Origin of the sequence: Streptomyces sp. SCPE 10 (genome assembly GCF_051980735.1) — a bacterium.
Taxonomy (GTDB): Bacteria; Actinomycetota; Actinomycetes; order Streptomycetales; family Streptomycetaceae; genus Streptomyces; species Streptomyces misionensis.
Genome location: NZ_CP197069.1, coordinates 3,951,122 through 4,008,792, shown reverse-complemented (window position 1 = coordinate 4,008,792; position 57,671 = coordinate 3,951,122). Strand labels below are relative to the sequence as shown.

Sequence of the window (57,671 nt, the reverse complement as noted above, 5' to 3'; positions counted from 1 at the left end):
TTCTCGAAGGTGCGCTGGACCCAGGAGCCGATCTGCGAGCCGGTGCCGCCGCCGCCACCTCCCCCGATGCCGTCCGCGCCCCGGCCCATGCCGCCCGCGCCGCCCGCGATGAAGTAGTGGATCCTGCCGTCGGCCACGTACGTCTTGAACCGGGCGAGCGTCGGCGACGGGTCGGTGCCGTTGAAGCCGCCGATCGCCATGACCGGTTCACCGGTGGCGAGCTGGTAGCTCGCCGCGTTCTGCGAACCGATGGACGCGGCGACCCAGGTGTAGCGGGAGGCGTCCTTCGCCAGCAGTGCCTTGGCCGCCGAGCCGACGTCCGTGCCGTTCAGCAGCCCGCCGAGGCCGCCGGGCCCGCCGCCCTCGCCGGTGCGGGCGCCGCCCGGGAAACCGCCGGTGAGGTCACCGCCGGGGCCGGGGAACCCGTTCCCGTTCCGTCCGCCCGGCATGCCCTGGCCGCCGGGCATGCCTTGCCCGCCCGCGGTTCCTGGTCCGCCCGGCATGCCCCGGCCCCACGGCGTGCCCCCGCCGCCGAATCCGCCCTTCGCGCCGCCGGGCCGGCCGCCGCCGAAGCCCATGATGCCCGCGCCCGCCGGACCCGCCGTCGGGATGGAGCCCTCGTGCCCGGTGGCCACCGTGCTCAGGGTGTAGGCGGTGGGTCCCGCCAGCGCGGCGGCGAGGGCCAGGGCCGCCGCGCCGAGGGCGGCCGGCCGCAGGAGGCGCCCGGCGAAGACCAGGCCGAGGGCGGCCAGCAGACCGCCCACCAGAACCGGCCACTTCAGCCAGGGCAGGTAGTCGGGCGTGCGGTTGAGCAGCACGTACCCCCAGGCCGCGGCCGCCACCGCGGACGCGGCGAGGGCGAGTGCCGCCCATGTCTCACGGCGCCGCTCCCACAGCAGCCCGGCGCCCGTGCCGACGACGGCCGCCGCGTAGGGGGCGAGGGCCACGGTGTAGTACTGGTGGAAGATGCCCGCCATGTAGCTGAACACCGCCATGGTCGTCAGCAGGGCCCCGCCCCAGACCAGGAGCGCGGCGCGGGTCACCGACGTGCGCCCCCGCCCGCGGGTCGCCACCAGCCCCGCGGCCAGCAGGAGCAGTGCGGCGGGCAGCAGCCAGGAGACCTGGCCGCCGACCTCGGAGCCGAACATCCGGTCCCAGCCGGTCGAGCCCCACATCCCGCCGCCACCGCCGCCGGGGGCGCCGCCCCCGCCGACGCTGCCGGTCTCCTCGCCGTTGAGCCGGCCGAACCCGTTGTAGCCGAAGGTCAGTTCCAGGAAGCTGTTGTGCTGCGAGCCGCCGATGTACGGGCGGGAGGAGGCGGGCCACAGCTCGACGACGGCCACCCACCAGCCCCCGGACACCACCAACGCGGCGGTCGCGGCGGCCAGTTGACCGAGGCGCTTCTTCAGCGGCACGGGTGCGCACACCGTGTACACCAGCGCGAGCGGCGGCAGGATCAGGAACGCCTGGAGCGTCTTGGCGAGGAACGCGAGGCCGATCGCGGCCCCGGCCCACACCAGCCACCCGGTCCGGCCGTCCTCCAGCGCCCGTACGACGAGGTAGCAGGCCACCGACATCAGCAGGGCCAGCATGGCGTCCGGGTTGTCGAACCGGAACATCAGCGCCGCGACCGGGGTGAGCGCGAGCACGGCGCCCGCGATCAGACCGGCCGCGGGGCCGGACCGGCGGCGCACCGCGGCGTACACGACGGCCACGGTCGCCACGCCCATCAGCACCTCGGGCGTGAGGATCGCCCAGGAGTTCAGGCCGAACAGCCGCACCGACAGCTCCATCGGCCACAGCGAGGCCGGGGGCTTGTCGACGGTGATGGCGTTGCCCGCGTCCAGCGAGCCGAAGAACAGAGCCTTCCAGGACTTGCTGCCCGCCTGGACGGCCGCCGAGTAGAAGGAGTTGGCGTAGCCGGAGGCGCTCAGGTCGTACAGGTAGAGCAGCAGGGTGGCGGCGAGCAGCCCGAGGAAGGCGGGGCGTGCCCAGCGGGGGTCCTCCGGGCGACCGCGCCAGAGCCGGTGCGGCAGGGGCGGCCGGGGCGCGGCGGCCGGCGGCGGACCCGGCACGGCCGGGCCGGCCGGTCCCGCGGACGCGTCGAGCGGGCGGTCGTGGGAGGTGCTCATCGGGGCCCTTCGCAGGAGTGGGTGCCGGTGCCGGCGTCGTACGGCCGCCGCTGGTCGGGGAAGACCCAGGCGCGGAAGAGCAGGAACCGCAGGACGGTCGCGGCGAGGTTGGCGGTGACGAGGACCGCCAGTTCGGTGGAGTGCGCGGGGTGGCCGTCGGCCGCGTCGAGGGCGGCCAGGGAACCGCTGGTCAGGGCGAGTCCGATGGCGAAGACCAGCAGGCCCTGCGCCTGGTGGCGGACCGCGCCGCCCCGGCCGCGCACCCCGAAGGTGAGCCGGCGGTTGGCGGCCGTGTTGGCGACGGCCGAGACCAGCAGCGCGAGCGCGTTGGCGCACTGCGGCCCGCAGAACTGCCGGAAGCCGCTGTAGAGCAGCAGGTAGAAGAGGGTCGACAGGACGCCGACCACGCAGAAGCCGGCCAGTTGGCGGGCCAGCCCCCCGGGTACGCCGGTCAGCTCGCGGTCGCGCGGATCGTCGCCGAAGGGCCGGGTGAGCCGGTCCAGCGGCAGCGACCCGGTGGCGAGCGCCCGGCCGATCCGCCACACGCCCTTGAGGTCGTCGGCCGCGGTGCGCACGATGTGCACGGTGGAGTCCGGGTCGTCCACCCAGTCGACCGGCACCTCGTGGATCCTGAGCCCGGACCGCTCGGCCAGGACCAGCATCTCGGTGTCGAAGAACCAGCCGCCGTCCTCCACCAGCGGCAGCAGCACCCGCGCGACGTCGCCCCTGATGGCCTTGAACCCGCACTGGGCGTCCGAGAAACGGGCGTGGAGCGAGCCGCGCAGGATCAGGTTGTAGGCCCGGCTGATCAGTTCGCGCTTGGGCCCGCGCACGACCCGGGAGGAACGGGCCAGCCGGGAGCCGATCGCGAGGTCGGAGTGGCCGGAGATCAGCGGCGCGACCAGCGGCAGCAGGGCGTTGAGGTCCGTGGACAGATCGACGTCCATGTAGGCGAGAACGGGCGCCTCGGACGCGGACCACACGGTGCGCAGCGCGCGGCCGCGGCCCTTCTGCTCCAGCCGTACGACACCCACCCCGGGCAGCTCGGCCGCCAGCCGCGCGGCGACCAGCGGGGTGGTGTCCGTGGAGGCGTTGTCCGCGATCGTGATGCGGAAGGCGTACGGGAAGGTGCGCGTCAGGTGCTCGTGCAGCCGGCGTACGCACGGCTGGAGGTCCTGCTCCTCGTTGTGGACGGGGATCACCACGTCGAGGACGGCGGTGCCGGCGGCCGAGACCGGCAGGTGCTCCCGGGCCGGCAGGGTGCCGGGGGGCGCGTCGGGAGAAGGGTCGGTTCGCATGGAACCGACTCTCGTCAGGCGTCCTGTCGCACCGATGTGGTGGCGCTGTGGTGCGACTGTGAGTGTGAACCGCCTTGGTTCAGAAGGGGGTTGGCATTGGCGGCGGCGTCCGGTCCGGGGGCGGGCGGGGTGCCGAGCGCGGGCAGGCGCACGGTGAACACGGTCCTGCCGGGCACGCTCCGCACGCTCACCGCGCCGTCGTGGGCCGTCGCGACGGCCTGGACGATGGCGAGCCCGAGCCCGGTCGAGCCGGTGGCCCGGGTGCGCGCCGAGTCCCCGCGGGCGAACCGCTCGAAGACGTGCGGCAGCAGCTCCTCCGGGATGCCCGGCCCGTCGTCCTCGATGTCGACGCAGACCCACGGCCCCTGCCGGCGCACCCGCGCGGTGACGGTCGTACCGGGCGGGGTGTGGCGCTGGGCATTGGCCAGCAGGTTGACCAGGACCTGCTGGAGCCGGGCGGAGTCCGCGCGCACCGGGGCGGGTTCGTCGGGCAGGGCGAGCCGCCAGTCGTGGTCCCGGCCGGCCGCGCGGGCGTCGCTGACGGTGTCCACGACGAGCGGGACCAGATCGGTGCGCCCGAACTCCAGCGGCCGGCCGGCGTCCAGGCGGGCGAGCAGCAGCAGGTCCTCCACCAGCAGGGTCATCCGCCCGGCCTCGGACTCGATCCGTCCGAGGGCGTGCCGGGTCTCGGGCCCGACCCGTTCGTGGCCGCGCCGGGTCAGTTCGGCGTAGCCGCGGATGGAGGCGAGGGGGGTGCGCAGTTCATGGCCGGCGTCGGCGACGAACTGCCGTACCCGCGTCTCGCTGCGCTGGCGGGCCTGAAGGGCGCCGTGGACGTGGTCGAGCATCCGGTTCAGGGCGGCGCCGACCTGTCCGACCTCGGTGTGCGGATCGCACTCGGCGTCCGGGACGCGCTCGCTGAGGTTCACCTCGCCGGTGTGCAGCGGCAGTTCGGAGACCCGGGTGGCGGTGGCGGCGACCCTGCGCAGCGGGCGGGTGGCCACGCCGACGATGACGGTTCCGGCGAGGCAGGCGGCGAGCAGCCCGGCGGCGGTGACACAGACCTCGACGACGATCAGGGTGTTGACGATGCCGTCGGTGTCCTCGGTCGGGATGCCCACGCAGAAGGAGCCGTTGGGGCCGGTGACGTACCGGACGCGGTAGCTGCCGAGGCCGGGCAGGCCGAGGGTGTGCGGGTGGTCGTCCACGGGCACGGTGCCGAGGGCGGCGAGCTGGTCCGCGTCGAGGTCCTGGGCGCTGGTGTACGGCGCCGACTTCGACTTGCGGCCCACCTTGCCCTCGGTGGCGGTGCCGTCCTTCACCACGGCCACGACCGTGTACTGCGGCTGCGGGCCCAGGGCGACGAACTGGTCCAGCTCGATGCCCGGGGGTGCGTGCGCGCCGTCCGGCATGCCGGGCCCCTTGCCCCGCCCCGGCGGGGCGAAGGCACCGGAGGCCCGCTTGCCGACGTCGTCCAGCCGGCCGTCGAGCTGGGCGTACAGGTGCGAGCGCAGGGCCAGGGTGGTCACGGTCCCGATCACCGCGCAGACGACGGCGATCAGCAGGACGGAGACGACGACGAGGCGGGTGCGCAGGGTGCGGGGTGTGCGGGACGGCCGCGGGGTGGACCGCCGTACCCGGCTCGACCGCGGTTTCGGCCGGGGCCGGGGAGGCCCGCTCATCACACGGCGGGCTTGATCAGGTATCCGGCGCCGCGCCGGGTGTGGATCATGGGCTCGCGTCCGGCGTCGATCTTCCGGCGCAGGTACGAGATGTACAGCTCGACCACGTTGGCCTGGCCGCCGAAGTCGTACGACCAGACGCGGTCCAGGATCTGCGCCTTGCTGAGCACGCGGCGCGGGTTGCGCATCAGGAAGCGCAGCAGCTCGAACTCGGTGGCGGTCAGGTGGATGGAGGTGCCGCCCCGGGTCACCTCGTGGCTGTCCTCGTCCAGCGTGAGGTCGCCCACGACGAGCACGGACTCGGACCGCCGGTCGGCCGCCCCGGACCTGCGGATCAGTCCGCGCAGCCGGGCGACGACCTCCTCCAGGCTGAACGGCTTGGTCACGTAGTCGTCACCACCGGCGGTGAGCCCGGCGATCCGGTCCTCCACCGCGTCCTTGGCGGTCAGGAACAGCACTGGCACATCGGGCAGTTCACGGCGCAGCCGGCCGAGGACGGCCAGCCCGTCCATGTCCGGCAGCATCATGTCGAGGACGACGGCGTCGGGCCGGAACTCGCGGGCCGTCTGCAGGGCGCCCTGTCCGTCGCCCGCGCTTCTGATCTGCCAGCCCTCGTAGCGCAGGGCCATGCTCAGCAGTTCGGTGATCGACGTCTCGTCGTCCACCACCAGCACGCGGACCGGGCTCCCGTCCGGCCTCAGCAGTTCGGTGCGCCCCTGGGGCGAGATCGTGGTCATGGCGGCCACCCTGTCGGGGCCCTCTGAGAGGAGCGTTTCACCAGTCTTGGTTTTTCCTGAGAAACGCACAGCCGCCACTCAGCCAACCCCTGGGAAGGCCCTCAGAAGAGCCCGTCCTGCTCCTGGGTGAACTCCCGTACGGGTACGGCCCGTACGGCACCGCCGGGCACGGCGGGCACCAGCCCCCACCCCCTGACCAGCCGGGTGTCGAGCACGACGACCCGTCCCGGCCGGACCTCCAGATGGAGATCGGGTCCGGCGGCGGCGACCAGCTCACCGCTGACGGTCGCGCCCGGCAGCAGCCGCTCCACCTCCCCGCGGGCGCCCGGCCCCCGGTCGAGCCCGAAGACCCGTACGTGGTCGACGACCGCGCAGGGCTCGGGCCGCAGCGAATCCGGCCACTGCGCCAGCGCGACGGCCCGCCCGTGCAGTTCGCGCACCTCGGCGGCCCGGTCCGCCGCGGTCTCCGGCAGCGTCGCGCGCACCGCGCGCTTGTCCGCGTACGGGATCCGGTCCGGCACCCGCAGCGCGGTGCGCAGCAGTTCCTCGGTGCGCCGGGCGGCCATCAGCGGGCCGGTCCCGAGCCAGCTGAAACAGACGGCCCCCTGTTCCAGCAGCCGCGCCGGTCCCCGCTCCACGGCGGTGATCCCGACCTTGACCATGCCGGGCCCGAACCAGGCGAGGTAGACGTGGTACGGACGGGGGTCGTCGGCGATCGTGTCGGCGGCCACGGAGTGCGCCCGGTCCAGACGCGCGCACTCCTCACAGCGGGCACCGGTACCGCGCGAGGGCACGGGGGCCCGCATCGGGCAGGCATGGCCCCGCGCCCCGACGCACGTCCGCAGGCCCCCTTCGGGCACGCTGAAGGCGACGCGCTTCCCCCAGGTCAGGCGGCTGCTCCGCCCGCCCTCCCAGCCGAGCACGGGTCCCTCGCCGGACCAGCGCAGCCCGGTACACCGCCACATGGTTGCCATCACTCGTGAGGGTAGGGGGTGGGTCCGACAGCGGCCTCCGGGGTACGGGCCTCAGCGGCCCCCGGGGTACGGGCCTCAGCGGCCCCCGGGGTACGGACCTCCCGCTGCCCAGGGTGCCGGGGGCGCCGAACCGGGGCCGGAAATTCCGAGCGCCGCCGGACGGGCGCGGGATAGCCTCCCCTGTCATTTCTCCGAGGGTGGGAGGCGGCAGCGTTGTCAGCCCGTTCCGGTGCCTGTCCAGCCGGGCTCGTCAGGCTCCTTCTCGCCCTGTCCGCCTCGGAGTTCGGCGACAAGCTGGTCCAGGTGGCGTACGCGCTCATCGCGGTGCGGACGGGATCGACGACGTTCCTCGCCGCCGTGCTCGCCGCCCAGACCGTTCCGGTCCTGGTGCTGACCCCGCTGGTCAGCTCCCGGGGCTGGATCCGTTCCCGGACCGCGTGGCGGGCCGGGCTGATCGGGCAGGTGGCGGCGTTCGCCGTGGCGGCCACGGCGGCCGGCGACCGGAGGGTCGTCCTGGCCGGTGTCCTCGTCGCCGCGTCCTGCGAGGCGCTGACCATGCCGTTCTCCCGCTCGCTCCTGCATGCGCTGAGCGATGGGCGGCAGGCCGAACTGGCCAGGTGGTGGGCGGTGTCGAAGGCGGGCGCCGGCGCCCTGGGCATGGTTTCGGCCGGCGTCGTGGTGGGCTTCTTTGGACCGGGCCCGGCCTTCGTGCTGGACGCCCTGACCTTCCTGCTGGTCCTGGCCGTGGCGTGGTCCCCGAGGATCCCGGAGGACGGTGCGCCGCTCCACCGCAGCGCCACCGCGGGCTTCCGCCGCCTGCTGTCCCCCGGCGCGTTCGGCGCGTTCGGCCTGCTCTGCGTGAGCACCATGCTGCTCACCACCAGCCTGGAGGGCGTGTCGGGCCCGTTCATGCTGGCCCGGACGCCCGGGTACGACGCGGACGGGCTCGGCGTGGTGCTGGCCTGCTGGGCCGTGGCCTCCATGGTCACGGCGGCGGTGACGCCCAAGCGGCTCACGGGCGTCCGGCTCCTTCTCCCCCTCGCCAACGTCCTGGTGGCCCTGGCGCTCGGCCTCCCGAGCCTCGGTCTGCCCTTCTGGACCGCCGCCGCGACCTTCGCCCTGGGCGGCATCGGCAACGGCGTCTTCAACCTCCTGCTCACCCGCGTCATCTGGTCGGGCGTACCGGCCGGGGCCCAGCCCCACGCCTGGGCCGCCTTCAACTGGATCCTGAACGCGTCCCTCTTCCTCAGCTTCACGACGGGCTTCTTGGTCCCCGCCCGCCACACCCCGGCCCTGCTGGCGGGCGTCTCGGCCGTCTGCCTGCTCGCGGGGTGCCTCCACCTCTCGATACTGGCGCGCGCCCCCGCATCGGCGCGGGCGATCGCCTGAGCCCGGCCGACGGCACCGCTGCGGCTAACGGTCGTCCTGGCAGCCCGCGGCCGAGGGCGTGTCCCGGCACAGCCGGTCCTGGTGGGACTGCGCCGTTGCCCCGCCGAAGACGACGACCGCGGTCAGCACGACCACGACCGCCTGGGTGACCATGGTGACGAGGGCCCTCGCCCGCGCGGCGAGCGCGGCCGCCACGAGGGCGAGCACGCCGATCCCGCCGACGGCCGCCGGATGAGGCCACAGCGGGGCGGCGGTGGCGGTCTCGGCCGGGTCGAGGTCGAACCCGGTCAGGAACCAGAGCCAGAAGATCCCCGCCAGGGCGGTCAGCTCCAGGAGCAGCAGCGCACACCCGACCCCGATGTCGGCACCGAGGTCGGCACGGCGGTGTGCCCCGGGACCGGTGGTCGCGTCGAAGGCCGGCGGGGCGACGGGAAGATCCATGCCCCCCAGTCTCCCGGTAGGGGCGGGCGGGCGCATGAGTAGCGGTACCCAGTCGTGCCACGAGAACCGAGCGGCAATTCTGGGGCTGTACGGGGGAAAACGCGGGCGGCGCAGCGTGCCTGGTAATCGTTCGGCGCCCATGGTTCGTCATCCTGGCCACTAAAGCCCGAGATTCGGCACCAGAGACGAAGAAAGGCCGACCGAGTGAAGCTCGCCAAGCGTTTTGCCACGATCAGCGCCGCCGCGACCGCGGCAATTCTCTTCAGCGCCGCCGGCGCCCAGGCTCAAAGCAACGGGGGTCTCCTCTCGGTGCTGGACAGCATTCCGCTCCTGCGAATGCCTTACACGATGGGGGCGACCGGCCAGGGCGACACCCCCCTCGGAACCCAGACCACCAACAACAACAATAACAACAACAACGCGGGCGGCCCGAACAACAACAATAACAACAACGGAGGTGGCACGAACAACAACAATAACAACAACAACGGCGACAGCCAGACTCAGGGAAACACGGCGGGGCTCCTCCCACTCCTGGGCAAGTCCCTCTTCAACTTCCAGGTCTGCTACCCGAAGGGGCAGGTCGGGTCGGGCAACACCTTCACCGGGAACCAGAACATCAACTGCCACCAGAGCTGAGACGCCGAAGCCGATAGGGAGCTGAAGCCTCTTCAGCGGCGTCGACACAGAGCAGCCCGGCGGCCGAGTGGACTTTCATCGGCCGCCGGGCTGTGAAGTTCAGCCGTTGTTGTTGTTATTGTTGTTGTTCCCGCCTCCGCCGTTGTTGTTGTTATTGTTGTTGTTGTTCGCGCCTCCGCCGTTGTTGTTGTTATTGTTGTTGTTGTTTCCACCCCCGCCGTTGTTGTTATTGTTATTGTTGTTGTTCCCGCCCCGGCCGCCGTTGTTGTTGTTATTGTTGTTGTTGTTCCCGCCCCGGCCGCCGTTGTTGTTGTTATTGTTGTTGTTGTTGTTCCCGCCCCGGCCGCCGTTGTTGTTGTTATTGTTGTTGTTGTTCCCGCCCCGGCCGCCGTTGTTGTTGTTATTGTTGTTGTTGTTCCCACCTCGGCCGTTGTTGTTGTTATTGTTGTTGTTGTGGTGGTGCCTGCCCCTACCGTTGTTGTTGTTATTGTTGTTGTTGTTCCCGCCGCCGTTGTCATTCGGCGTCGTCACGTGAGCGACTGTCGGCGTCGGCGCCGCGAAGGCGGAGGAGGGGACCAGGGCGCCCCCTGCTGCCAGAGCGGCCGACGCGGTCAGCACCGCCGCACGCTTTGCAACCTTCTTGAGCATGGCGATCTCTTTTCGATGAGTCCGGATCGGGTCGAGTGCGCAGGCCATTTCCGATTCGCGTGCACCAGCCCCCGAAATCTCGGGAATTGGCACCCGGAACACCAGGCGTGCGCTTTCGCCAGCATGCATCCGCCGCGGTCGGCCACACATCGGGTGGACACCCCAAGTTCCACCTCGGCACACCCCACGTGCCGGTCCCGGATTCCCCGCACCACCCCACCTGCCACGCCGTCTTGATCGGCTGGATCTTTTGCGCGGCTCCGGGCGCGGAGAGAAAATGGCTGGTGATGGACCTGCTAGAGCGAGAGGCCGTGCTACAGGACCTCACCGGCCACCTTCGGGCGGCCTCGGTCGGGCCCGGACGACTGGCACTCGTACGCGGCGAGGCCGGCATCGGCAAGACCAGCGTCGTCAACCGCCTGGCCCGACTCGCCGATCCCCGCATCCGGATACTGGTCGGCGCCTGCGACCCGCTGACCGCCCCCCGTCCCCTGGGCCCTCTGACCGACCTGGCCCCACGTCTGGGCCAGCCGGTGCGCACCGCCCTGACCGGGGCGCTGGACGGCACCTGTCGTCCCGACGAGGTGTTCGACTCCCTGCTCGCCGACCTGAACTCCTACCCCAGCCTGCTGGTCGTGGAGGACGTCCACTGGGCCGACGAGACCACGATGGACCTGCTGCGCTACCTGGCCAGGCGCCTGCCGAGCGTTCCGGCGCTGGTGGTGGCCACCTACCGCGACGACGAGATCGGCCGCACCCACACCGTGACCGCGCTCCTGGGCACCCTCGCCGGGTACCCGTGGGTGTACCGGCACGACCTGACCCCGTTGAGCCGTCGGGCCGTCGCCCGGCTGGCCCGCGGACACACCGTCGACGCCGAGCGGCTGCACCACGTCTCCGCCGGCAACCCGTTCATCGTCACCGCGATCCTCAACTCCCCTGAGGAGCCCATCCCCGCAACGGTGCGCGAGGCCGTCGCCGGGCGCCTCGCCGGCCTGTCCGCCGCGGCGCGCGAGGTCGTCGACGTACTGGCGGTCCTGGGGCGCCGGGCCCCGCTGCCGCTGCTGGCCGACCTGCTGCCCGCCTCGGAGACGGCGCTCGACGACGCCGTGGCCTGCGGAATCGTGCGGACCGACGGGCAGGCGACCGAGTTCCGCCATGAGCTGACCCGGCTGGCGGTGCTGGAGTCCGTCCCCGCCGCCTGCCGTCTGCGGGTGCACCGGCAGGTACTGGCGGCGATGCGCTCCGGTCCGGTCGCTCCGGGCGATCTGGCGCTGCTGGCCGATCACGCCGAGGGCGCCGGGGACCCGACCGCCGTGCTGGAGTACGCGCCCGACGCCGCCGCCCATGCCGCCGCATCCGGCGCGCACCGGGAGGCAGCCGACCAGTACGCCCACGCCCTGCGGTACGCCGACCCGCTGCCGCTCGACCGAAGAGCCTCCCTGCTGGAGGGCCATGCGCAGGCCTGCGGGCTGTCCGGCAGGCCGGCCGAAGGGATCGCTTCTCGCCGTACGGCGGTGGAGCTGCGCCGCACCCTGGGCGACCGGCTGCGCGAGGGCGACGACCTGCGCCTGCTGTCCTGCTGGCTGTGGCCGTTCGGACAGACCGACGAGGCCGGACGGACCGGCCTGGAAGCGGTACGGGTGCTCGAAGCGCTCGGGCCGAGCCGGGAACTGGCCCGGGCGTACCTGAATCTCTGTCAGCTCGCCTGCTACCGGCACGAGGAAGCGCGGCTGACCACCGCGTACGCCCAGAAGGCGATCGCTCTGGGCGAGCGCTTCGGCGACGCGGGGGCGGTCGTCCAGGCCCGCTTCCACGCCGCGGCGGCGGACATGCTGAGCAACGGGTCCGGCTGGGAGGAATGCGAACAGGCCATGTCCGGCGCGATGGCGCAGAACCTGCCGGAGGACGCGGGCTTCCTGGCGCTCGTCATGTGCTGGTTCGCCGCACTGCGGCGCGATGCCGCCCGCACCACCGCGGCCGTGAACCGGGCGGAGGCCTATTGCCTCGACCACGATCTGCCGTCCTACCTGCTGTGCACGAGGGCCTGGGGCAGCTGGGGACTGCTGGGCCGGGGCTTGTGGGCCCAGGCCGCCGACACCGCGCAGGGAGTCCTCGGCCACCCCGGCCCACCACCCGTCGCCCGGGCCCTGGCCCTGACCGTCCTGGGCCTGGTGCGGGCCCGTCAGGGCAAGGCCCGGGCATGGCCACTGCTGGAACAGGCGGCGGACTCGGTCGACCCGGGCTGCCTGCTGGACACGGGCCTGGGATGGGAGGCCCGAGTCGAGGCGGCCTGGCTGGGCGGCGACCTCGACCGGGTGCGGACGGAGGCGCAACGCGGCCTGGACGCCTTGGCCGGACGAGACCACCCCTGGCTGTCCGGGCCCCTGGCCTGCTGGATCCGCCGTGCCGGAGAAACACCCCGGCGAGTGCCCGCCGCCGGACCCTACGCACTGGAACTGGCCGGCGACTGGGCCGGCGCGGCAGAGCAATGGGACAGGCTCGGCTGCGCGTACCAGGCCGCGCTGGTCCGTCTGTCCGGTGACGCCCCGGCCCTGCACCAGGCTCTGGCCGCCTTCGAGGCCCTCGGTGCCCGGCCGGTCGTGGCGCGTACCCGCGCCGTGATGCGTGCCCGTGGCGTCCGCCCGGTACGGCGTGGCCCGCGGGCAGCCACCCTGGCCAATCCGTACCGGCTCACCGTCCGGGAGATGGACGTGCTCAAGCTGCTGCACGAAGGCATGTCGGACGCCGAGATCGCCGCCCGCCTCTACATCACGCGCAAGACCGCCGGGCACCACGTGGGCGCGGTACTGGCGAAACTCGGCGTCCACTCCCGGCAGGAAGCCGCCCGCAAACTCCACGATCCGAAACGCTGACGGAAATCCGCGAAAGGGGCGGACCGACATGCGGAAAACAGCCTCACTGGGCGTCAGTCTCGTGGCCGCCACCCTCTGTTGCACGGCGTTCTCCCCGCCACAGGAGCCGCAGGCCAGACCCGCGGAGTCGGCGGTCCGGTGTTACGCGACACACCGCGTTCCCGGCACGACCGTGTGTTACCGGCATTCGTGGAAGGCCGAGTACCGGCACGGCGACATGGTCTACGTCCCGATCCTCATCCAGGTACCCGCACCCGCACACCCGACCCAGGTGACGATCGTCGGCAGCCTGGACGACATCCGCCCGTCGGAGACCTGAATCCGGAAGCACCAACGCCAGAGGCCCCGGATCTCTCCGGGGCCTCTGTTCCGTGTGCACTCGGCAGGATTCGAACCTGCAACCTTCTGATCCGTAGTCAGATGCTCTATCCGTTAAGCTACGAGTGCTTGTTCTTTTGTTCTTGTCTCCGTTTCGGTTCCTTTCGGCCCGTCCCGGCGACAGGAAGAACATTACATGACTGCCGCCGTCATGTGAAATCCGCTTGGCTGACCCCCTCTGACCTGCGAAAACGTCCATGAGCGGGTGGTAGGGGGAGTGAACGGCGGGAACGACGAAGCCCCGGTCCACAGGGACCGGGGCTTCGGTTGGGGCGGAGGCGGAGGGATTTGAACCCTCGATGGGCTTTAAGGCCCAAACCGCATTAGCAGTGCGGCGCCATAGACCGGACTAGGCGACGCCTCCAGCACAACCGCTCACGCGAGCGCGCGAATGGTGCGTGCAGATGATGACACAGCCGAGGGGCCCGTCACCAATCGACCCCCACGGTACTAGGCAGGCGGGCCGCAGGGCAAAGGGCTTCTCGTGCCGGGGTGGCGCGCAACGTCTGCGGCGTTCGGGCGTTGAGGGAGGCATGGGTTCTGTTCTCTCGGGAGTACCGGGCAGGGGGTGGCGGAGGATCCGGACGGGGCTCGCCGCCGCCCTCGCCGTCCCCTTCACCGCGTCCGTGTCCGTGGCCGCCTCCGTGGCCGTGTCCGTCTCCGCGCCCCTGTCCACCGTGGCACTGGCCGCCGTACCCGCCGCGGCGGCCGTCCCGGTGCCGGGCGGCGATCACCTCACCGTCGTCGTCCGGCACGCCGGGGCCGGGCGGGACGGGACGTACGAGCTGTTCTGTCACCCCGGCGGCGGGCATCACCCGGATGTGGAGGGTGCCTGCCGGGGGCTTGACGCGCAGACGCAGTGGGGGCGGGACGTGTTCGCGCCGGTGCCCCCCGGGAGCGTGTGCGGCATGATCTACGGCGGGCCCGCCACCGCACGGGTCACCGGGCGGTGGGCGGGGCGGCCCGTCGACGCCTCGTTCGGGCGCGGGAACGGGTGCGAGACCGCCCGCTGGGACCGGATGGTGCCGCTGCTGCCGAAGATCACCTGAGCCTGGGCCAAAGGTCCGGTCGTCACCGCATCGGCGTCACTTCCTCGTGGGACCTCCCTCTCATCCGGCGCCCCCGGCACAACACGTGCGCATAGACTCCCTCGCGTGACACGCCGCGGGCCGGTTGGCAAGATGGCCCGAGCGGTCGGCAAGGTGCGGTAACAGGGAGGAAGCGTCTCGTGAGCAGCAGGCCATCCCGAGGCGCTGCTCGCCTCGCAGCCATACTCGACGCTCTGCCGGACGCGTTGGTCCTGGTCAACGCCAACGGAACCGTCGTCAACGCCAACACCATCGCGTTGGAGGCCTTCGAAACGCCGGGGACCGCGCTCGTGGGGCGCGGTCTGCTCGATCTGCTGCCCCAGTTCGACTCCCGGCTGATCCCCGGCTCCATGCGGCGGCCCGGTCAGCGGGACCCGCGGGGCCGGACCAAGCCGGCCCGGATGGTCGCCCGGCGCACCGACGGGGCCGAGTTCCCCGTCGAGGTCACCAGCGCGAACCTGGAGAACGGGCAGCAGGCGTACGACGGTTACGGCTACACGGGCGACGAGCTGCTGATGATCGTCGTCCGGGACCTGTCCGGGACCGTCGACACCGAGGCGGAGCTGGCCCGCTCGCAGCGGCAGACCGAGATGATCCTGCGCGCCGCGTCCGAGGGCGTCGTCGGCACGGACACCGACGGGCGGATCGTGCTCGTCAACCCGGCCGCCGCGCAGATCCTCGGCTACCGGGCGGGCGAGCTGGGCGGCAAGGAGCTGCACAACCTCGTCCTGCACTCGCGGGCCGACGGCTCCCCCTTCCCGTACGCCGAGTCGCCGCTCGCCGACACCCTGCGCTCCGGGCGCAAGCACCGGGTGCGCGGGCAGGTGCTGTGGTCCAAGGGCGACAAGAAGGTGCCGGTCGACCTGACCACCGCGCCGGTGCGCGACGGGGACCAGCTCGTCGGCGCCGTGATGACCTTCGCCGACCGGCGGCCCTTCGACGCCCTCGTGGAGGAGAAGGAGGCGCTGGAGAAGGCGCACGCGCAGGAGCTGGAGAAGCTCTCCGAGGAACACGCCTCCGACCTCACCGCCCTGCGCCAGCAGCACGCCACCGAGGTGGAGGAGCTACGCGAGAAGTACGACGCCGAGCTGGCCGGGCTGCGCGAGAAGCACGCGGAGGAACTGGCGGCGGGCGAGGAGCGCTACGCCGCGCTCGGCGAGCGGGAGAAGGACCGGTACGAGGCACTGGCGGGCCGGCACGAGCAGCTGCTCACCCTGCTCGGGCGGTCGCTGCGCGGGCCCCTGGACGAGCTGCGGCGCGAACTGGCCGCCCTCGCCTCCGACGACGCCGGACAGCTGTGGCCCGAGGCCAACCAGGTGCTGCACCACCTGTCCGCCGGGTACTCGCGGATCACCACCCTCATCGACAACGTCCTCGGCTACCAGCGGATCGACGCGGGCAGCGAGGACATCACCCGTACGAAGGTGATGCTGGACGCCGTCGTCGCCGCCGGTGTCGACGGCGCGGTGGAGCTGATCGGCCCCGGCCGGGTGCAGTTCGCCGTGCACGCCCCGCCCATCGAGGCCGAGGTCGACCCGCGGCGGCTCGCCACCGCGCTGGCGCATCTGGTGGCGGACGTCGCGGGCGTCGACGCGACCGGCAACGCGCCCGTCTCCACGGGCGGTTACCTGGACAACACCGTGGTCGTCGCCGCCGCCCAGCGCGGTGCGGTGGCCCGGATCGAGGTGCGCGGGCCGTACCCCGGCGGCGACCCGGTGCACGAGCCGATCGTGCGCGGGATCGTGCGCGCCCACGGCGGTGTGCTCCAGACGCACGAGGTGCCGGGCATGAGCGGCAGCGCGTACGTCCTGGAGGTGCCGCTCGGGGCGGGCGCCGGGGCCGTCGCCGCACCGGCGGCGCCCGAGGCGGCGCCCGCCGAGCCCGTGGAGGAGCACGAGGACGCTGCCGGCGGTGGCCGGCGACGCGCCCGGCGCGGGTCCACCGACTCCTTCCTGGACGGCGGCGACCTGCCGGGTGCGGGCGGTGACGGGACGGAGGCGCCCGCACCGACCGGGCGGCGGCGCAGGCGCGCGGGCGTGCCCGCCGACGAGACCGGCCCGGTTCCGGTCGAGGACCCCCAGGCGACCTCCGGCGGGACCGGGCGGCGCCGTGGCCGGCCCGCCGAACTGCCCGTCCGCGCCGGGGGCGACGGGGTGAGCGAGGGCGCCGTGGTGACCGCGGCCGAGCATGCCGCGGGTGCCGCCGCCTCCGGTACCGGGCTCGGTGGCACCGTGCCGCCGCAGGGCGTGCCCGCGCCCGCCGGACGACGTGCCCGGCACGGCTCGGAGGAAGTCGCGCAGGCCGCCCTGCCCGCCGCGCTGCCCGCCGCCGGGGACGGCGAGGACACCGACGAGGAGGGCCGGCCCACCGGACGGCGCCGGCGCGCGCTGGCCGCGGCGGCCGAGCGTGCCGCCGCGCAGGAGTCGGCCGCCCGTACCGTCTTCGCGCTGCCGCCCGCCACGGCCGACCGCGCCCCGGAGGCGCCGGCCCCCGCCGCACCGGCCCCGGGCCTGCCCGGTCAGGTGCGGGTGCCCGCGCAGCCGCCGCTGTCCATGCCCGCCGAGGAGGGACGGCACGACGCCGTTCCGCTGAGCCAGGCCGCCGACCACACCCCGCCGCAGCCGCATCCCACCAGCGCCCCCACCGGGCGGCGCCGCCGGGCCGTCGCACCGCCCGCGCAGCCGCAGGCACGGGACGCCGAGGGGCGGGGCGTCCCGCTCCAGGCCGGTCCGGCGGTCGCCGTGCCGGCGGCACCGGCGGAGACGGTCGCGGCACCGCCCGGGACCCCGGGCGCCGCACCGGTCGCCCCGGCGGCCCCCGCCGCGCCCGCGACCCCGGGTACGGCCGCCGCACCGGGCGCGCCCCACGCCGCCGCCGTGCCGCCGATCCCGGGTCAGCCGGGTGCCGCGCGGCCCGTGGCCCCCGGGCAGCCCGCCCCGGCCCCGGCCCAGCAGCCCCCGGCGGCCGCCACCCCGGCCCACGGCACCCCGGCCGCCCCCGGCGCCCAGCCGCTGCCCCTGCCCGCCGAGACCGGCGCCCCCCAGCGGCCCGCCCCCGCGCAGGGCCCGGTGACCGCCGCCCCCGCGCCGACCGCCGCCCCGGGGTGGCCCGGCGCCGACGACACCTCCGGCGCGGGCGTCGCCGTACCGCGGACGCCGCCCACCGCCCCGCCCGCGCCCGGCACCCCCGCACCGCGGCCCGGTCCCGTCGCGACCCCCGCGGCCGGTACTCCCGCGCCCCCGGCGGCGCCCGGCGCCCCCGCGCCGCAGCCGGCACCCGCGGCCGGCACCCCGCTGCCCGCGGAGCACCGTGCCGCGCAGCCGCTGCCCGCCGAGAACGCGGGTGCCACGGCGACCGGCGGCGTCCCGGCGTACGACCCCGACTCCACCCAGGGCCGCGCCTTCAGCGTGCGGACCCTCGGCCAAGGCGTGCCGTTCACACGGCAGGGGACGCCGACGCCGCCCCCGCACACGCCGAACGGCTCCGGCCGCCGGCGCAAGCTGGGCACGCCCCCCGACCCGGCCAGCCGGCAGGAGCAGGCGGCCGAGCCGGCGCCCGCGCAGTCCCCGGGTCTGCCCGGGCAGTCACGGCTCGCGCCGGGCACCGAGGGCGCCGGACGGTCCTACGCGATCGGCGCGCCGGACGCGAACGCGGCCGAGGGGCCCGAGCCGCTGGACGGTCCCGGCGGGGCCGTCGAGGTGGCGGACACCCCCCGCCCGCAGCCGATGGACGACGAGCTGCCGCCGGAGCCGCTGGACAACCCGCGCCGGCTGCTGGTGTGGCCCGCGCCGGACGTGACCACCCAGCAGGCGCTGAGCGACCGCGGCTACCGGCCGGTGATCGTGCACTCGCGCGAGGAGGTCGACGCGCAGATCGCGGCCTTCCCGGCGGCGCTGTTCGTGGATCCGCTGACCGGTCCGATCACCCGTACCGCCCTCCAGTCGCTGCGCCAGGCCGCCGTGGCCGCCGAGGTGCCGGTGCTGGTCACGGCCGGGCTCGGACAGGCGACGCGGGAGGCGGCGTACGGCGCCGATCCCGCCGTGCTGCTGAAGGCGCTGGCGCCGCGGGACAGCGAGCAGCATCCGCCGCGGGTGCTGCTGATCGAGGAGCACGAGGAGATCGCGCTGGCGCTGACCGCGACGCTGGAGCGGCGCGGGATGCAGGTGGCGCGGGCCGCGAACGACACCGACGCGGTGGCGCTGGCGGGCCGGTTCCGGCCGAACCTCGTGGTGATGGACCTGATGCAGGTGCACCGGCGGCGGGCCGGGATCGTGGACTGGCTGCGCGCGAACGGGCAGCTCAACCGCACCCCGCTGGTCGTCTACACGGCCGCCGTCGACCAGGCCGAGCTGCCGCGGCTGACCTCGGGCGAGACGGTGCTGTTCCTCGCGGAGCGGTCCACCAGCACCGAGGTGCAGTCCCGGATCGTGGACCTGCTGTCCCGGATCGGCACCAACTAGCACCGACGTCGAAGGGGCCGGGCCCGCCGCCCGGCCCCTCGTCTCACAACCGGGTGACGTCCAGGTCCCCGTCCGCGTACCGCTTGCGCAGCGCCTTCTTGTCGAACTTCCCGACGCTCGTCTTCGGCACCGCCTCCACGGTCGTCCAGCGCTCGGGGAGCTGCCAGCGGGCGATCTGGGCCTCCTCGGCGAGGAAGGCGCGCAGGGCCTCGAAGCCGGCGTTCGCGCCGTCCTTGAGGACGACGGCGGCCAGCGGGCGCTCCCCCCACTTGTCGTCGGGCACGGCCACCACGGCGGCCTCGGCGACCTCCGGGTGGGACATCAGCGCGTTCTCCAGCTCGACCGAGGAGATCCACTCGCCGCCGGACTTGATGACGTCCTTGGCGCGGTCGGTGAGGGTGAGGAAGCCGTCCGGGGAGATGACGCCGACGTCCCCGGTCTTCAGCCAGCCGTCCGCGCTGAACTTGTCGTCGGGGCACAGGGGTTCGGCGCCGGGGCCGTTGTAGTAGGCGCGCGCGATCCAGGGGCCGCGCACCTCCAGCTCGCCGGCCGACCTGCCGTCCCAGGGCAGGCGTTCGCCGCCGGGGCCGGTGAGGCGGGCCTGGACGCCCGCCGGGAACCGGCCCTGGGTGACGCGGTAGCCGAACTCCTCGTCGGTGCCGACCGCGTGGGCCGGCGGGCGGGCCATGGTGCCCACCGGGGAGGTCTCCGTCATGCCCCAGGCGTGCACGACCCGCATGCCCAGCTCGTCGAAGGCCCGCATCAGCGCGGGCGGGCAGGCGGAGCCGCCGATGACGACCTGGGCGAGGGAGGCCACGTCACGGGGCCGGGTGTGCAGTTCCTTGAGCAGGCCCTGCCAGATGGTGGGCACGGCCGCCGCGTGGGTCGGCCGCTCCCGCTCGATCATCTCGGCGAGCGGTGCGGGTTGCAGGAAGCGGTCCGGCATCAGCATGTTGACGCCGGTCATGAAGGTGGCGTGCGGCACTCCCCAGGCGTTGACGTGGAACTGGGGGACGACCACGAGCGAGGTGTCCCGGTCGGTCAGGCCCATCGACTGGGCCATGTTGACCTGCATGGAGTGCAGATAGATCGAACGGTGGCTGTAGACCACGCCCTTGGGGTCGCCGGTGGTGCCGGAGGTGTAGCACATGGTGGCGGCCTGGCGTTCGTCCAGCTCGGGCCAGTCGTAGCCGGTCGGGCGGCCCGCGAGCAGGTCCTCGTACTCGTGCACCCGGGCGGTGGCGCCGGCCAGCGGGGCGCGGTCGCCGGGGCCGGAGACCACGAGGTGCTCGACCGTCTTCAGCAGGGGCAGCAGCGGGGCGATCAACGGGATCAGGGAGCCGCTGAGGATGATCACGCGGTCGGCGGCGTGGTTGACGATCCACACCAGCTGCTCGGCCGGCAGCCGCAGGTTGAGGGTGTGCAGCACCGCGCCCATGGAGGGCACCGCGAAGTAGGCCTCGACGTGGTCGGCGTTGTTCCACATCAGCGTGGCGACCCGGTCGTCGTCGCGCACCCCGAGGGTGTCGCGCAGGGCGTGGGCCAGCTGCGCCGAGCGGGCTCCGATCTCGGCGAAGGAGCGCCGCTGCGGCTCGGGCTCGCCGGTCCAGGTGATCACCTGGGACGAACCGTGGACCGTCGCCCCGTGGGTCAGGATCCTCGAGATCAGCAGCGGTACGTCCTGCATGGTGCTCAGCACGGAGTCCTCCCGGCGACGATGCCTACGCGGTGGTAGGGGGGTGCGCTGATTCTGCGCACATACCGCTTGGTATGTCACTAGGGGGTGGGAAAATGCGGCCCGGACCATCCCGCGGCCGGGACGGTCATCTCACCGGACTCAGTTCCGGGTCCTCCCGGAGCTTGCCGAGCGCCCGCGAGACCGCCGACTTCACCGTGCCGACCGAGACCCCGAGCACCTCGGCGGTCTGCACCTCGCTGAGGTCCTCGTAGTACCTGAGGACGACCATGGCCCGCTGCCGCGCCGGCAGCTTCATGATCGCCCGCCACATCGCGTCGTGCAGCGCCTGCCGCTCGGCCGGGTCGTCGCCGGGCACGGGCTCCGGCTCGGGCAGTTCGTCGCAGCAGAACTCGTCCACCCGGCGCTTGCGCCACTGCGAGGTCCGCGTGTTCAGCAGCGCGCGGCGCACATAGCCGTCCAGCGCCCGCTGGTTCTCGATCCGCTCCCAGGCCGCGTAGGTCTTGGCGAGCGCGGTCTGCAGCAGGTCCTCGGCATCGCTGGGGTTCGCGGTCAGCGAGCGCGCGGCGCGCAGCAGAACGGGCCGGCGGGCACGCACGTACGACGAGAACGTCGGGTACGCCGGGGCCGCCGCCGAGGCGCTGGTGCAGACGGGTGTGGTCATGGCTCCACGCTATGAGCGGTCCCCGCACGGGCGGATCGGCCGCAAGTGCCGAAGCGGTGTCCGCCTCAGGTTGTAGGGGTGGGGATGGCTCCACCTCCTCTGGGTGGAGCGGGGGTCCGCCCCGTCTGCGGGTCGCCCCTGAGAAACACCCGGGTCCGGCCCGCCGGTCCCGGTCGTCCGCGGCGGGGACCAGGCCCGATGCGGGTACCCCGGCGCGGGCCGTCACCAGGACCCGGGCGGCCCGGGGACCGGGTTCACCCGCGGCGCGCGCAGCCGGCGGACGGCCGCCGCGCCGCCTTCCGTCCCGTGCGGGTACGGCTCCCCTGGCCGCTCGCCCACTTCCCTTTTTCGAACGTACGTACGACCATAAGGGCATGGCCACCACCGACCGGCAGGCCACGACCCTGGCCCTCGCCCACGCGCTGTCCGCCGCCGAACACGGCCTGGCCGTCCTCCCGCTGTCCCGGACGAAGCTCCCCGCCCTGCGCTCCCCGCACCACCGCGACCCCGGCCCGGTCTGCCACGGCGGGTGCGGCCGCCTCGGCCACGGGGTGTACGACGCCTCCAGCGACCCGGCGCGCGTCCGCGAGATGTTCGCCGCCGCGCCTTGGGCGACGGGCTACGGCATCGCCTGCGGGCTGCCCCCGTACCACCTGATCGGCGTCGACCTGGACACCAAGTCCGGCACGGACGCCCGGGCCGCCCTGCGCGAGCTGGGCCTGCGGCACCGGTTCACCATCCCGCGGACCGTCGTCGTGCTCACCCCGAGCGGCGGCCGGCACCTGTGGCTGACCGGACCCCCGGACGTCGTCGTGCCGAACTCGGCGGGCCGGCTCGCGCCCGGCATCGACATCCGCGGCGCCGGCGGCTACCTGGTCGGCCCCGGCTCCCGCACCGACCACGGCGTCTACGGCACCGCTCCGGGCACCGCCCGCCTGCCCCCGGCCGTCTGCCCGCCGGCCCTGCTGCGACTGCTGCTCCCGCCCCCGCGCCCCGCCCGCCACCCGGTGCCCACGCACACCGACCACGGTCACGGCCTCGTCCACTTCGTCCTCACCGCGCACGAGGGCCAGCGCAACACCCGGCTGTTCTGGGCCGCCTGCCGCGCCTACGAGAACGGCATCGGCCCCGCCCTCGCCACCCCCCTCACCGAGGCCGCCCGCCACACCGGCCTGCCCGAACACGAGGCCCGCGCGACCATCGCCTCGGCGGCGCGGATGACCGGCCACCGGCCGTAGCGGGCGGCGGGGCCAGGAGGGAACGCCGGGCACTCCCGGACCCCGGACATGCGCACGGCCCCCGACCAACTACCCAGGTCAGGGGCCGTGTTCACTGCCGCGAAAGCGGAGGCGGTGGGATTTGAACCCACGGTGACATCGCTGCCACGACGGTTTTCAAGACCGTTCCCTTAGGCCGCTCGGGCACACCTCCCCGCGCCGCCCACCTGGGGCGGAGCGGGGTACAGCGTACCGGGATCGGGCGTCGGACGGGTATGTGGTCCGCCCCGGGACCGCGGATGCCACGGCCGGGTCCGCCGGCACCCGGATCAGCTGTCGCCGACCCGGGCACCCAGGGTCAGCTCGGCGGTGTGCTCCTCGCCGCCGCGCTTGTAGGTGACCGTCACCTTGTCGCCGGGCTGGTGCGTCCAGATCTCGCCGATCAGGGTGGGGCCGCTGTCGATCACCGAGTCGTCGAGCTTGGTGATGACGTCGCCGGGCTTCAGACCCGCCTTGTCGGCGGGGCCGCCCGCCTCGACCGGGGCGGCGCCGCCCGCGCCCTGGTCGGTGATCTTCGCGCCGTCCGAGGAGTCCTCCAGGGAGACGGACGCGCCGATCTTGGCGTACACCGGCTTGCCGGTCTTGATCAGCTGCTGGGCGACGTACTTGGCCTGGTTGATCGGGATGGCGAAGCCGAGGCCGATCGAGCCGGACTGGCCGCCGGAGCCGAAGCCGCCGCTGCTGCCGGTGGACTGGATCGCCGAGTTGATCCCGATCACCGCGCCGGAGGCGTCCAGCAGCGGGCCGCCGGAGTTGCCCGGGTTGATGGACGCGTCGGTCTGGAGCGCGCTCATGTACGACGCCTTGCTCGTGGAGCTGCCGTCGCTGGAGGCCACCGGGCGGTTCTTGGCGCTGATGATGCCGGTGGTCACCGTGTTGGACAGGCCGAAGGGGGCGCCGATGGCGATGGTCTCGTCGCCGACCGCCACCTTGTCGGAGTCGCCGAGGACGAGGGGCTTGAGGTCCGACGGCGGGTTCTTGAGCTTGACCACCGCGACGTCGTAGCCCTGGGCGTGCCCGACGACCTCGGCGTCGTACTTCCGGCCGTCCGGGAACGTCGCGGTCAGCTTGCCGCCGTCGAGGGCGTCCGCCACCACGTGGTTGTTGGTGATGATGTGGCCCTGCTTGTCGAAGACGAAGCCGGTGCCGGTGCCGCCGTCGCCGTTGGTGCCCTCGGCCTCGATGGTGACCGTGCTGGGCAGCGCCCTGGCGGCCACGTTGGCGATGGTGCCGGGCGCGCGCTTGATCTGCGCGGCGCCGTTGTCGGAGGCGGAGACGGTGGTGGAACCGCCGTTGTCGTTGTCCTTGGCCAGCGTGTAGCCGAGACCGCCGCCCAGGCCGCCCGCGACCAGCGCGGCCACCAGGACCGCCGCGACCAGGCCGCCGCGGCCGCGCGGCTTGGGGGCGGGCTGCTGGTACGACGCTCCCCAGGCACCGCCGCCCGCGCCGGCGGCGCCGTCGCCGTAACCGGGGACGCCGGACGGCGGGGGCGGCCAGGCCCCGACGGGGGACGTGGTGGGAGCGCTGCCGGGCACGGGCGGCAGCGGGGCCGTCGGCTCGTTGCCGCCGGGCGCGCCCGGCGCCGCCTGGTGCCCCACCGGCTGATCGGCCCCGGCCGGCTGTGCCGGCCGCTCCGGCCCGCCCGCCGTCCCCTCGGTCCCGGGCGTGCCGCCCTGCGCCTGCGGGGACGCGTCGGGAGAGGCCACCGGCACGGGAGGCGCCGACGGGGCCGGGGGTACCTCGTTGCCCTCGTTCTCGGTGCTCACAGCTCTTCTCCTCGATCCACGGCTGTTGTCCTCGGTCGCACTCGACACGCTCGTGCACGCTCGGCGGCGCGTGCGCGCTGGTCGTGTCCGGTCACGATGCGGCTGCGCATGGTCCTGCGTTCACTGTTCCAGTTTGTATGCAGTCAGCTTTTCCCACGGGCCGTCAGAGCACCATAAGCCGTGGCTGTGGGTCCCGGGCCATTCTTTACACAGGGCATTGGCGGCAAAAGTCACATAACCCGGCACATGGCACGCCAGCGTTCGCCGCACGGACGTACAAGGCCGTCCCGCGTACCCCGTAGGGGTGGCACCATGTCGCGGTGACCCACGCACCACAGTCCTCCCCTCAGGTCGTCGCCCACCGGGGCGCCTCCGAGGACGCGCCCGAGCACACCCTGGCCGCCTACCGGAAGGCGATCGAGGACGGCGCGGACGCCCTCGAGTGTGACGTACGGCTGACCGCCGACGGCCACCTGGTCTGCGTCCACGACCGGCGGGTGAACCGTACCTCCAACGGCCGCGGCGCCGTCTCCGCCCTGGAACTGGCCGATCTCGCCGCACTCGACTTCGGTTCCTGGAAGAACCGGGACGCCTGGCGCGGCCGGGACGAGGAGCCCGACTGGGAGCACCGGCCCGAGGACCGCGAGGGGACCTCGGTGCTCACCCTGGAGCGGCTGCTGGAGCTGGTCTCGGACGCCGGGCGCCGGGTCGAGCTGGCCATCGAGACCAAGCACCCCACCCGCTGGGCGGGCCAGGTCGAGGAGCGGCTGCTGACCCTGCTCAAGCGGTTCGGCCTGGACGCGCCCGCCACGGCCGCCGACTCCCCGGTGCGGATCATGAGCTTCTCGGCGCGCTCGCTGCACCGGGTGCGCGCGGCCGCGCCCACGCTGCCGACGGTCTACCTGGTGCAGTGGCTCTCGCCCCGGCTGCGCGACGGCCGGCTGCCCGCCGGGGTGGGCATCGCGGGGCCCTCGGTGCGCATCGTGCGCAGCCACCCCGGGTACGTGGAGCGGCTGAAGCAGGCGGGCCACCAGGTGCACGTGTGGACCGTGAACGAGCCCGAGGACGTCGACCTGTGCGTCCGGCTCGGTGTCGACGCCATCATCACCAACCGCCCGCGCGCGGTGCTGGACCAGCTCGGCCGCCGCCCCTCCCGTTGACGTCCCCCCGCCCGCGGGGCCGCACGTCACCGGGAGTGCTCCGGCGCGTTCACTGCGTGTACGGCCGTGCCGAATGCGTCACCGGAAGAGGATTGGCCGGTTTCCGGCACAGATCGGTGGGGCATCCACACCGTGGCGTGGGGCGAAGGAGGTCTCGGGGGTGGCGTTGGTGGTGGCACAGGAGGTGCCCACGTCGTCGTGCATGGCCGTACCCCATGGCCCTGCGGGCGTGGGAAACGCGAGGCGCCGGATGCGCGCGCAACTGCGCGACGGAGGCGTGCCGGAAGCGGTGGTCGACGACGCCGTACTGATCCTTTCGGAACTGCTGAGCAATGCCTGCAAACACGGCCGGCCGCTGGACGACACGGCCGGGGAGGGCGGCGTACGGGCCGCGTGGCGGGTCGATCCGCGGGGCCGGCTCATCGTGGAGGTCACGGACGGCGGGGGCCCGACCCGCCCGGCGCCGGCCACCCCCTCGGTGACGGCGCACGGCGGCCGGGGGCTGAACATCATCACGGCGCTCGCCGACGACTGGGGCGTGCGCGACGACGTCCGCGGCGAGGTGACGGTCTGGGTGGTGGTCCACGGGGACGTGCACGACCCGGACGCCCGCTGCCGGCGCGACCACGTCGCCGCGGCGATCACCGCGTCCGCGCTGCCCGAGCTGGCGGGGCTGGATCTCGCGGAGGCGTTCGAGGACCTGGCCTGAGGGTCGGCCACCCTGTGCAGCGCGGGCGTGCGTTGTCCACAGGTTCCCGTCGGCCGGGGTGCGAACGGCTAGGCTCCCGCCGTACGAGACGAGCCGTAACCGGGAGACATCCACGATGGCCAAGAAGCGACCCCAGACCAAGGCCAAGCACCCGCAGCCGGTGGGCGGGGCGGGCGCCGACGGTGCCGTTCCGGTGGTCGGCGGCCGTGAGCCCTGCCCGTGCGGCAGTGGCCGGCGCTACAAGGCGTGCCACGGCCGGGAGGCCGCGCACGCCGTGACCGAGCTGGTGCGGCGCCCGTTCGAGGGCCTGCCCGGCGAGTGCGACTGGGTGGCGCTGCGCGAGCTGGTCCCGGCCGCGACGGTCGAGCTGACCCTGAAGGACGGCCTGCCCGAGGACGTCCCGTCGGTCACGCTCGCCACGGTGCTGCCGATGGCCTGGCCGGCCCTGCGCCGCGACGACGGCTCGGTCCTGCTCGGCCTGCAGAACGACACGGCCTCCGGCGACATCAGCCGCGACCTGGCCGACACGCTCCAGCGCGCGCTGGTGGCGGAGCCGGGCACCCCGGTGCAGGGGCGGCGCGCCCCCGCCGACGGCCCCCGGCTGCAGGAACTGATCGACCCCGAGGGCCCGTTCGAGCCGGTGGTGCACAGCGGCTTCGAGTTCTGGGTGCCGGACGCGGAGAACGCCACGCCGGAGGTCGCCGCCTCCCTGGAGCGGGCCAACGCGGCCGCGATCCCGACGGTGCGGCTGTCCGGGGTGGACGCCGCGTACTGGTGCGAGACCCCGGAGAAGAACCACCTGCGCTGGGTGATGCCCCACCCGGAGGAGCGGCTTCTGGACGCTCTCGCCCGGCTGCACGCGGCGGGCCGCTCCAGCCTCGGCGAGGGCACCCGGCTCGTGGGCTCCTTCCGTGCTCACGGGCTCACCGTGCCGGTCTGGGACCTGCCGAGCGGGGTCGGCGCGCAGGACGTGGAGAAGCCGGCGGCCGAGTTCGCCGAGCGGCTGGCCGCCGCCCTCGCGGTGGAGGAACCGCTCACCGCGGAGGAGCGGCGGGCGCGCGGCGGGCTGACCAACCGACAGGTCACGCTGAGCTGACGCGGATGCCGCGGGTGTCATGACCGACCGCTCGGGCGGTCATGACACCGGACCGCCGAACGGGTGACTCCGGTCACAACTCCCGCCCCCGACAGGGAAATCCGTGGGAAATCGGTGGCCGAATGACTGAGTCGGAATTTGCGAACGGCCGATCTCTTGTTACCGTTCCAGTAGCCCGGTTGCTGGTGCATCCCCCGTCGCCAGCAACCGGGTCTTTCCATGTCCGCGCTCGGTGACCGAGGCGACGCACGGCGTCAACCGCCCTCCTTGTCATCGGAGTTGCTGCCCGAGCGCAACAGCAGCCGGCCTTCGGACCCCCGCTCGGCGAACTCCGCGACGGCCGTGTAGTCGTCCGGGCCGCCCCGGCCGCGCTCACGGGGTGTCTCACAGGTCGCGGGCTCGTCGTCGGCCCCCGTCTCGCAGCGCGTCCGCACGGTACGGCCGCGCGGTCCCATGAGGCTGAGCTCCGCGTCCAGCGACGACCCGGTGGCGTTGCGGTAGTAGGTGCGCGCCCAGGTGTCCGCGCCCTGCGTCAGCACACAGGTCTGTGCCTCGACGCCGACCGGCGAGGAGAGTTGGGGACCGCAGCGGGCGGCGGTGGCCAGCCCGAGGCCCAGCAGCGAGTCGCTCGGGGCCGCCGACGGGTCCTTGGCGTCACCGTGCCGGAGCACCCCGGGCACCAGTGCCTCGCCCACGTCCCCGACCTGGCCCGCGGACGCCACGGTCAGCGGCAGTACGACGGCGGCCGTCACCACGAACGCCAGCCCGACCAGATGCGTTCGCCGGGGTTCGGACCTGCCGTAACGGGCCCTGCGGCGGGCGGACTTGGGACCGTCCGGGGCGGGCGGCTCCGTCCCGCGCCGGGGGCCGGGCCCGCTTCGTGAGCCCGGTCCCTCGTCGAGGGGCCGGGCGCGGCCGGGTCCTCCGCGCCCCCGCCACCGAGTACCGAATCCCCCAGAAAATCGCAGCATGGGCGGAAGATAACGAGCGCGGGGCGCCGACCGGGCCGAGCGCGCCGGGCGGCCCCTACATCTCGGGCGCGCTCACACCCGTACGAGTGAGGGCGTCGACCACCGCGTCCACCACGGCCTCCACGTCCGGCACCCAGGGCGCGGCCGAGCCGGGCAGCGGGGGCCGCTCCCAGCGCACCGCGCCCGAGCCGGTCTCGGACGGGGGAAGCGCCACGTAGCCGCCCTCACCGTGGAAGCGCAGGGAGCCGGGGACGAAGTCCTTGGCGTACAGCAGCTCGCCCAACTGCTCCAGGGAGTACGGCTTGACGAGCAGCGCCCAGCGGGTGGGCGAGGCGATCACCGGGCCGAGGCGCATGCCCCGCCGGTCGAGCAGGGCGAGGGCGCGGGAGGCGGCCAGCGCCGGCAGGCTGACCGCGCACGGCGCGCCGCCGCCGGTCGCGAGGATGATGGGCGCGCTCGGCCGGTTGGTCCACCACCAGCGCACCATGCGCGCGTCGGTGGTGGCCGCGAGCAGGCCCGGGTCGAAGGGGTGGGCGCCGGGCACCGTGCACTCCGGGTCGGGGCAGCCGCAGCGGGCCCGGCCCTGCGGGTCCGGGGCCACGCCCGGGAGTACGGGCCACTGCCACTCCGTCGCGACGGTGAGGGCCGCGCCGAGCAGCTCGGGCCTTCCGTCGTTCCGTCGCCTGGACAGGAGCCTGCGTCGCCTTCCGAGGATCTCGCGCATGAGCGCTCGTTCCTTTCCGTTGCACCGCTGGCAACACCGTGGTCCACATCACAACATGAGTCGATCACTTCACTGTGCGTACCTGGTGGCGCATCACATCCCCGCGCACGGCAGGGGATCCCCAGGGGGTCGAACGTCGGCCGCGGCCGCGTCCATGGCGCGTGAGGCAGGACGCGGTTGCGGCGCGGGGGTGGCGAAGCATGGCGTTTTGCCGTCGCGCGTGGTTCTCTCCGCCTCCGCCACGGGAGGATGGGGCTCGGCCGTCGGTGGTTATGACGCCCGGGTCCGTCGCCAGGTTCCGGGTGGCCCCCAACCACCCCTGGCCTTCTCCGAGTACGTACCCATCACGACCGTTGTGACGCTCCGTGGAGCGAGCCCAGTCGATCGCAATGGACCGTTCCCCCAGGCAGTTTTGAGCCAACTTGGCAGTAAGGCAAGGGGTTCGGAGAAATCACCCACGAGTCCCTTGGACACCAGGAATCCCAGCAGGACAATGCTGGACATCCCCTCACGAGTGCGTGTACATGTGGAGACACTGCTAGCGGCGCAGAATCACATGGGGGTTTGCGATGCTTTCCAGCACTACGCACCGGTCCGAAGGCCGCGCGCCATGAACGCCCCGCACCCCCCGAAAGTGGCCGGAATCGATCCCACTGTTCCCACCTCCGCCCACACTGTCGCAGCCGCCACCCCCACCTCGGCCGCCACCTCGGGCACCGCCTTCAGCCCTGCCCCGGCGGCCCCTGCCGTCCCCGCCCCGCACGGCCCCGCGCCCGGCGCCCTCCTCCAGGACCGGCTGGCCGGCTGGGTCTCGGACCTCACCACGCTCCACGAACTCACCGAGCGGCTCACCCGCACCGACGCCCTGGAGTCCGCCCTCGACGAACTGCTGCGCGCCGGAGCCGCCCTCGTCGGCGCCCGCCGCGGCCTCGTCGTCCTGGACCCGGGCGACGGACTCGGCCCCCGCCCCGCCACCGGCCTCGGCCTCGGCCGCGCCGACCTCGGCCACCTGGAGACCGTCCCGCGCGCCGCGCTGCCGTACGACACCACCCCCGGCAGCGAGGCCGTCCACCCCGACCTGTTCGCGGAGGAGGGCCTCGACCCCCGGCACCGCGAGGTCGCCGCCCGCCTCGGCTACGCCGCGAGCTACGCCCTGCCGCTCGCCACCGAGGGCGCCGGCCGCCTCGGCGCCGCCGTCTGGCTCTACGACGAGCCCGCCGAACCCCATGAGCGCCAGCGCCACCTGGCCGGCCTCTACATCCGCCACGCCGCGGAACACCTGGCCAGACTGGGCGAGTTGGAGCGGACCCGCGCCCGCATGGCCGCCATCACCGAAGAGCTGCTGCCCTCCCGGCTGCCCCGCGTGAGCGGCGTCCGGCTCGCCGCCCGGCACCGCACCGGGCGGCGCGGCGGCGGCGACTGGTACGACGCGCTGCCGCTGCCGGACGCGGGGCTCGGCCTGTCCGTGGGCTCGGTCACCGGCTCCGGACCGGGCGCGGTGGCCGCCATGGGCCGGCTGCGCGCCTCGCTGCGCGCCTACGCGGTGATGGAGGGCGAGGATCCGGTCGCCGTCCTGTCCGACCTGGAGCTGCTGCTGCGGCTGACCGAGCCCGCCCGCTGCGCCACCGCCCTGTTCGCCTACTGCGAGCCGGCGCTGCGCCGGGTCACCCTGGCCGGTGCCGGGCACAGCCCGCCGCTGCTGACCGGGGAGCGGCGCACCGAGTTCGCCGAGACCTCCGTCTCCGCCCCGCTCGGCATGCTCTCCTGCTGGGAGGCGCCCAGCGTGGAGATCGAGGCCGAGGCCGGGGAGACGGTGCTGCTGTACACCGACGGGCTGCTGCACCGCACCGGCGACCCGATGGACCGCGCCTTCGCCCGGCTGCGCACGGCCGCGGCGAGCGTTCCCCGGGCACTGCGCGACGACCCCGGGGCCGTCGCCGACCATGTGCTGCGCGCGGTGCTGCCGGACGACCGGGACGCGGCCGAGGGCGAGGAGGACGTCGTGCTGCTGGCGGCCCGCTTCGACTGAGCGGGCCGCCGGTCCCGCCCCGGCCGGGTGCGACCAGGCATAACAGGTCATCCGCCCCGTTCCCCTGCCGATACGACCGTACGATGATGGGGGTCCCCCACCCCGACGCCGTGGCCCACCATGGCGAGCGCCGGGGACCGCCGGGGGAAGATCACACGCCGTACCGAGGAGGATCACGTGGCCGACGAGCTCAACCCGGCGACCCCGGAGACCGAGTCCGAAGAGCCCATCAAGCAGCGGAAGAACGGCCTGTACCCGGGCGTGTCCGACGAGCTTGCCGAGAACATGCAGTCCGGCTGGGCCGACACCGAACTGCGCGATCTCCAGCCGATCCCGCAGGCCGCCGAGACCGCCCGTCGCCGCGCCGCGCTCTCCGCGCGCTTCCCGGGCGAGCGCCTGGTCGTCCCCGCGGGCAACCTGAAGACCCGCTCGAACGACACCGAGTACTCCTTCCGCTCGTCGGTCGAGTACGCGTACCTCACCGGCAACCAGACCGAGGACGGCGTCCTGGTCCTGGAGCCCAAGGACGAGGGCCACGAGGCCACGATCTACCTGCTGCCGCGCTCCAACCGCGAGAACGGCGAGTTCTGGCTCGACGGCCAGGGCGAGCTGTGGGTCGGCCGCCGCCACTCCCTGGCCGAGTCGGAGGCGCTGTACGGCATCCCCGCCGCCGATGTGCGCGAGCTGGCCGACACGCTGCGCGAGGCCACCGGCCCGGTGCGCGTCGTGCGCGGCCACGACGCCGGCATCGAGGCGGCGCTGACCGACAAGGTCACCGCCGAGCGCGACGAGGAACTGCGCGTCTTCCTCTCCGAGATGCGGCTGGTCAAGGACGAGTTCGAGATCGGCGAGCTGCAGAAGGCCGTGGACTCCACGGTGCGCGGCTTCGAGGACGTGGTGAAGGTCCTCGACAAGGCCGAGGCCACCAGCGAGCGCTACATCGAGGGCACCTTCTTCCTGCGCGCCCGCGTCGAGGGCAACGACGTCGGCTACGGCTCCATCTGCGCCGCCGGCCCGCACGCCTGCACCCTGCACTGGGTCCGCAACGACGGCCCCGTCCGCTCCGGCGACCTGCTGCTGCTCGACGCCGGCGTGGAGACGCACACCCTCTACACCGCCGACGTCACGCGCACCCTGCCGGTCAACGGCACGTACAGCGAGCTCCAGAAGAAGATCTACGACGCCGTGTACGAGGCCCAGGAGGCCGGCATCGCGGCGGTGCAGCCGGGCGCCAAGTACCGCGACTTCCACGACGCCGCGCAGCGGGTGCTGGCCGAGAAGCTGGTCGAGTGGGGCCTGGTCGAGGGCCCGGTCGAGCGCGTGCTGGAGCTGGGCCTGCAGCGCCGCTGGACCCTGCACGGCACCGGGCACATGCTCGGCATGGACGTCCACGACTGCGCCGCCGCGCGGACCGAGACGTACGTGGACGGCGTGCTGGAGCCGGGCATGGTGCTCACCGTCGAGCCGGGCCTGTACTTCCAGGCCGACGACCTCACCGTGCCGGAGGAGTACCGGGGCATCGGCGTCCGGATCGAGGACGACATCCTGGTGACGGAGACCGGCAACCGGAACCTTTCGGCCGGTCTGCCGCGGCGCTCCGACGAGGTCGAGGCGTGGATGGCCGCCCTGAAGGGCTGATCCGCTCCGGGACGGCCGGGCACCGGGAAGGTGCCCGGCCGTTCCGCCTTTCCCTGCTAGAACGCGGGATCCCTGTCGTGCAGGATCCGCTGGAAGAGCCGGCAGTCGCGCCACCGGCCGTTGATGTGCAGGTAGTCGGGGGCCGTGCCGATCTCCTGGAACCCGGACTTCGCCAGCACCCGCTGCGAACCGGCATTCTCCACCAGCGTCGACGCCTCGATGCGGTGCAGCCCCACCTCGTCCCGGGCGAGCGCGCACACCCGCGCCACGGCCGCACAGGCCAGCCCCCGGCCCTGCCGGTCGGCGGCGACCCAGTAGCCCAGGTGCGCGCTACAGAAGGGCCCCCGGGAGATCCCCGTCAGGGTGATGGCCCCGACGATCCGCCCGTCCGCCTCCTCGAACACCCAGGGCACCACCGAGTCCTCGGCGTGCTGCCGCAGCAGCCCCTGGATCCGCTGCCGCTGCCCCTCGGCGGTGAAGAAGGCCTCCGGACGCACCGGATCCCATGGCGCCAGATGTGCGCGGTTGGCGGTGTACGCCGCCGCCAGCGCCTCCGCGTCCCCGGCCGTGAGCAGCCGGAGCGTCACCCCGGCCGCCAGTTCCCCGTCGTCGATGCGCATCCCACCACTATGGGGCTACACCGCCGGCAGCGGGGAGCCGTCGCGCCATTTGAGGATCTTGTCGAAGCTGACCACCGTGCCGCGGCGGCCGGGCTCGGGACCGATGTGGACGTGGTCGGCGAGTTCCCGGATCAGGCAGAGGCCCCGGCCGTGCTCGGCGTCCGGGCGGGCGGGCCGGATCTCCCGGGTGCGCGCGAAGCCGGGCCCGGAGTCGGTCACCTCGATACGGCACTTCTCGCCGTCGACGTACGCGGTCACCCGGTACCCCGACGGGGCGCCGCCCACCCCGCCGTGCTCGACGGCGTTCGCGCAGGCCTCGCCGAGGGCGACGGCCAGGTCGTAGGAGACCTCCGGGTCCACCCCGGCCGTCTCCATGGTGCCGAGCAGCAGCCGCCGTGCGAGCGGCACGCTCGCCGCCTCGCGCCGCAGATGGAGTGACCACCAGATGCTCATGCTCCAGCCTCCCGGCCGCGGCTCGACATACCGTTACGTATTGCCGTCCGCGGACGGCAATAAGCGCACGGTCGGCGCGACTGCGCCCGTACAGCCCACGCGGCCCGGGAGGAAACGGTGTATGAGGGACGTACCCGACCGGTGGCCGCCGGATAAATCTCCCGGCCCTGGCGTAGGACGGCCGACGGCGCAGTGGGATGATGTGCCCGCCATGTCTGCCCCCCACGCGCGCACGGCGCGTCCCGGAGCCGGGCTCCGGATGCCGCGGGCCGCGGTCTTCGCCGCGGTCTGCGTCGTGCTGGCCGCGGCCGGGCACGCGCTGGCCTCCTGCGCGAGCGTGCCGCTGTGGACGCTCGGCGTGGGCTTCCTCTGCTGTCTGCTGCTGGTGGCCCCGCTGACCGGGCGGGCCCGCTCGCTGCCGGGCATCGCCGCGCTCCTGGCACTCGGCCAGATCGCGCTGCACGCGCTGTTCGGACTGGGCCAGCACGGGGCCATGGCCATGGCGGGGGCGCCGGCCGGACGGCCCGCTCCGGCGGGAACCACGCTCACCGACAGCGCGCTGGTCGAACAGGCCTCACGGCTGCTGTGCGGGGCGAACGCCTCGGCCCTCACCCCGGGCCACTCCTTCCACCTGCTGCTCGCCGCGCGCCTCATCGACCGCTCGGGCCGACCCGTGGGCACCCCGGCCCCGCTGCCCGCGCCGCACCCGGCCGAGACCACCGGCGCCCTCGGGGGCCTGCTGCCCTCGCTGCCGATGCTGCTCGGCCACGTCCTCGCGGCCGTCGCCGTCGGCTGGCTGCTGCGCCGCGGCGACCTGGCCGTGGGACGGCTGCTCGAACTGTCGGCGCACGGCGTCGCCGAGGCGGCCCTCGTACGCTCCCTGCGCGCGGCGCTCGCGCTGGCGCACGCCCTGTGCGCCGGACTGCTGCCCGCCGCCGAGCCCGGTCCGCGCGGCCGACGCGCCGACCGGGACGAACCGCCCGCCCCGCGCACCCTCGTACTCCAGCACACGGTGATCCGGCGCGGCCCGCCCGCCGCCGAACTGCGACTCGCCGCCTGACGCGACGCGCCCGCCCCATGCCCCGGGACAGCTCCGGGAACCGAGGAGGCGGCCGCCGTCGCGCGGCCCGCGCGCGCTCGCGCGCCGTTTCCTCCTCACCGGAACTCTCACCATGGAGTGCTCCTGCCATGCAGGTTTTCCCCATCGCGTTCTTCGCGCCCCGTCGTACCGCCGCCCGGCTCGCCGCCGGTGCCGCCGTCGCCGGCACGGCCGTGCTCGCCCTGTCCGCCCCCGCCTTCGCGCACGTGACCGTGCAGCCCGAGGGCGCCGCGGCCAAGGGCGGCTACGCGGTCGTCGACTTCAAGGTCCCCAACGAGCGGGACGACGCCTCGACCACCAAGGTCGAGGTCAGTCTCCCGGCCGACCACCCGCTGGCCTCCGTGATGGCCGAGCCGGTGCCGGGCTGGCACGTCCAGGTCACCAAGGCCAAGCTGGCCAAGCCGCTGACCGTGCACGGCGACACGATCGACCAGGCCGTCACCAAGGTCACCTGGACCGCCGACGGCAAGGGCATCGAGCCCGGCTACTTCCAGAAGTTCCCGCTGTCCGTCGGCGCCCTGCCCGACAACACCGACCAGCTGGTGTTCAAGGCGCTCCAGACGTACTCCGACCAGCAGGTCGTGCGCTGGATCGAGGTACCGCGGCCCGGCCAGGACGAGCCGCAGAACCCCGCCCCGGTGCTCCAGCTGACCGCCCCGGCCGGCGAGCACGGCACGGCGAACGCCGCCGACGACAAGACCGACGGCACCGCCGCCACCGGCTCCGGCGGCGGCAGTGACACCACCGCGCGGGTGCTCGGCGTGGCCGGCATCGTCGTCGGCGCCGCGGGCGTGGCCTACGGCGTCTTCGCCGGACGCCGCCGCACCGCCTGAGCCCACCGTTCCGCAGCGCGCGCCGGGGCCGTGCCAGGCTTCTCGCAGGCCCCCGCACGACCCCGGTGCGCGCCGGACATCTCACATCTGGGACATTTCTCTATGCGCAAGAAGACGTTCGCCGCGGCCGCACTGCTCGCCGCCGCCACCCTGACCCTCTCCGCCTGCGGCAGCCAGGACTCCGGCGGCTCGTCGCCGGTCTCCGCGGTCTCCCAGGAGTCCGGCCAGAGCGGCCCCGCCACCGTCCTCGACCAGCCCTGGGCCAAGCCCGGCCTGGTGCTCACCGACACCCACGGCAAGAAGTACGACCTCCGCAAGGAGACCCAGGGCCACCCGACCCTGCTCTACTTCGGCTACACGCACTGCCCCGACATCTGCCCGACGACGATGAGCAACATCGCCGTCGCCGCCCAGAAGTCGCTGACCCCGGCCCAGCGCGACGACCTGCGGGTCGTCTTCGTCACCACCGACCCCGGCCGTGACACGCCGGCCGCGCTCGGCAGCTGGCTCAAGGGCATCGACCCCCGGTTCATCGGCCTGACCGGCGATTTCAAGACCGTCCAGGCCGCCGCCCGCTCCGTCGGCATCTCGGTGGAGCCGACGACGAAGGACAAGAACGGCAAGCTCGTCTCCGTGCACGGCACCCAGGTCGTCGCCTTCTCCCCGAAGACGAACGGCGGTTACGTGCTCATCGGCGAGGAAGCCACGGTCGACGACTACATCAAGGACCTGCCCAAGCTCGTCGAAGGGGCCAAGCCGTGAGCCGTCGCCCCGCGGTCCTCGCCACGGCCGCCGCACTCGCCGGCGCGCTCGCCCTCGCCGGCTGCTCGAAGCCGGCGCCGGCGAAGGCCGAGCTGTCGGTGAGCGGCTCCTACATGCCGCAGCCGGTCTCCGCCGACATGGCCGCCGGCTTCCTGACGATCACCAACAAGGGCGCCGCGGAGGACGAACTGACCTCGGTGACCAGTACCGCCGCCGGCCGGGTCACCATGCACACCACCGTGGGCGGCGCGATGCGGGAGAAGTCCTCCTTCCCCATACCCGCCCACGGCCGGCTCGTCTTCAAGAGCGGTGGCAACCACTTGATGTTCGAGCAGCTTCGGCACCGGCCGAAGCAGGGCCAGACGGTCACCCTGAAGCTCACCTTCGCCACGTCCGCGCCGCTCACGGTCCGGATGCCGGTGGAGTCCGCCACGTACCACCCGTCGACCGGCCACTGAGGGAAGGGACACCGTGACCCGGACCATCACCCCCCGACTGCGGAACCTGTTGCTGCTGCTCCTCGCCGTCACCGGCACACTGCTCGCGGGAGCCGGCCCGGCCTCCGCGCACGCGGCGCTGACCGGCAGCGACCCCGCGCAGGGGGTGGTGGTCGCACAGCCGCCCGCCCGGGTGTCGCTCACCTTCTCCGAGAAGGTGGCGATGAACCGGGACTCCCTGCGGGTCCTCGACCCCCAGGGCAGACCGGTGCAGACCGGCACGCCCGCCAACGTGCGCGGCACGACCTACGCCGTGGACCTCCGAGGCGGCCTGGGCAGGGGCACCTACACGGTCACCTACCAGGTCGTCTCCGCCGACAGCCACCCCGTGGCCGGCGCCTACACCTTCTCCGTCGGGGCGCCTTCGAAGACCGTGGTCCCCGACGCCGCGACGGCCGTGGGCGGCGGGGTCGTCGGCGGCCTCTACGCCTTCGGGCGGTACGTGTCGTACGCCGGTTTCATCGTGCTCGCGGGCGGCACCGCCTTCGTGCTGGTCTGCTGGCGGCGCGGCGCGGGCGTACGGGCCCTGCAGCGGCTGGTGGTCGGCGGCTGGCTGGCGCTGACCGCGGCCACCCTGTGGCTGCTGCTGCTGCGCGGCTCCTACACCACCACCGGCACGCTCGCCGACGTCTTCGACCTCGGGCTGCTCGGCCAGGTGCTCCAGACCAAGCCGGGCGCCGCGCTGGTCTCCCGGCTGCTGCTGCTCGCCGCCGCCGCGCTGTTCATCGCCGTGCTCTTCGGCTCCTACCAGCGGCGCGAGGAGGGCGCGGAGAAGCGGGACCTGACCTTCGGGCTGGGGATCGGGGGCGCGGTCGTGGCGGCCGGGCTCGCGACCAGCTGGGCGGCGTCCGAGCACGCCTCGGTGGGGCTCCAGCCGGGCATCGCCATGCCGGTCGACGTCGTCCACCTGCTCGCCGTCGCCGCCTGGCTGGGCGGGCTCACCGCACTCCTGGTCGCCCTGTACCGGGCGCCCGCCGCGGCCCCGGTCGAGGCCGCGGCCGTGCGGCGCTTCTCCCGGCTGGCCTTCGGCTCCGTCCTCGTCCTCGTCGTCACCGGCGTCTACCAGTCCTGGCGCCAGCTCGGCTCCTGGTCCGCCTTCACCGGCACCCGGTACGGCCAGCTGCTGCTGGCCAAGATCGCCCTGGTGGCGCTCATGGTCGGCATCGCCTCGGCGTCCCGGCGCTGGACCGGACGGCTCACCGACCGGGCCGCGGGCAGCGCGGAGGCCGAGGAGGCGGAGGCCGAGAAGGAGAGCGTCACCGCGTCGACGGCCGCCGGACAGGACGCGAACGCGGGGGACGAAGGCCCTGCGGACGCGGGCGACGCCCGGCGTGCCGCCCAGCTCGCCCGGCAGCGGGCCGCGATGGACACCGCCCGGCGCAAGCGGCTGCGCGACGGGGACACGGGACGCTACGGGCTGCGCCGCTCGGTGCTCGCCGAGGCCGCCGTCGCCGTCGTCCTGCTCGCCGTCACCACCGCGCTGACGCAGACCGAGTCCGGCCGCACCGAGCAGGAGGCCGCCCGGGCCGCCACCCCGGCCCGCTCCGCCACCACGGCCCCGAACGGCTCCCTGACCCTGCCCTTCGACACGGGCGGCGCCGACGGCAAGGGCGTGGTCTCCCTCGACCTCGACCCCGCCCGCGCGGGCACCAACCAGCTGCACCTCTTCGTCCGCAAGCCCGACGGCCGGCCCTTCGACGTCCCCGAGGTGAAGGTCGCCCTCACCCTGGAGGCGAAGAAGATCGGCCCGCTCGCCGTGGCCGCCGAGCACATCACCACCGGCCACTGGTCCGCGGACTCGGTGCAGATCCCGATGGCCGGCGACTGGAAGGTCGCCGTCACCGTACGCACCTCCGACATCGACGAAGTGACCGTCTCCAAGAACGCGCAGATCGGCTGAACCAGACCATGACCGAACAGTCCATCCCGGCGGCCCGCACCCCCGAGACCCCGGTGAACGCGGCCCGCGCCGAGGCGGACGGCGTCTCCCGGCGCACCCTGCTCGGCACCGCGGGGGCCACCGGACTGGTGCTCGGTGCGGCGGGCGGCGCCATCGGCCGTGCCACCGCGCCCGCCCAGGCCACCCCGCTCACCTCCGTCGGCTCCGACCGGGCGATGTTTCACGGGAAACATCAGCCCGGCATCACCGAGGGGCTCCAGGCGTGCGGCCATCTCGTCGCCTTCGACCTGGTGGCGGGCGCGGGCCGCACGGAGGCGGCGGCCCTGCTGCGCCGCTGGTCGGCGACGGCCGAGCGGCTGATGGCGGGCGAGCCGGCCCCGCACGACGACACCGCGGTGGCGCGCGACGCGGGCCCCTCCTCGCTGACCGTCACCTTCGGCTTCGGCCACGACTTCTTCTCCCGCACCGGTCTGGAGAAGCAGCGGCCCACCGCGCTCGACCCGCTGCCGGCCTTCTCCTCCGACCGCCTCGACAAGGCGCGCAGCGACGGCCATCTGTTCGTGCAGATCGGCGCGAACGACGCCCTGGTCGCCTTCCACGCCCTGCGCGCGATCCAGAAGGACGCCGGTTCGGTCGCGCGGGTGCGCTGGCAGATGAACGGCTTCAACCGCACCCCGGGGGCCACCGCCCACCCGATGACGGCCCGCAACCTGATGGGCCAGATCGACGGCACCGGCAATCCGAAGCCGACGGACGCCGGCTTCGAGCAGCAGATCTTCGTGCCCGCCTCGGGGGAGCCCGCGTGGATGGCGCACGGCTCCTATGCCGTCGTGCGCCGGATCCGCATGCTCCTGGACGACTGGGAGAAGCTGTCGCAGACCGCCCAGGAGCAGGTCATCGGGCGCCGCAAGGCCGACGGGGCGCCGCTGACCGGGGGCGGGGAGACCAGCCCGATGGAGCTGGACAAGACCGACGCCCGGGGCGAGTACGTGATCCCGCTCAGCGCGCACGCGCGGATCACCCGGCCGGACAAGAACGGCGGGGCGACCATGCTGCGGCGCCCGTTCTCGTACCACGACGGCTTCGACGCGGACGGCACCCCGGACGCCGGTCTGCTCTTCGTCTGCTGGCAGGCCGACCCGCTGCGGGGGTTCGTGCCGGTGCAGCGCAAGCTCGATCGCGGCGACGCGCTGTCGCGGTTCATCCGGCACGAGGCCAGCGCGCTGTTCGCGGTGCCGGGCGGGGCGTCGAAGGGCGAGTACGTGGGGCAGCGGCTGCTGGAGGGCTGAGGCCGGACAACCGGGCTGTCGGCGGACCCGGCCCCTTAGCCGACGCCCTGTCCGCGCTGCGGACTTTCCGGGATCAAACCACCCGGTCGAGTGGCTGTCATGAGACGGCTGAGCCAGGACGGCCGACGGCCATTAGGGTGAGGACCATGCCAGCGAGCTATGCGTATCTCGGCCCGGAGGGCACCTTCACCGAGGTGGCCCTGCGGACGCTGCCGGAGGCGGCCACCCGGGAGCTGATCCCGTACGTGTCGGTGCAGTCCGCGCTGGACGCGGTGCGGGCCGGCGAGGCCGAGGCGGCGTTCGTGCCGATCGAGAACTCGGTCGAGGGCGGCATCACCGCCACTCTGGACGGTCTGGTCGCGGGCGAGCCGCTGACGATCTACCGCGAGGTGCTGCTCTCCATCACCTTCGCGCTGCTGGTCCGGCCGGGCACACAGCTCGCGGACATCAAGACGGTCTCCGCCCACCCCGCGGCCCAGCCGCAGGTGCGCAACTGGCTCAAGGCCAACCTCCCGGACGCCGTCTGGGAGTCGGCCGCCTCCAACGCGGACGCGGCCCGGCTGGTCCAGGAGGGCCGCTACGACGCCGCGTTCGCGGGCGAGTTCGCCGCCGCCCGGTACGGCCTCGAGGCCCTGGAGACCGGGATCCACGACGCGGAGAACGCGCAGACCCGGTTCGTGCTGGTCGGCCGCCCGGCCCGGCCCGCCGCCCGGACCGGCGCCGACAAGACCTCGGTGGTGCTGTGGCAGCGCGCCGACCACCCCGGTGGACTGCGCGACCTGCTGGGCGAGTTCGCCTCGCGCGGCATCAACCTGATGCTGCTCCAGTCCCGGCCGACCGGCGCCGGGATCGGCAACTACTGCTTCTGCGTCGACGCCGAGGGCCACATCTCGGACCGGCGGATGGCGGAGGCGCTGACCGGCCTGAAGCGGATCTGCCTCGAAGTGCGCTTCCTCGGCTCGTACCCGCGCGCCGACATGGAGCCCGGGGAGGCCGGGCCCGTGCAGGCCGGGACCTCGGACGAGGAGTTCATGCAAGCGGCGGACTGGGTGGCCCGCTGCCAGGACGGCCGCTTCTAGCCAGTCCTATCTGCGGATCATCGTTATCCACAGGAGTTATCCACAGGTGCCCTTCTCGACCTGGGGACAAGTCGACAGCGCGGGGTGATCCAGTCGACAAATCGCCCTACGGCACCCAGACGGGGCAACCATCACCTGACGCTCTCTTCGTCCACCCGTTTCCTTCGGTTCATCTTTTGGGACGACCGTTTTCCACCCGAAAGTGGGTCTCGATCCACTTTGACCGCGGAATTCTGCACGCCCACCCGCCGCCCGGGAGAGTTCCGGAGTGATCAATTCCAGCATCCACAGCTCTTCCCCACACCCTGTGGATAACTCTTCCGAGGGTGTGGATTTCTGTGGACAACCGGGCGCCCAAATCCCGTTCTCCACAAGGAAATCCGGTCAACAGGGCGCCCATGGCCTGCCCCGTCCCAGGGAGTGAGACACTTTCCCTTGACACGGTTGGCAATTAGCGCATAACGCACCGTAAGCCGCAAATCCAAGCGCGCCGGAATAGTGATTCGTGAGCGGCAACCCGGCACCGGTAGCCTTGGCCCTGTGATTGACCTTCGCCTGCTCCGTGAGGACCCCGACCGTGTGCGCGCGTCCCAGCGCGCCCGTGGAGAGGACGTCGCGCTCGTCGACTCCCTCCTGTCTGCCGACGAGCGGCGCAGGTCCTCCGGCGTCCGCTTCGACGAACTGCGCGCCGAACAGAAGCAGCTCGGCAAGCAGATCCCCAAGGCCACCGGCGACGAGAAGGCCGAGCTGCTCAAGCGCGCCGAGCAGCTGAAGGCCGACGTCAAGGCCGCCGACGCCGAGCGCGACGCGGCCGACGCCGAGACCCAGGAGCTGCTGCTCCGGCTCGGCAACCTCGTCCACCCCGACGTCCCGGTCGGCGGCGAGGAGGACTTCGTCACCCTGGAGACGCACGGCACCATCCGCGACTTCGGTGCCGAGGGCTTCGAGCCCAAGGACCACCTGGAGCTGGGCCAGCGGCTCGGCGCGATCGACGTCGAGCGCGGTGCCAAGGTCTCCGGCTCCCGCTTCTACTTCCTCACCGGCGTCGGCGCCCTGCTGGAGCTGGCCCTGGTGAACGCCGCGATGGCCCAGGCCACCGCGGCCGGCTTCACCCCGATGCTCACCCCGGCGCTGGTCCGCCCGCAGTCCATGGCCGGCACCGGCTTCCTCGGCCAGGCCGCGCAGGACGTCTACCACCTGGACAAGGACGACCTGTACCTGGTCGGCACCTCCGAGGTGGCGCTCGCGGCCTACCACATGGACGAGATCATCGACGCCGACAAGCTGCCGCTGCGGTACGCGGGCTTCTCGCCCTGCTTCCGCCGCGAGGCCGGCTCGCACGGCAAGGACACCCGGGGCATCTTCCGCGTCCACCAGTTCGACAAGGTCGAGATGTTCTCGTACGTCGCCCCGGAGGACTCCCAGGCGGAGCACCAGCGCCTGCTGGACTGGGAGAAGCAGTGGCTGACCTCGCTGGAGCTGCCGTTCCGCGTGATCGACGTCGCCTCCGGTGACCTCGGCTCCTCGGCCGCCCGCAAGTTCGACTGCGAGGCGTGGATCCCGACCCAGGGCAAGTACCGCGAGCTGACCTCGACCTCGGACTGCACCGAGTTCCAGTCCCGGCGACTGTCCATCCGGGTCCGCGACGGCAAGCAGGTCAAGCCCCTCGCCACGCTCAACGGCACGCTGTGCGCCGTACCGCGCACCATCGTGGCGATCCTGGAGAACCACCAGCAGGCCGACGGCTCCGTCCGGATCCCCGAGGTGCTGCGCCCCTACCTGGGCGGCCGGGAGGTCCTGGAGCCGGTGGCCAAGTGAGCTTCCCCTACGGGATCGTCGCCACCGACCTCGACGGGACGCTGCTGCGCTCCGACGGATCCGTCTCCCAGCGCACCCGTGACGCGCTCGCCGCGGCCACCGCGGCGGGCGCGGCCCACATCGTCGTCACCGGCCGGGCCGTCCCCTGGACCCGGCACGTCCTGGACGACCTCGGCTACGACGGCCTCGCCGTCTGCGGCCAGGGCGCCCAGGTCTACGACGCGGGCGCGCACCGCCTGCTGACCTCGGTCACCCTGGACCGGCAGCTGGCCGGGGTCGCCCTCGCCAAGATCGAGGCGGAGGTCGGGCCGCTGCACCTGGCGGCCAGCCGGGACGGCCTGGACGGCGAGGTGCTCGTGGGGCCGGGGTACGCGGTCGCGGGCCCGCTGCCCGCCGTGCCCTTCACGGACGCGTCCGATCTCTGGTCCGCCCCGCTGAACAAGATCTACATACAGCATCCGACGCTCGGGGACGACGAGCTGGCGGAGGCGGCACGGCAGGCGGCGGGCGGGTTCGTCAGCGTCGCCATGGCCGGCGCGGGAATCGTGGAACTCCTGCCGCTCGGCCTGTCCAAGGCCACGGGTCTCTCGCTGGCCGCGCGCCGGCTCGGCCTGCGGGCCGCGGACACCATCGCCTTCGGCGACATGCCGAACGACATCCCCATGTTCGCTTGGGCGTCCCAGGGCGTGGCCATGGCCAACGCCCACGAGGAACTCAAGGCGGTGGCCGACGAGGTGACGGCCTCCAACGAGGAGGACGGCATCGCGGCGGTCCTGGAGACCCTGCTGGGATAACCGGCCGCCGCGCCCCGCGGGACCTGCCGCGACAGCCGGCCCCGCCCGCACCGCGCACCCGCACGGCCACGGCCCCTCCGTACGGCGATGCGCCCCGCGTCACCCGCGGGGCGCCTCAGTCGCCCCTTCTGCGCCTGCGCCGACGCCGCGCCTTGCTGAAGAACCAACCCGCGGGCGGCTGGTCCGAGCGCCACGGCTGGGGCTCGGGGGCCTCGGCGCGCCAGCGCGCGGCCAGCATCCGCGCCCGGGCGGACGGCTCGGAGGCCTCCGCGGCGCGGACGAAGGACTCGTCCAGGACCAGCCCCTCAAAGACGTCCCCCTCGAACCCCCCGCCCCCGCTCGGTGTCTCCTCCGCCATCCCGGCCTCCTCGCATACATCCGATTTGCCCAGTGTGCCCGGACGGGGATGAAGTCCCCGTCAAGATCATCGGGGCCGCTCACTCCTCCCCGGCGAGCTTCAGCGACCGCAGTTTGTGGCCGGCGTACCAGGTGGCCAGCACCGTCACCGCCACCAGCAGCAGGACGGCCGTGGTCAGGCCGACGTCGGAGGTGATCAGGTCGCCCCCGGCCACCTTGTGCGCGACCGCCAGCGACCACTGCTGGACGCTCAGGGTGCGCGCCCCGGGCACCAGGGAGCCGAACAGCGCCTCCCAGACCAGCGCGTACACCAGGCCGAAGACCACGGCGTGCCGCGAGACCGTGCCGAGCAGCAGGAACAGCGCCGAGTAGGCGATGGAGGCGACCAGCGCGGCGATCGTGTAGGCGACGGCGATCTGCTGGCCGTTGCCGTTCAGGATCAGCCCGGCGATCATCGTCGGCACCGCCGAGAACACCATGGTCACGGCGATGGCCACGATCAGCTTGGTGAAGATGATGGCCGGTCGCTTCAGCGGCTTGGCCAGCAGGTAGACGACGGAGCCGTCGTCGATCTCCGGGCCGATGGCGCCCGTGCCCGCGATGACACCGATGATCGGCACCATCGTGGCGATGGCGAACCCGCCGAGCACGTCGGCGGCCGTCTGGTCGTCGGCGCCGCTGAGGGCGCGGACGGCCACGGAGATCACGATGAGCAGCAGCGGCAGCGCGCCGAGGATGAGGGCCCGGCGACGGCCGAGCAGGGCCCGGTAGGTGAGCCGGGCGACGGTGGGGTCGTACATCTTCGGCCTCCTACGCCGCGACCAGGTACGAGAAGACGGACTCCAGGGACTCGTCCGACGGCGAGACCGTGAGCAGCCGGATGCCGTGGTCCCTGGCGACCTTCGGCAGCAGGGTGGTGAAGCGGCCGAAGTCGACGGCCTGGACGCGCAGCGCGCCCTCGGCGTGGTCGACCTCGATGCCGGAGGTGGACGGGTCGGCGATCAGCGCGGCCGCGAGGGCGCGGTCGTCGCTGGAGCGCACCAGGTAGCGGTGCGGCCGGTCGGTCATCAGCCGGCGGATCTTGCGGTAGTCGCCGCTGGCCGCGTGCCGCCCGGCGACGACGACCTCGATGTGCCGGGCGAGCTGCTCGACCTCTTCGAGGATGTGCGAGGAGAACAGCACGGTGCGGCCCTCGTCGCCCATCCTGCGCAGCAGGTCCATCAGCTGCATGCGCTGGCGGGGGTCCATGCCGTTGAACGGCTCGTCCAGCAGCAGCAGCGACGGGTCGTGCACCAGGGCGCTCGCCATCTTCACGCGCTGGCGCATGCCCTTGGAGTAGGTGGCGATCCTGCGGTCCTGGGCGTACTCCATCTCGACCGTGGCCAGCGCCCGCTGGGCGGCCTTGTCGCCGAGGCCGTGCAGCTCGGCGTTGGCGACGACGAACTCGCGTCCGGTGAGGAAGTCGTACATCGCCTCCCGCTCGGGGACGATGCCGATGTGCTCGTAGATCCGCTCGTTGCGCCACACCGGCTGCCCGTCGAGGGTGACTGTGCCCGTGGACGGGGCGAGGAAGCCGCCCATCATGTTGATCAGGGTGGACTTCCCGGCGCCGTTGGGGCCGAGCAGACCGGTCACCCCGGGGCCGATGGTCATGGTGATGTCGTTGACGGCGACCACGTTGCCGAACCAGCGGGAGACATGGTCGATGCTGAGGGTCGTCACAGTCCCACCTTCTTGTAGCGGCGCAGCAGCAGGCCGTAGCTGCCGGCGATCAGTGCGAGGGTGACGAGGACGTCGACCGCGCCCTCCCCGGTGGAGGGGGCGACCCCGCCGGGGGCCCGGGTGGTCGCGCCCAGGAAGGCGGACTGGACGCCGTCGATCAGGGTGACCGGTGAGAACAGACCGATCCACGGGACGGCGCCGTCGTGCCCCTGGGTGGTGGCGATGGCCTGGAGGGTGGACACCGCCCCGTAGGAGATGACCAGTACGGCGATCACGGCGGCGATGCCGAAGCCGCGGCGCGGGGTGACGGCGGCGATGACCAGGCCGATGCCGGCGAAGAGCAGGGAGAGCAGGGCCACGGAGACCAGTCCCTCGGCGAATTCCTTCGTCTGGTGGGCGAAGCCCAGCTTGGACAGCAGCGCCCCCACGTACATCACGAGCAGGGGGGCGGCGGTGAGGATGAAGATCGCCGAGGCGAGCGCGGCGAACTTGGCGCGGACGTAGTCGGCGGTCTCGATGGGCCGCGAGAAGTACAGCGGCACCGTCTTGAAGCGCAGGTCGCGCGAGACGGCCTGGGGTGCCTGCGAGGCGACGTACAGGCTGATCACGGCCTGCATCATGATCGCGTAGCGGGTGTAGCCGACCGGCAGTTCGTGAGCCTTGGTGGCGACGGCGACGGCCACCATGATGGCGGCGGGCACGCACATCACCGCGAACAGCAGCATCGGCAGGACCTTGGACTTCACCGAGCGGCCGAGGCCGTAGGCGCCGCGCAGGGACTGCGAGTACAGGGAGCGGCGGGCGTAGGCGCGGCCGAGGCGCGGGCCGTCGTAGCCGCGGTAGCCGATGTCGTGGATACGGGTCGTCTCGCCCGTGAGGGGCTGCTCAACCGCCATGGCCGACGGCCTCCTTCCGCTGCTCGTCGGCGCCGCCGGTCGTGAACACCTCGGCGATGTGGTGCCGGCGCTGCTCCATCCGGATCAGGCCGAGCCCGAGGTCGGCGACCACGTCGCGCACCAGGTCGTACGTCTGCTCGCCGGCGGCGGTGAGCAGCAGGACGTGGCCCGCGCCGGGCAGGCCCGCGCCCTCGCGGGTGACCTCCACCCCGCGCGCGCCCAGCGCCTCGCGCACCGCCCGGGTGCCGTCGGGGTGGGCGTCGCTGTCGGTGACCTCGATCGCGAGGGTGGTCGTGGTCTGGGTGAAGTCGGTGGTGGAGCTGGAGCGCAGCAGTTTGCCGCCGTCGATGACGACCACGTGCTCGCAGGTCCGCTCCAGCTCGCCCAGCAGGTGCGAGGTGACCAGCACGGAGATGCCGAAGTCGGAGTGGACCCGGCGGATCAGGCCGAGCATCTCGTCACGGCCGACCGGGTCGAGGCCGTTGGTCGGCTCGTCCAGGAAGACCAGCTTGGGGTCGTGCACCAGGGCCTGCGCGAGCTTCACACGCTGCTTCATGCCGGTGGAGTAGCCGCCGATGGGGCGGTAGCGCTCCTCGTAGAGGCCGACATGGCGCAGGATGTCCGCGGTGCGCTCGCGCGCGGCGGTGGGCGGCAGCCCCGACATCCGCGCCATGTGCACGACGAACTCGGTGGCCGAGACGTCCGGCGGCAGGCAGTCGTGCTCGGGCATGTAGCCGACGCGCTCGCGGATGGCGGCGCCCTCGGTGGCGATGTCCAGCCCGAGCACCCGGGCGCTGCCCTCGGTGGCGGGGGACAGCCCCAGCAGGATCTTGATCAGGGTGGACTTGCCGGCGCCGTTGGCCCCGACGAGTCCGGTCACACCGGCCCCGATGTCCACGGACAGCCGGTCGAGCGCGGTCACCCGGGGGAACCGCTTGCTCAGGCTTTCGGTCGCGATCACAGTCACCCACCCGACGTTAGTGATCCCGGCCACGCCGGTCGTCAGACCACAGAGCCGTCTTGGGGTCAGACCCAGGTATTACGCATCCCTAGGGGGCGCCCTGCCTCAGGGCCACCCGGAGTCCCCGACGGGCCCGCGCTCCCGCCTATTGACGCCATCTCTAACAACTGCGAGATTCACGTACGTCAAGTTACGGACGCGTACCGCAGCCGACCAGGCGGGTCGGCCGGACAACGGGACGAGGCGGCATGACGACGGCAGTGAGCAGCGAACTCCCCGTGGAGTTGCGGGGATTCAGGCGGGTGCAGCGCCTCGCCTACGAGTGCGCGGAGGCGGTCGCGGCCCGGCTGGAGCCGGGGGTGACCGAGCGCGAGGCGGCGCGGATGCAGCGGGAATGGCTGCGCGAGCGCGGGGTGCGGGACTGGTTCCACCTGCCGTTCGCCTGGTTCGGGGACCGTACGGCGTTCGTGGACTTCCGCGTCCCGCTCCAGTTCTTCCCCACCGACCGCGAGCTGGCGCCCGGGATGCCGTTCATCCTGGACTTGGCCCCGGTCCACGAGGGATACACGGCGGACATCGGCTACGCGGGCTCCCTGGGGGCGAACCCGGTGCAGGACCGGCTGCTGGCCGATCTCCAGGCGCACCGGGAGCTGATCCTGCGCGAGGTGCGCGAGCGGCGCTCCCTGCGCGAGATCTACGAGGACGTGGACCGGCTGATGGTCCGCCAGGGCTACGCCAACCGGCACCGCGCCTACCCCTTCGGGGTGATCGCCCACAAGGTGGACCGGGTGAAGGAGCGCCGCTGGGCGCCCCATCTGTTCGGCTTCGGCACACAGTCCCTCAAGGGCCTGTTCTCGGACGCGCTGCACGGCCACCGCGAGGGCTGGTCGCCCCTGTGGTCGCCGTACCGCTTCTCGGACCACCCGCCGCGGCCGGGCCTGTGGGCGGTCGAGCCCCACCTCGGTTTCCGGGGCACGGGCGCGAAGTTCGAGGAGATCCTCGTGGTCACCGATTCGAAGGACCCCGAGGAGAGCGCGTTCTGGCTGGACGACGACCTGCCGCACGTGCGGCGCTGGGCGGAGGAGAAGTGACGACCCTGAAGGACGCGCGCGAGCGCACGGTACGGACCGGCGGGATCGAGCTCAGCGTGGCCGAACTCGGCGACCCGCGGCAGCCGACGGTGGTCCTGGTGCACGGCTACCCGGACAACAAGGAGGTGTGGTCCGAGGTCGCCCCGCGCCTCGCCGAGCGCTTCCACGTGGTCCTCTACGACGTCCGGGGCCACGGCCGCTCCACGGCGCCGAAGCCGCTGCGCGGCGGCTTCACCCTCGCCAAGCTCACCGACGACTTCCTGGCCGTCGTGGACGAGGTCAGCCCGGACCGGCCGGTGCACCTGGTCGGCCACGACTGGGGCTCGGTGCAGTCCTGGGAGTTCGTCACGGTCGCCCGCACCGAGGGCCGCATCGCCTCCTTCACCTCCGTCTCCGGTCCGTCCCTGGACCACTTCGGGCACTGGATCAACGACCGCCTCAGGCGCCCGACGCCCCGCCGCGTGGGCCAGCTCCTCGGTCAGGGCGCCAAGTCCTGGTACGTGGGCATGCTGCACACCCCCGCGCTGCCGGAGCTGGCCTGGCGCGGCCCCCTCGGCAAGCGCTGGCCGAGGATCCTGGAGAGGACCGAACAGGTCTCCGGCGGCGACTACCCGACCGCCTCCCTGCCCGTTGACGCGGCCCACGGCGCCTGGCTGTACCGGGACAACGTGCGCGCCCGGCTGCGCCACCCCCGCCCGGACGCCCACGCGCACGCCCCGGTGCAGCTGATCGTCCCCGAGGGCGACGCGTTCCTCTCCGCGCGGCTCTACGACGACCTGGAGCGGTGGGCACCCCGGCTGACCCGGCGCACGATCGCGGCGAAGCACTGGGTCCCGCGCACCCGGCCCGACCAGCTGACCGCGTGGATCGAGGAGTTCGTGACGTCCGTCGAGGGCGGCCGCCCCGGGCCTGCGGCCACCGGCGCGCACGCCGCCCGGTTCGGCGGGCAGCTGGTGCTGATCACCGGCGCGGGCAGCGGGATCGGGCGGGCGACGGCGTTCGCGTTCGCGGAGGCGGGCGCGCGGCTGATCGCCGTCGACCGGGACGCGGAGGCCGCGGCCCGCACCGCCGACCTGGCCCGGCTGATCGGCGCGCCCGAGGCCTGGGCGGAGACGGCGGACGTCTCCGACGAACAGGCCATGGAGAAGCTCGCCGAGCGGGTGCACCGCGCGTACGGCGTGCTGGACGTGCTGGTCAACAACGCCGGCATCGGCCTGTCCGGCTCCTTCTTCGACACGACGACCGAGGACTGGCGCACCGTCCTCGACGTCAACCTCTGGGGCGTGATCCACGGCTGCCGGCTCTTCGGGGCGCGGATGGCCGAGCGCGGACAGGGCGGCCACATCGTCAACATCGCGTCGGCGGCCGCCTACCAGCCGTCGCGGATCCTGCCCGCCTACAGCACCTCCAAGGCGGCGGTCCTGATGCTGTCGGAGTGCCTGCGCGCGGAACTCGCCTCGCGGTCCATCGGCGTGACGGCGATCTGCCCCGGCATCGTCAACACCGGTATCACCTCCACGGCCCGCTTCGCCGGTGTCGACGCGGCGGAGGAGTCCCGTCGCCGGAAGAGTTCGGCCCGCCTGTACGGCCTGCGCAACTACCCGCCGGAGAAGGTGGCTTCCGCCGTCCTGGACGCGATCGCGGACAACAAGCCGCTGGTCCCGGTGACCCCGGAGTCCCGGGTGGCGCACGCCTTGTCGCGGGTGCTGCCGGGGGCGCTGCGACGGTTGGCGCGGGTGGAGCCGAAGGTGTGAGACGGGGGGTCGGGGGGAGCCCGCCGTGCAGGCGGCTCCCCACAACCACCGTCTTGTCCGGGCCGGTTGTCCACAGTTTCGTCAATTCCCCTGTGGATAACCCCGGTTGTCTGTGGACCAAACCTCCGCGCGGAAAACAACCTGCGTGATCCGCGTCTCCCCCACATCCTGGGGGCATGGACGAACAACGCACCATCAGGGTGTTCAGATACCTCTCCAGACACCTCCGCCACCAGCCCGACCGGATCGGCCTCACCCTCGACCCCGCCGGCTGGGCCGACATCGACGAGCTGATCACCGCGGCGGCCCGCCACGGCTTCCCCCTCACCCGCGAGGAACTGGCCCGCGTGGTCGAGACCAACGACAAACGGCGCTTCACGATCGACGGCGCCAGGATCCGCGCCGCCCAGGGCCACAGCGTCCCCGTCGACCTCGGTCTGCCCCCGGCCACCCCACCGCCGCACCTCTTCCACGGCACCGTCCCCGCCGCCGTGCGGGCGATCAGGGCGGGCGGACTGAAGCCCATGGGCCGGCACGCCGTCCATCTGTCCGCCGACCGCGCCACCGCCACCCGTGTCGGCGCCCGCCGCGGCCGACCCGTCGTCCTCACCGTCGACGCCGCCGCCATGCACCAAGACGGCCACGTCTTCCACCGCAGCGCCAACGGCGTCTGGCTGACCGCCGCCGTCCCCCCGCGCCACCTGCGCTTCCCGGGCCCCCGCTGACCCCGACCGCAGCACACCGCCCCACCGCTTACCCTCGAACGCATGAGTCTGCGTCTGAGCACCGTGATCCTGCCGTACCGCCGCTGGCACGAGGGCGGCCGCGCGGCCTGGGTGCGCGCCGAGCAGCTGGGCTTCCACACCGCGTACACCTACGACCACCTCTCCTGGCGCAGCTTCCGCGACGGCCCCTGGTTCGGCGCCGTTCCCACCCTGACCGCCGCCGCGGCCGCCACCGAGCGACTGCGCCTGGGCACCCTGGTCACCTCCCCGAACTTCCGGCACCCGGTCACCCTCGCCAAGGAACTGATCTCCCTGGACGACATCTCCGGCGGCCGCGTCACCCTGGGCATCGGCGCGGGCGGCACCGGCTTCGACGCCACCGCCCTCGGCCAGGAACCCTGGACCCCGCGCGAGCGCGCCGACCGGCTCGCCGAGTTCGTGCCGCTGCTCGACCGGCTGCTCACCGAGGACGCGGTGTCGTACGAGGGCCGCTTCTACTCGGCGCACGAGGCGCGCAACATCCCGGGCTGCGTGCAGCGCCCCCGGCTGCCGTTCGCGGTGGCCGCCACCGGCCCGCGCGGGCTGCGGCTCGCCGCGCGCCACGGCCAGGCCTGGGTGACCACGGGCGACCCGAAGCTGTACGAGTCCGGCACCCCGGAGCAGTCCGTCGAGGCCCTGCGCGGCCAGCTCGCCAAGCTGGCCGACGCTTGCGCGGAGACCGGCCGGGACGTCGGCGGCCTGGACAAGGTCCTGCTCACCGGCTTCACCCCGGACCGCGCCCGCCCGCTGAGCTCGCTGGACGCGTTCGTGGACTTCGCCGGCCGGCACCGGGAGCTGGGCTTCACCGAGATCGTCGTCCACTGGCCCATCCCCGACTCCGACTTCGCCGCCGACCAGAAGGTCTTCGAGCGGATCGCCATGGAGGCCCTCGCCCAGCTGGACTGACGTGACCGAAGACACCTCGTGGGGTCCCAGGGGCGCGCGGAGCGTCATCTGCGTCTCATCTGTGCACAGTTCCGCACGCCCGTGCGGGCATATGCGCGAGAATGACCGGATGACCTCAGCGACCAGGCAACCCGGGACCCCCGCCGCCGCGATCCGCCCGCGGCTGATCGCCACCGACCTCGACGGCACCCTGCTGCACGACGACAAGTCGGTCTCCCCGCGCACCGTCGCCGCCCTGGCCGCCGCCGAGGAGGCGGGCATCGAGGTCTTCTTCGTCACCGGCCGCCCGGCCCGCTGGATGGACGTCGTCAGCGACCACGTCCACGGGCACGGCCTGGCCATCTGCGGCAACGGCGCCGCCGTCGTCGACCTGCACGGCGGCCCCGGCGCCCACCGCTTCGTCAAGGTGCGCGAGCTGGCCCGGGGCAACGCCCTGGACGCGGTACGCCTGCTGCGCGAGGCCGCGCCCGGCACCAAGTTCGCGGTCGAGCAGACCTACGGCTTCCACCAGGAGCCGGACTACCCCAAGCTGTTCGTCGAGAAGCCGGACAACGTGCTGTCCGCCGAGGAACTGCTCGCGGCCGACGGTCCGAGCGCCGACCAGCCCGTGCTCAAGATCCTCGCCCACCACGCCTCGCTCGACCCCGACGCGTTCCTCACCCTGGCCCGGCTGGCCGTCGGCGAGCGCGCCACCGTCACCCGGTCCAGCCCCAGCGCCCTGCTGGAGCTCAGCGGCCCCGGCGTCTCCAAGGCCAGCACCCTCGCCCTGTGCTGTGCCGAACGCGGCATCTCCCACGAGGAGGTCGTCGCCTTCGGGGACATGCCCAACGACATCGAGATGCTGACCTGGGCCGGCCAGTCGTACGCCATGGGCAACGCCCACCCCGACGCCATCGCCGCCGCGACCGGCCGGGCACCCGCCAACACCGAGGACGGCGTGGCGATCGTGATCGAGCAGCTGCTCGCCCGGCACGCCTGAGGCCGCTCGTCGGGATCGGGCCGTGCGGTCCGGTCACGCCCCCGGGGACGTCACCGGACCGCCACCAGCGACTCCGCCCGCGCCTCCCGGCGCACCATCTCCCGCAGCGGTCCGTCCACCTCGGCCAGCTCCGCGTAGGTGCCCCGCTGCACCACACGGCCCGCGTCGAGCACGATCACCTCGTCGACCTCGTCCAGCCCGGCAAGCCGGTGGGTGATCAGCAGCGTCGTACGGCCCTCGGTGGCGGCCAGCAGGTCGGCGGTGAGGGCGTCGGCCGTCGGCAGGTCCAGGTGCTCGGCGGGCTCGTCGAGCACCAGCACGGGGAAGTCGGCGAGGAGCGCACGGGCCAGGGCCAGGCGCTGCCGCTGGCCGCCGGACAGCCGCGCCCCGTGCTCGCCGACCAGCGTGTCCAGACCGTCGGGCAGCCCGTCCACCCAGTCCAGCAGCCGCGCCCGGGCCAGCGCCCCGCGCAGCTCGCCCTCGCCGGCGTCCTTCCGGGCCAGCAACAGGTTCTCGCGCACCGAGCTGTCGAAGAGATGCGCGTCCTGCGCGCACAGTCCGACCAGCCGCCGTACGTCGTCGCCGGCCAGCTCGCGGGCGTCCACCCCGGCGAGGGTGTACGTCCCCGAACGCGGGTCGAGGAACCGCAGCAGCACCTGTGCCAGGGTCGTCTTGCCGGAGCCGGAGGCCCCCACCACGGCGATCCGGCGGCCCTCCGCCAGGGTCAGGTCGAGCCCGGCCAGTGCCTCCCCTCGCCGGTCCTCGTGCCGTGCGGTCAGCCCCTTGAGGACCACCGGGAACGGTGACACGGGCGCCTGCCGGGGCCGCTCGGGCTCGCGCACCGGCTCGGGTGTGTCCAGCACCTCGTGGACCCGCTCCGCGCTGCGCCGCACCCGCTGCCGGTAACGGACGGCGAGCGGCAGCCCGAGCACGGCCTCGAAGGCGGCCAGCGGGGTGAGGACCACCACGGCCAGCGCCACCCCGCCGAGCCGTCCCGCGGCCACCGCCTGGACGCCGACCAGCGCCGTGGCCGTGACCGTCAGGCCGGAGATCAGCGCCGTGAGCCCGTCGCCGAGCGCGGTGACGGCGGCGGCGCGCGAGGCGATCCGGGTGAGGGTGCCGTCCGCCGACCGGGCCGCGCCGGTACGGTCCGGCAGCGCGCCGGCCACGGTCAGCTCGGCGGTGCCGGTGAGCAGATCGGTGACGCGGGTCGCCAGTTCGCCGCGGGCCGGCGCCAGCCGTCGCTCGGTGCGCCGGGCCGCAGTCGCGGTCACCAGGGGCACGCCGACCCCCGCCGCGAGCAGGCCCGCCGCGAGGACGGCGCCCGCCTCGGGCAGCAGCCAGGCGGTGAAGCCGACGGTCGCGGTGGAGACGAGGAGGGCGACCGAGGCGGGCAGCAGCCAGCGCAGCCAGTAGTCCTGGAGTGCGTCCACGTCCGCGACCAGCCGGGTGAGCAGATCACCGCGGCGGACGCTCTTCAGCCCCGCGGGAGCCAGCCGTTCGAGGCGCCGGTAGACGGCGACCCGGATGTCGGCCAGCATCCGCAGCACGGCGTCGTGCGAGACCAGCCGCTCGGCGTAGCGGAACACCGCCCGGCCGATCCCGAACGCCCGGGTCGCCGTGACCGCGACCATCAGGTACAGCACCGGCGGCTGCTGCGAGGCCCGGGAGATCAGCCATCCGGAGGTCGCCATCAGTCCGACGGCACTGCCGAGCGCGAGGCTGCCCAGCAGCCAGGCCAGTCCCAGCCGGCCCCGCCAGGCCGCGCCGAGCCCCCGGACCCGGGCGAGCGCGCTCCGCGCCCGTCCCGGCTGCCCGGCCGGCGCGGATGCCGGCTCGGCGGACTCGTCCTCCGGCCCGGGGCTCCGGGTGGCGGGCCGTGCGTCCAGGGGGGCCGGTTCCCCGAGGACGCCCACCGGTTCGGTGGATTCGAGCCGCACCACCCGGTCGGCCACCTCCAGCAGCGCGGGACGATGCACGACCACCAGCACCGTGCGGCCCGCCGCGAGCCGGCGCACCGCCGAGACGACCTCGGCTTCCGTCACCCCGTCCAGTGCGGCCGTCGGCTCGTCCAGCACCAGCAGCGGCCGGTCGGCGAGGAACGCCCGCGCGAGCGCCAGCCGCTGCCGCTGCCCCGCGGACAGCCCGGCCCCGTCCTCCCCGAGCACGGTGCCCGCGCCTTCCGGCAGCGCGTCCACGAAGTCCAGCGCCCCCGCGTCCCGCAGCGCGCGCCGCACGGCGTCGTCGTCCGCGTCGGGCCGCGCCAGCCGTACGTTCTCCGCGACCGTCCCGGCGTACAGATGCGGTCGCTGCGGCACCCACGCGATCCGCGAGCGCCACTCCTCCGGATCCAGCTCGGCGAGATCGACGCCCCCGATCCGCACTCGCCCGCGCGCGGGGCGCACAAAGCCCAGCAGCACATGCAGCAGCGTCGACTTGCCCACCCCGCTCGGCCCGACGAGCGCCACGGTCTCCCCGGGCTCGACGGTGAACGACACCTCGCTCACGGCGTCCGTGGAACGCCCGGGGTAGCGGACCGTGACCCCCTCGAAGGCCACCGCCCCCGACGGCACCGCGCCGCTACCGGATGTCGGCACCGGCGTCTCCAGCACCGCGAAGATCTCCTCCGCGGCGGCCAGTCCCTCCGCGGCCGCGTGGTACTGCGCCCCCACCTGGCGCAGCGGCAGGTACGCCTCCGGCGCCAGCACCAGGATCACCAGGCCGATGTACAGATCCATGTCGCCGTGGACCAGCCGCATGCCGATCGTCACGGCGACCAGCGCGACGGACAGCGTGGCCAGCAGTTCCAGCGCGAAGGAGGAGAGGAAGGCGATCCGCAGGGTCCGCATCGTGGCCTGCCGGTACTCACCGGTGATCCGGCGGATGGACTCGGCCTGTGCCCTGGCCCGGCCGAACACCTTCAGCGTGGGCAGGCCCGCGACCACGTCCAGGAAGTGACCCGACAGCCGGGACAGCAGCCGCCACTGCCGGTCCGTCCGGGACTGGGTGGCCCAGCCGATCAGCATCATGAACAGCGGGATGAGCGGCAGGGTGATGACGATGATCGCGGCCGACACCCAGTCCTCGGTGACGATCCGCGCCAGCACCGCCACCGGCACGACCACCGCGAGCCCCAGCTGCGGCAGATAGCGCGAGAAGTAGTCGTCGAGGGCGTCCACCCCGCGCGTGGCCAGCGTGACCAGCGAGCCGGTGCGCTGACCGCCGAGCCATCCGGGGCCCAGCGCGGCCGCCCGGTCCAGCAGCCGGCCCCGCAGCTCGGACTTCACGGCCGCGCTCGCCCGATGGGCGGCCCGTTCGGTGAGCCAGGCGACCAGGGCCCGGCCCACGGCCACCGCGACCAACAGCAGGAGAGGAGTGCGCAGTTCGGTGAGGGACCGCCCGTGCTGGAAGGCACCGACGACCACCTCGGCGATGAGCATCGCCTGGGCGATGACCAGCCCGGCACCGACGGCTCCCAGGCCGACGACCGCCACGAGGAAGAAGCGGGTGGCGCGGGCGTATCGCAGCAGACGCGGATCGACTGGTTTCACGTGAAACAGGCCCTTCGGTCCAAGGGGTGTGTTTCACGTGAAACACACCCCGGCGGACTCAATGTGCGGCTTCGGCGATGTGCTGGGTGCCGATCCGCTTGCGGAACACCCAGTAGGTCCAGCCCTGGTAGAGCAGCACCAGCGGAGTGGCGATCACCGCCAGCCAGGTCATGATCTTCAGGGTGTACGGGCTCGACGAGGCGTTGGAGACCGTCAGGCTCCAGTCCCCGTTGAGGGTCGACGGCATGACGTCGGGGAAGAGCGACAGGAAGAGCATCGCCACGGCCGCCACGATGGTGAGGCCGGACAGGCTGAACGCCCATCCCTCGCGCCCGAGGTGGTTCGCCGTCAGCGCGCCCAGCAGGGCGACGACCGCCACGACCAGGGCGACGAGGCTCTTGCCGTCACCACTGTGGGCCTGCGTCCACAGCAGGAAGCCGGCCGCCAGCACGGCGGCGACGAGACCGGCCCACCGGGCCAGCTGCCGCGCCCGTGTCCGGATGTCCCCGACGGTCTTCAGCGCCGTGAACACCGCTCCGTGGAAGGTGAACAGGCTGAGCGTCACCAGTCCGCCGAGCAGGGCGTAGGGGTTGAGCAGGTCCCAGACGCTGCCGACGTACTCGAAGTGCTGGTCGATCTTGACCCCGCGCACGATGTTCCCGAAGGCCACGCCCCACAGGAACGCCGGGAGCAGGGAGGTCCAGAAGATCGCCGTCTCCCAGTTGCGCTGCCAGTTCTCCTCGGGCCGCTTCGCCCGGTACTCGAAGGCGACGCCCCGGACGATCAGGCAGACCAGGATGAGGAGCAGCGGCAGGTAGAAACCGGAGAAGAGGGTGGCGTACCAATCCGGGAAGGCGGCGAAGGTCGCGCCGCCCGCCGTGAGCAGCCAGACCTCGTTGCCGTCCCAGACCGGGCCGATGGTGTTGATGAGCACCCGGCGTTCGGCCCGGTCCCGGGCCAGCAGCTTGGTGAGGATGCCGACCCCGAAGTCGAACCCCTCCAGGAAGAAGTAGCCGGTCCACAGGACGGCGATCAGGACGAACCAGACGTCGTGAAGTTCCATGACTGTTCCCT

47 protein-coding genes and 3 tRNA genes (1 of these 50 cut by a window edge) are annotated in these 57,671 nt (G+C 73.4%); 26 read left to right on the top strand and 24 right to left on the bottom strand.

Annotated elements, in window-relative coordinates:
• The 5 genes from ACSP97_RS18570 to ACSP97_RS18550 form a co-directional block, all read right to left on the bottom strand.
• Positions 1-2,132, bottom strand: the 5' portion of a protein-coding gene (locus ACSP97_RS18570) for an ArnT family glycosyltransferase (RefSeq protein WP_440553413.1). It extends 55 nt beyond the left edge of the window; 2,132 of the gene's 2,187 nt are visible here — the first part of the coding sequence; its start codon is at positions 2,130-2,132; the stop codon falls past the left edge of the window.
• On the bottom strand, positions 2,129-3,430 hold the full coding sequence (locus ACSP97_RS18565; protein WP_364733217.1) for a bifunctional glycosyltransferase family 2/GtrA family protein: 1,302 nt from the start codon (positions 3,428-3,430) through the stop codon (positions 2,129-2,131). The genes ACSP97_RS18570 and ACSP97_RS18565 overlap by 4 nt, the downstream gene beginning before the upstream one ends.
• A 14-nt stretch (positions 3,431-3,444) precedes the next feature.
• Positions 3,445-5,112: a HAMP domain-containing sensor histidine kinase gene (locus tag ACSP97_RS18560; protein ID WP_440558369.1), complete on the bottom strand. Its 1,668-nt coding sequence runs from the start codon at positions 5,110-5,112 to the stop codon at positions 3,445-3,447.
• On the bottom strand, positions 5,112-5,849 hold the full coding sequence (locus tag ACSP97_RS18555) for a response regulator transcription factor (protein WP_355146695.1): 738 nt from the start codon (positions 5,847-5,849) through the stop codon (positions 5,112-5,114). The genes ACSP97_RS18560 and ACSP97_RS18555 overlap by 1 nt, the downstream gene beginning before the upstream one ends.
• Before the next feature lie 101 nt (positions 5,850-5,950).
• Complete coding sequence (locus tag ACSP97_RS18550; RefSeq protein ID WP_440558367.1) at positions 5,951-6,823, bottom strand: DUF2797 domain-containing protein; 873 nt, start codon at positions 6,821-6,823, stop codon at positions 5,951-5,953.
• Between the two features lie 213 nt (positions 6,824-7,036).
• Here ACSP97_RS18550 and ACSP97_RS18545 point away from each other — a divergent pair, with 213 nt between their 5' ends.
• Entirely contained in the window at positions 7,037-8,212 is a 1,176-nt protein-coding gene (locus ACSP97_RS18545) for a hypothetical protein (RefSeq protein ID WP_440558365.1), read from the top strand.
• Between the two features lie 24 nt (positions 8,213-8,236).
• Here ACSP97_RS18545 and ACSP97_RS18540 read toward each other — a convergent pair whose 3' ends face one another.
• Positions 8,237-8,653, bottom strand: a complete 417-nt coding sequence (locus ACSP97_RS18540; RefSeq protein ID WP_355525718.1) for a DUF6234 family protein — start codon at positions 8,651-8,653, stop codon at positions 8,237-8,239.
• 336 nt (positions 8,654-8,989) lie between these two features.
• On the opposite strand from ACSP97_RS18540, the gene ACSP97_RS18535 reads away from it, so the two are divergent.
• Positions 8,990-9,292 carry a hypothetical protein gene (locus ACSP97_RS18535; RefSeq protein ID WP_355146687.1) on the top strand — a complete coding sequence of 101 codons (303 nt, stop codon included), beginning with the start codon at positions 8,990-8,992 and terminating at the stop codon, positions 9,290-9,292.
• 99 nt (positions 9,293-9,391) lie between these two features.
• On the opposite strand, the gene ACSP97_RS18530 is transcribed toward ACSP97_RS18535, so the two are convergent.
• Positions 9,392-9,823, bottom strand: a complete 432-nt coding sequence (locus tag ACSP97_RS18530; RefSeq protein WP_440558363.1) for a hypothetical protein — start codon at positions 9,821-9,823, stop codon at positions 9,392-9,394.
• A 404-nt stretch (positions 9,824-10,227) separates the two neighbouring features.
• Here ACSP97_RS18530 and ACSP97_RS18525 point away from each other — a divergent pair, with 404 nt between their 5' ends.
• On the top strand, positions 10,228-12,816 hold the full coding sequence (locus ACSP97_RS18525; RefSeq protein ID WP_440558361.1) for an ATP-binding protein: 2,589 nt from the start codon (positions 10,228-10,230) through the stop codon (positions 12,814-12,816).
• 28 nt (positions 12,817-12,844) lie between these two features.
• Positions 12,845-13,135 (top strand): hypothetical protein, encoded by a 291-nt coding sequence (locus tag ACSP97_RS18520; protein WP_355146681.1) that lies wholly within the window; start codon positions 12,845-12,847, stop codon positions 13,133-13,135.
• A 55-nt stretch (positions 13,136-13,190) separates the two neighbouring features.
• Here ACSP97_RS18520 and ACSP97_RS18515 read toward each other — a convergent pair.
• A tRNA-Arg gene (locus ACSP97_RS18515) sits at positions 13,191-13,263 on the bottom strand.
• A gap of 204 nt (positions 13,264-13,467) precedes the next feature.
• Positions 13,468-13,558, bottom strand: a tRNA-Ser gene (locus ACSP97_RS18510).
• 169 nt (positions 13,559-13,727) lie between these two features.
• Here ACSP97_RS18510 and ACSP97_RS18505 point away from each other — a divergent pair.
• Positions 13,728-14,243 carry an SSI family serine proteinase inhibitor gene (locus ACSP97_RS18505; protein ID WP_440558359.1) on the top strand — a complete coding sequence of 172 codons (516 nt, stop codon included), beginning with the start codon at positions 13,728-13,730 and terminating at the stop codon, positions 14,241-14,243.
• A 179-nt stretch (positions 14,244-14,422) separates the two neighbouring features.
• Positions 14,423-18,742, top strand: coding sequence for a PAS domain-containing protein (locus ACSP97_RS18500; RefSeq protein ID WP_440558357.1), 4,320 nt, complete (start codon positions 14,423-14,425; stop codon positions 18,740-18,742).
• 43 nt (positions 18,743-18,785) lie between these two features.
• Here ACSP97_RS18500 and ACSP97_RS18495 read toward each other — a convergent pair whose 3' ends face one another.
• On the bottom strand, positions 18,786-20,441 hold the full coding sequence (locus ACSP97_RS18495) for a long-chain fatty acid--CoA ligase (protein WP_355525731.1): 1,656 nt from the start codon (positions 20,439-20,441) through the stop codon (positions 18,786-18,788).
• Between the two features lie 124 nt (positions 20,442-20,565).
• Positions 20,566-21,102, bottom strand: coding sequence for a SigE family RNA polymerase sigma factor (locus ACSP97_RS18490; protein ID WP_355146653.1), 537 nt, complete (start codon positions 21,100-21,102; stop codon positions 20,566-20,568).
• 374 nt (positions 21,103-21,476) lie between these two features.
• Here ACSP97_RS18490 and ACSP97_RS18485 point away from each other — a divergent pair, with 374 nt between their 5' ends.
• On the top strand, positions 21,477-22,340 hold the full coding sequence (locus ACSP97_RS18485) for a bifunctional DNA primase/polymerase (RefSeq protein WP_440558355.1): 864 nt from the start codon (positions 21,477-21,479) through the stop codon (positions 22,338-22,340).
• 106 nt (positions 22,341-22,446) lie between these two features.
• On the opposite strand, the gene ACSP97_RS18480 is transcribed toward ACSP97_RS18485, so the two are convergent.
• Positions 22,447-22,533, bottom strand: a tRNA-Ser gene (locus ACSP97_RS18480).
• A gap of 115 nt (positions 22,534-22,648) precedes the next feature.
• On the bottom strand, positions 22,649-24,145 hold the full coding sequence (locus ACSP97_RS18475) for a S1C family serine protease (RefSeq protein ID WP_355321432.1): 1,497 nt from the start codon (positions 24,143-24,145) through the stop codon (positions 22,649-22,651).
• A gap of 320 nt (positions 24,146-24,465) precedes the next feature.
• Between ACSP97_RS18475 and ACSP97_RS18470 the strand changes: the two genes are divergently transcribed.
• The 3 genes from ACSP97_RS18470 to ACSP97_RS18460 all read left to right on the top strand — a co-directional run bounded on the left by ACSP97_RS18470 (position 24,466) and on the right by ACSP97_RS18460 (position 27,110).
• Positions 24,466-25,305, top strand: coding sequence for a glycerophosphodiester phosphodiesterase (locus tag ACSP97_RS18470; RefSeq protein ID WP_364723997.1), 840 nt, complete (start codon positions 24,466-24,468; stop codon positions 25,303-25,305).
• A gap of 73 nt (positions 25,306-25,378) precedes the next feature.
• Positions 25,379-26,014, top strand: a complete 636-nt coding sequence (locus ACSP97_RS18465; protein ID WP_355146645.1) for an ATP-binding protein — start codon at positions 25,379-25,381, stop codon at positions 26,012-26,014.
• A 115-nt stretch (positions 26,015-26,129) separates the two neighbouring features.
• On the top strand, positions 26,130-27,110 hold the full coding sequence (locus ACSP97_RS18460; protein WP_355146643.1) for a DUF5926 family protein: 981 nt from the start codon (positions 26,130-26,132) through the stop codon (positions 27,108-27,110).
• Positions 27,111-27,364: 254 nt separating this feature from the next.
• Here ACSP97_RS18460 and ACSP97_RS18455 read toward each other — a convergent pair whose 3' ends face one another.
• On the bottom strand, positions 27,365-27,874 hold the full coding sequence (locus ACSP97_RS18455) for a hypothetical protein (RefSeq protein ID WP_382070387.1): 510 nt from the start codon (positions 27,872-27,874) through the stop codon (positions 27,365-27,367).
• Between the two features lie 262 nt (positions 27,875-28,136).
• Positions 28,137-28,805 (bottom strand): bifunctional DNA primase/polymerase, encoded by a 669-nt coding sequence (locus tag ACSP97_RS18450; RefSeq protein ID WP_358269999.1) that lies wholly within the window; start codon positions 28,803-28,805, stop codon positions 28,137-28,139.
• 493 nt (positions 28,806-29,298) lie between these two features.
• Here ACSP97_RS18450 and ACSP97_RS18445 point away from each other — a divergent pair, with 493 nt between their 5' ends.
• Both ACSP97_RS18445 and ACSP97_RS18440 read left to right on the top strand, forming a co-directional pair.
• The gene (locus ACSP97_RS18445; RefSeq protein ID WP_358296151.1) at positions 29,299-30,834 is read left to right on the top strand and encodes a PP2C family protein-serine/threonine phosphatase; all 1,536 of its coding nucleotides are present in this window, start codon (positions 29,299-29,301) and stop codon (positions 30,832-30,834) included.
• Positions 30,835-31,011: 177 nt separating this feature from the next.
• Complete coding sequence (locus tag ACSP97_RS18440; protein ID WP_355146635.1) at positions 31,012-32,472, top strand: aminopeptidase P family protein; 1,461 nt, start codon at positions 31,012-31,014, stop codon at positions 32,470-32,472.
• A gap of 56 nt (positions 32,473-32,528) precedes the next feature.
• Here the strand turns inward: ACSP97_RS18440 and ACSP97_RS18435 are convergent, their stop codons facing one another.
• Together ACSP97_RS18435 and ACSP97_RS18430 are read right to left on the bottom strand one after the other, a co-directional pair.
• Positions 32,529-33,092 carry a GNAT family N-acetyltransferase gene (locus ACSP97_RS18435; protein ID WP_355146633.1) on the bottom strand — a complete coding sequence of 188 codons (564 nt, stop codon included), beginning with the start codon at positions 33,090-33,092 and terminating at the stop codon, positions 32,529-32,531.
• 15 nt (positions 33,093-33,107) lie between these two features.
• A complete protein-coding gene (locus ACSP97_RS18430; protein WP_355146631.1) occupies positions 33,108-33,545 on the bottom strand; it encodes an ATP-binding protein in 438 nt (145 codons plus the stop codon).
• Between the two features lie 211 nt (positions 33,546-33,756).
• Between ACSP97_RS18430 and ACSP97_RS18425 the strand changes: the two genes are divergently transcribed.
• From ACSP97_RS18425 to ACSP97_RS18385, 9 genes are all read left to right on the top strand, one after another.
• Positions 33,757-34,605, top strand: coding sequence for a hypothetical protein (locus ACSP97_RS18425; protein WP_440558350.1), 849 nt, complete (start codon positions 33,757-33,759; stop codon positions 34,603-34,605).
• A gap of 128 nt (positions 34,606-34,733) precedes the next feature.
• Positions 34,734-35,477, top strand: a complete 744-nt coding sequence (locus tag ACSP97_RS18420; protein ID WP_440558348.1) for a YcnI family copper-binding membrane protein — start codon at positions 34,734-34,736, stop codon at positions 35,475-35,477.
• 102 nt (positions 35,478-35,579) lie between these two features.
• Entirely contained in the window at positions 35,580-36,239 is a 660-nt protein-coding gene (locus tag ACSP97_RS18415; RefSeq protein WP_355146626.1) for an SCO family protein, read from the top strand.
• Positions 36,236-36,697 (top strand): copper chaperone PCu(A)C, encoded by a 462-nt coding sequence (locus tag ACSP97_RS18410; RefSeq protein ID WP_355321446.1) that lies wholly within the window; start codon positions 36,236-36,238, stop codon positions 36,695-36,697. Before ACSP97_RS18415 ends, ACSP97_RS18410 begins: the two co-directional genes overlap by 4 nt.
• Before the next feature lie 13 nt (positions 36,698-36,710).
• Positions 36,711-38,636, top strand: a complete 1,926-nt coding sequence (locus tag ACSP97_RS18405) for a copper resistance CopC/CopD family protein (protein ID WP_440558345.1) — start codon at positions 36,711-36,713, stop codon at positions 38,634-38,636.
• Positions 38,637-38,644: 8 nt separating this feature from the next.
• Positions 38,645-39,925: an iron uptake transporter deferrochelatase/peroxidase subunit gene (efeB, locus tag ACSP97_RS18400; protein ID WP_440558343.1), complete on the top strand. Its 1,281-nt coding sequence runs from the start codon at positions 38,645-38,647 to the stop codon at positions 39,923-39,925.
• 146 nt (positions 39,926-40,071) lie between these two features.
• Complete coding sequence (gene pheA, locus ACSP97_RS18395) at positions 40,072-41,004, top strand: prephenate dehydratase (protein ID WP_355321452.1); 933 nt, start codon at positions 40,072-40,074, stop codon at positions 41,002-41,004.
• Positions 41,005-41,544: 540 nt separating this feature from the next.
• The gene (serS, locus tag ACSP97_RS18390) at positions 41,545-42,822 is read left to right on the top strand and encodes a serine--tRNA ligase (RefSeq protein ID WP_355146616.1); all 1,278 of its coding nucleotides are present in this window, start codon (positions 41,545-41,547) and stop codon (positions 42,820-42,822) included.
• Positions 42,819-43,616, top strand: a complete 798-nt coding sequence (locus ACSP97_RS18385; protein WP_355146614.1) for an HAD family hydrolase — start codon at positions 42,819-42,821, stop codon at positions 43,614-43,616. The genes serS and ACSP97_RS18385 overlap by 4 nt, the downstream gene beginning before the upstream one ends.
• A gap of 115 nt (positions 43,617-43,731) precedes the next feature.
• On the opposite strand, the gene ACSP97_RS18380 is transcribed toward ACSP97_RS18385, so the two are convergent.
• The 5 genes from ACSP97_RS18380 to ACSP97_RS18360 all read right to left on the bottom strand — a co-directional run bounded on the left by ACSP97_RS18380 (position 43,732) and on the right by ACSP97_RS18360 (position 47,552).
• Complete coding sequence (locus ACSP97_RS18380) at positions 43,732-43,974, bottom strand: SGM_3592 family protein (protein WP_355146612.1); 243 nt, start codon at positions 43,972-43,974, stop codon at positions 43,732-43,734.
• A gap of 79 nt (positions 43,975-44,053) precedes the next feature.
• A complete protein-coding gene (locus tag ACSP97_RS18375) occupies positions 44,054-44,773 on the bottom strand; it encodes an ABC transporter permease subunit (protein WP_355146610.1) in 720 nt (239 codons plus the stop codon).
• 10 nt (positions 44,774-44,783) lie between these two features.
• On the bottom strand, positions 44,784-45,695 hold the full coding sequence (locus ACSP97_RS18370; protein ID WP_355146608.1) for an ABC transporter ATP-binding protein: 912 nt from the start codon (positions 45,693-45,695) through the stop codon (positions 44,784-44,786).
• Positions 45,692-46,591 (bottom strand): ABC transporter permease, encoded by a 900-nt coding sequence (locus ACSP97_RS18365; RefSeq protein ID WP_355525754.1) that lies wholly within the window; start codon positions 46,589-46,591, stop codon positions 45,692-45,694. Before ACSP97_RS18365 ends, ACSP97_RS18370 begins: the two co-directional genes overlap by 4 nt.
• Complete coding sequence (locus tag ACSP97_RS18360) at positions 46,581-47,552, bottom strand: ABC transporter ATP-binding protein (RefSeq protein ID WP_364724054.1); 972 nt, start codon at positions 47,550-47,552, stop codon at positions 46,581-46,583. Before ACSP97_RS18360 ends, ACSP97_RS18365 begins: the two co-directional genes overlap by 11 nt.
• A 248-nt stretch (positions 47,553-47,800) precedes the next feature.
• Between ACSP97_RS18360 and ACSP97_RS18355 the strand changes: the two genes are divergently transcribed.
• The 5 genes from ACSP97_RS18355 (at position 47,801) to ACSP97_RS18335 (ending at position 53,046) form a co-directional block, all read left to right on the top strand.
• Positions 47,801-48,643, top strand: coding sequence for a M24 family metallopeptidase (locus ACSP97_RS18355; protein WP_391870214.1), 843 nt, complete (start codon positions 47,801-47,803; stop codon positions 48,641-48,643).
• Positions 48,640-50,397, top strand: coding sequence for an SDR family oxidoreductase (locus tag ACSP97_RS18350; RefSeq protein WP_440558339.1), 1,758 nt, complete (start codon positions 48,640-48,642; stop codon positions 50,395-50,397). Before ACSP97_RS18355 ends, ACSP97_RS18350 begins: the two co-directional genes overlap by 4 nt.
• A gap of 176 nt (positions 50,398-50,573) precedes the next feature.
• Complete coding sequence (locus ACSP97_RS18345) at positions 50,574-51,122, top strand: RNA 2'-phosphotransferase (RefSeq protein WP_440558336.1); 549 nt, start codon at positions 50,574-50,576, stop codon at positions 51,120-51,122.
• A gap of 42 nt (positions 51,123-51,164) precedes the next feature.
• Positions 51,165-52,067, top strand: coding sequence for an LLM class flavin-dependent oxidoreductase (locus tag ACSP97_RS18340; protein ID WP_355146598.1), 903 nt, complete (start codon positions 51,165-51,167; stop codon positions 52,065-52,067).
• 109 nt (positions 52,068-52,176) lie between these two features.
• Positions 52,177-53,046 carry an HAD-IIB family hydrolase gene (locus tag ACSP97_RS18335; protein WP_355146596.1) on the top strand — a complete coding sequence of 290 codons (870 nt, stop codon included), beginning with the start codon at positions 52,177-52,179 and terminating at the stop codon, positions 53,044-53,046.
• A gap of 50 nt (positions 53,047-53,096) precedes the next feature.
• On the opposite strand, the gene cydD is transcribed toward ACSP97_RS18335, so the two are convergent.
• Together cydD and cydB are read right to left on the bottom strand one after the other, a co-directional pair.
• Positions 53,097-56,597, bottom strand: a complete 3,501-nt coding sequence (gene cydD / locus ACSP97_RS18330) for a thiol reductant ABC exporter subunit CydD (protein ID WP_440558334.1) — start codon at positions 56,595-56,597, stop codon at positions 53,097-53,099.
• A 58-nt stretch (positions 56,598-56,655) separates the two neighbouring features.
• Positions 56,656-57,660, bottom strand: coding sequence for a cytochrome d ubiquinol oxidase subunit II (gene cydB, locus ACSP97_RS18325; protein ID WP_358296188.1), 1,005 nt, complete (start codon positions 57,658-57,660; stop codon positions 56,656-56,658).
• Positions 57,661-57,671 lie beyond the last annotated feature (11 nt).

Coding starts and splice junctions, on each gene's coding strand:
- ACSP97_RS18565 (WP_364733217.1), bottom strand. CDS start 3,430: ATGCGAACCGACCCTTCTCCCGACGCGCCCCCCGGCACCCTGCCGGCC.
- ACSP97_RS18560 (WP_440558369.1), bottom strand. CDS start 5,112: ATGAGCGGGCCTCCCCGGCCCCGGCCGAAACCGCGGTCGAGCCGGGTA.
- ACSP97_RS18555 (WP_355146695.1), bottom strand. CDS start 5,849: ATGACCACGATCTCGCCCCAGGGGCGCACCGAACTGCTGAGGCCGGAC.
- ACSP97_RS18550 (WP_440558367.1), bottom strand. CDS start 6,823: ATGGCAACCATGTGGCGGTGTACCGGGCTGCGCTGGTCCGGCGAGGGA.
- ACSP97_RS18540 (WP_355525718.1), bottom strand. CDS start 8,653: ATGGATCTTCCCGTCGCCCCGCCGGCCTTCGACGCGACCACCGGTCCC.
- ACSP97_RS18535 (WP_355146687.1), top strand. CDS start 8,990: ATGCCTTACACGATGGGGGCGACCGGCCAGGGCGACACCCCCCTCGGA.
- ACSP97_RS18525 (WP_440558361.1), top strand. CDS start 10,228: ATGGACCTGCTAGAGCGAGAGGCCGTGCTACAGGACCTCACCGGCCAC.
- ACSP97_RS18520 (WP_355146681.1), top strand. CDS start 12,845: ATGCGGAAAACAGCCTCACTGGGCGTCAGTCTCGTGGCCGCCACCCTC.
- ACSP97_RS18505 (WP_440558359.1), top strand. CDS start 13,728: ATGGGTTCTGTTCTCTCGGGAGTACCGGGCAGGGGGTGGCGGAGGATC.
- ACSP97_RS18490 (WP_355146653.1), bottom strand. CDS start 21,102: ATGACCACACCCGTCTGCACCAGCGCCTCGGCGGCGGCCCCGGCGTAC.
- ACSP97_RS18485 (WP_440558355.1), top strand. CDS start 21,477: ATGGCCACCACCGACCGGCAGGCCACGACCCTGGCCCTCGCCCACGCG.
- ACSP97_RS18465 (WP_355146645.1), top strand. CDS start 25,379: ATGCGTCACCGGAAGAGGATTGGCCGGTTTCCGGCACAGATCGGTGGG.
- ACSP97_RS18460 (WP_355146643.1), top strand. CDS start 26,130: ATGGCCAAGAAGCGACCCCAGACCAAGGCCAAGCACCCGCAGCCGGTG.
- ACSP97_RS18450 (WP_358269999.1), bottom strand. CDS start 28,805: ATGCGCGAGATCCTCGGAAGGCGACGCAGGCTCCTGTCCAGGCGACGG.
- ACSP97_RS18445 (WP_358296151.1), top strand. CDS start 29,299: ATGCTGGACATCCCCTCACGAGTGCGTGTACATGTGGAGACACTGCTA.
- ACSP97_RS18435 (WP_355146633.1), bottom strand. CDS start 33,092: ATGCGCATCGACGACGGGGAACTGGCGGCCGGGGTGACGCTCCGGCTG.
- ACSP97_RS18430 (WP_355146631.1), bottom strand. CDS start 33,545: ATGAGCATCTGGTGGTCACTCCATCTGCGGCGCGAGGCGGCGAGCGTG.
- ACSP97_RS18425 (WP_440558350.1), top strand. CDS start 33,757: ATGTCTGCCCCCCACGCGCGCACGGCGCGTCCCGGAGCCGGGCTCCGG.
- ACSP97_RS18420 (WP_440558348.1), top strand. CDS start 34,734: ATGCAGGTTTTCCCCATCGCGTTCTTCGCGCCCCGTCGTACCGCCGCC.
- ACSP97_RS18415 (WP_355146626.1), top strand. CDS start 35,580: ATGCGCAAGAAGACGTTCGCCGCGGCCGCACTGCTCGCCGCCGCCACC.
- efeB (WP_440558343.1), top strand. CDS start 38,645: ATGACCGAACAGTCCATCCCGGCGGCCCGCACCCCCGAGACCCCGGTG.
- pheA (WP_355321452.1), top strand. CDS start 40,072: ATGCCAGCGAGCTATGCGTATCTCGGCCCGGAGGGCACCTTCACCGAG.
- ACSP97_RS18380 (WP_355146612.1), bottom strand. CDS start 43,974: ATGGCGGAGGAGACACCGAGCGGGGGCGGGGGGTTCGAGGGGGACGTC.
- ACSP97_RS18375 (WP_355146610.1), bottom strand. CDS start 44,773: ATGTACGACCCCACCGTCGCCCGGCTCACCTACCGGGCCCTGCTCGGC.
- ACSP97_RS18365 (WP_355525754.1), bottom strand. CDS start 46,591: ATGGCGGTTGAGCAGCCCCTCACGGGCGAGACGACCCGTATCCACGAC.
- ACSP97_RS18355 (WP_391870214.1), top strand. CDS start 47,801: ATGACGACGGCAGTGAGCAGCGAACTCCCCGTGGAGTTGCGGGGATTC.
- ACSP97_RS18345 (WP_440558336.1), top strand. CDS start 50,574: ATGGACGAACAACGCACCATCAGGGTGTTCAGATACCTCTCCAGACAC.
- ACSP97_RS18340 (WP_355146598.1), top strand. CDS start 51,165: ATGAGTCTGCGTCTGAGCACCGTGATCCTGCCGTACCGCCGCTGGCAC.
- ACSP97_RS18335 (WP_355146596.1), top strand. CDS start 52,177: ATGACCTCAGCGACCAGGCAACCCGGGACCCCCGCCGCCGCGATCCGC.
- cydB (WP_358296188.1), bottom strand. CDS start 57,660: ATGGAACTTCACGACGTCTGGTTCGTCCTGATCGCCGTCCTGTGGACC.